We start from the raw sequence: 56858 nt of genomic DNA on the forward strand, positions 1-56858 counted from the left end.
CCCCCCACCCGCATGTCCGCTCAGCGCGGGTCGCCGCCGCCGGGCAGCGGCGGCAGCGCCGTGCGATGCAGCCAGCCGTGCAGGAGCGCGTCGAGCGGCCGCGCGGCGTACCGCTGGACGTGGGCGGTGACGTCCGCGGTGGTCACCACGCCGTGGCGGTGGACCACCGTCCACGCCTTCAGCATGCGGAAGAAGGCGTCGTCGCCCAGCGCGTCGCGCACGGCGTGCACCACCAGGCCGCCGCGCTCGTACAGCCGGTCGTCGAACATCAGCCGCCGTCCCGGATCGTCCAGCCGCAGGTCCTGCCGCTGCCGGGTCAGCGCCGCGTGGGCGGTGGCGGCGTGCGCGGCCGCGTCCGGGCCGCCGGAGTGCTCCGACCACAGCCACTCCGCGTACTTGGCGAAGCCCTCGTTGAGCCAGATGTGCCGCCAGTCCGCGATCGACAGGCTGTTGCCGAACCACTGGTGGGCCAGCTCGTGGGCGACCAGCCGCTCGGCGCCCCGCGCGCCGTCCACGTGGTTGGCCCCGAACGTCGCCAGGCCCTGCGCCTCGACCGGCACGTCCAGCTCCTCGTCGACGACGACCACCGCGTACTCGTCGAAGGGGTAGGCGCCGAAGACCTCCTCGAAGAAGTCCATCATCGCGGTCTGCCGGGTGAAGTCCGCGACGGCCCGCGACCGCAGCCGCGCGGGCACGTACACCGTCTGCGGGACCGGCCTGCGCGGCTGCGGCCCGGCCGGGTCGGCGGTCAGCCGCACGCTCTCGTACCGGCCGATGGAGACGGTCACCAGGTAGCTGGAGGTGGGCGCGGGCTGCTCCCACAGCCAGGTGGTGCTGCCCGCGCGGGCGGTCCTCGTGAGCAGCCGGCCGCCGACGACCACGGTGTACGGGGACGGCGCGGTGACCGCGATCTGGTACGACGCCTTGTCCGCGGGGCGGTCGTTGCACGGGTACCAGGACGGCGCGCCGACCGGCTGGCTGGCGACCAGCGAACCGTCGGTCAGCTCCTCCCAGCCCAGCCCGCCCCACTGGCTGCGCACCGGCTGCGGATTGCCGGTGTAGCGCACCTGCGCGGTGAACGCCGCGCCGGCCGCCGGCGCCTTCGCCGGGCGGACCCGCAGCTTCCCGGCCCGGTAGGTGTAGTGCGCGTCGCGGCCGTCCACGACGACGCTGCCGAGCCGGAAGCCCGGGGCGAGGTCGAGGGCGAACTCACGCAGCGGCTCGGGGCCCGCCACCGCGCTCAGCCGCGCGCTGCCCTTGAGCCGGTTGGACGCGGGACGGTAGTCCAGCGCCAGCTCGTAGCGGTGCACGTGGTAGCGGGAGTCGCCGTTGCCGGGGAAGTAGGGGTCGGCGTCCGGTGCCGGCTTCTGACTCAACGGTCCTGCACTCCCTCGCGGTGGGGGACGGACCGTGCCGGGTGCAGCCGTGCCTCATCCTCGTCCAAGCCAGACCTCCGCCGGGTTGCCCAGCCACCGGGTGTCCGGCGGGATGGACTCCGCGCGCATCACCAGTGAGGCCGGTCCCAGCGTGCTGCCGGCCCCGATCTCGCTGCCCGGCAGCACGATGCCGCCCGGTCCGAGCGTCGCGCCCGTGCGGAGGACCACCGTATCCATCCGCATGATCCGGTCGTGGAACAGGTGGGTCTGGAGCACGCAGCCGCGGTTGACGCTCACCGCGTCCTCCAGGGTGACCAGGTCCGCCTCGGGCAGCCAGTAGCTCTCGCACCACACCCCGCGGCCGACCTTCGCGCCCAGCGCCCGCAGCCACAGGGACATCACCGCGGTGCCGGGCACCGCGCCGACCAGCCACGGTACCGCCAGCACCTCGACGAAGGTGTCGGCCAGCTCGTTGCGCCACACGAAACCGCTCCACAGCGGGCGCTCCACCGCCCGGAACCGGCCCACCAGCAGCCACTTCGCGGCCACGGACACCACAGCGGCGGCCGCGCCCGCGGCCAGCAGCACGGCGCCGGACAGCAGCGCCGCCCAGGCCGGTGCCAGCACCGAGCAGAGCCACGCCAGCGCGGCCAGGGTCAGCACGGCCAGCGCCGCCGAGGCCAGCACCGGAACCACCCGGCAGACCTCGACCAGCGCCCGCGCCCACACCAGCCGCACCGGCGGCTCGTAGGTACGGCTCTGGTCGCCGTCGTCGGCCGCGCGCGGCAGCCGCACCGGCGGCATGCCGAGGTACGAACGGCCCTCCTTGGCCTTCTTCGGCGTGGCCGACAGCACCCCGACCAGGCCGCGGTCGGGCACCGCGCGGCCCGGCGCGGTCATCCCCGAGTTGCCGAGGAACGCGCGCTCGCCGATCTCCGCCGGCCCGATCCGCAGCCACCCGCCGCCGAGCTGGTACGGAGCGACGAGCGCGTCGTCGGCGAGGAAGGCCCCGTCGCCGACAGTGGTCAGGCTCGGCAGCGCCAGCACGGTGGAGACCTCGGCGCGGCTGCCGACCTTCATGCCGAGGGCCCGCAGCCACACCGGCGTGATCAGGCCCGCGTAGAGCGGGAAGAGCGTCTGCCGGGCGGCGTCCATCAGCTGGCTGACCGTCCAGGACTGCCAGCCGACCCGGCTGCTCAGCGGATGCCAGCCGGGGCGCAGCCCCAGGCTCAGCAGCCGGACCGCCACCAGCAGCAGCACCGCGTAGACGAGGCCGAAGGCCAGCGTGGCGGGCACGAGCGCGATCAGCGCCCCGCGCACCGCGTCGCCGAGACCGCCGCCGGTCGGCACCACGCAGCCGGCCACGGCCAGCGCGGCCAGCGCCCCGGCCACCGGCAGCAGCGTCAGCCCCAGCGCGCTCGCCCCGTAGGCGGCCGCCCACCGCGCGTGGCGGCGGGGGCGCTGCTTGGGCCAGCGGCGTTCCGCGCTGCCCAGCTTCACCGCGGGCGAGCCCGCCCAGCGCTGCCCGGTCGGCACCTGGCCGGTGACGCTGGAGCCGGCCGCGACCTGGGCGCGCTTGCCGACCCGTGCGCCCGGCAGCAGGGTGCTCCGGGTGCCGACCACGGCGCCTGATCCGACCTTCACCCCGCCGATCTCCAGCAGGTCGCCGTCCAGCCAGTAGCCGGACAGGTCCACCTCGGCCTCGATCGCGCAGCCGCGGCCCAGCTTGAGCATCCCGGTGACCGGCGGCAGCGAGTGCAGGTCGACGTCGGGGCCGACCTTGGCGCCGAGCGCGCGGGCGTAGCTCACCAGCCAGGACCCGGACAGGGTGGCGGCGCCGCAGACCTCCGTGAGCCGCTCGGCGGTCCACAGCCGCAGGTGCACGCCGCCGCCGCGCGGGTAGCTGCCCGGCTGCACCCCGCGCAGCAGCAGCCGGGCGCCGCCGGCCGCGAGGGCCAGCCGGCCCGGCGGGCTGAACAGCAGCAGGCCGCCGGCCGCGACCAGCCACCAGGGCGCGGTGGGCGCCCAGGCGTAGCCGCCGAACCGGGTCAGGACGTCGCCGAGGGCCAGCAGCCCGACCGTCCAGCGCAGTCCCGCCAGCGTGAACAGCGGCACCAGCAGGAGCGCTTGCACGATCCGGGCGCGCAGCGGCACCGGCGCCACGGTACGGGCCTGGCGGTCGCCCTCGACCAGGCCGTCCAGCAGCCGGGCGAGCTTGCGCAGCGTCGGGTACTGGTAGACGTCGAGGACGGCGACCCCGGGGTGGCGTTCGCGCAGCGCCGTGGTCAGCTGCGCGGCGGCCAGACTGCTGCCTCCGACGGCGAAGAAGTCGTCGCGTGCGTCGCCGACCGGTGTGCCGAGGATCTCCTCCCACTGCTCGGCCAGCCACGCCTCGGTCCCGCTGAACCGCTCGGCCGCGCTCGGGCCGGCGGGCACCGCGAGGTCCGGCAGCGGCCAGGGCAGGGCCGCCCGGTCCACCTTGCCCGAGGTGCGGGTCGGCAGGGCGTCGACGACGGCCAGCAGCGGCACCAGCGAGGCGGGCAGCCGCGCGCGCAGGAGCGCCACGGCCTCGTCCCGGTCCCAGCCGTCGCCGGTCACCACGTACCCGACCAGCAGCTGGTTGCCGCGGCGGGCCGTGCGGACGGCCGCAGCCGCGCCGGCCACGCCGGGGAGCGCCTGGAGCGCGGCGTCGACCTCGCCGAGTTCGATGCGCCGGCCGCCGAGCTTGATCTGCTCGTCGGCCCGGCCGAGGAAGACCAGGCCCTCGGGCTCGGCGAGCACCAGGTCGCCGCTGCGGTAGGCGCGCTCCCAGCCGAGCGACTCCAGCGGGGCGTACTTCTCGCGGTCCTTGGCGGCGTCCAGGTAGCGGGCGAGTCCCGCGCCGCCGATGATCAGCTGGCCGCTGCCGCCCATCGGGACCGGAAGCCCCGACTCGTCGACCACGGCCAGCTCCCAGCCGTCCAGCGGCAGACCGATGCGCACCGGGCCCTCGCCGGTCAGCAGCGCGGCGCAGGCCACCACGGTCGCCTCGGTGGGGCCGTAGGTGTTCCACACCTCGCGGCCCTCGGTGACCAGCCGCTCGACCAGCTCCTGCGGGCACGCCTCGCCGCCGAAGATCAGCAGCCGCACCTCGTTGAGCGCCGCGGCGGGCCACAGCGCGGCGAGCGTGGGCACCGTGGAGACCACGGTGATCTCCTGCTCCGCGAGCCAGTCCGCCAGGTCGCCGCCTTCGCGGACCTGCGAGCGGGGGACCGGCACCAGGCAGGCGCCGTGCCGCCAGGCGAGCCACATCTCCTCGCAGGAGGCGTCGAAGGCGACCGACAGCCCGGCCATGACGCGGTCGCCGGGGCCGATCGGCTCGTCCGGGAGGAAGAGCGCCGCCTCGGCGTCGACGAACGCGGCCGCGTTGCGGTGGGTGACCGCCACGCCCTTGGGCCGCCCGGTGGACCCCGAGGTGAAGATGATCCACGCGTCGTCGCCCGGCGCGGGACGCCGGGACGGGCGGCCGGCCCGGCCGGGACCGGTCGGCGTGAGGCTGCGGCCGGCGCCGAGGACGGCGGCGACCCCGGCCTCGCCGAAGACCAGCTCGGCGCGCTCGTCGGGGTCCTCCGCGTCCACCGGCACGTAGGCGGCTCCGGCGGCGAGCACCGCGAGGATGCTGACGTACAGGTCGTTGGTGCCCGAAGGCACCCGCACGCCGACGCGGTCGCCCGCGCCGACACCCGCCTCCGTGAGCCGCCGGGCGAGCGCGCCGACCTCGGCGGCCAGCGCCCGGTAGCTGAGCGCGGACCTGCCGTCGTCCAGCGCCGGCTCGTGCGGGTGGGCCAGCACGGTCGCGTCGAGGACGTCCAGCAGGGTCCGCGGCTCGGCCGCGGGCCGCCCGGGGAAGTGCGCCCGCCGCTCCAGCGGGTCGCCGTACGCGGCCGCGGCGCCGGCCGGGCGGACCTCGTCCGGCAGGGCGTCGATCGGCACGGTCACAGTCATGCGTTCCTCGCTCCTCGTCCCTCGGCCCGGGACACGATCGACGTCCGGTGGCCGCAATGGTGAGTCCGCCGCAGGTGCCGCACTCGCCGCCAAATCAAGACAACCGCCCTATTTTAACGGCTGCTGCTCTGGCGCCCGGCCCCCGGCGGCCGCCGCCCACCGCGTCCGGCGGTTCCCAACGTGCCCGCCCGAACCGGGGGAAGCGCCTCCACCTGCGTGAACTCACCTGCCGGCGTGGGGCGTCGACAGGCGCACTGTGAATCGGGCCACCCCGTCGCGTGGACTCCCGGGCGGCCTCTTTCCGATATCACGCCGCCCGCCCGGCGCGGGCAAGCCGCGCGCACCCGAAGGGGTGGCGGGCGCCGTGCCGGCGGGCTTGCTCATGCTGGTTGACTGGTGTTCTACTCAAGTAGCACAATTTTTCTCGAACGCCTCGGAGAGGAGACCCAGACGTGATCGACTTCCATGTCGACCGGGCGAGCAGCGTCCCCGCGTACGCGCAGCTGGTCAGACAGGTGCGCGAGGCCCTGCGGCTGGGGCTGCTGCATCCCGGGGACCGGCTCCCGACGGTGCGGGCCGTGGTGACCTCCTGCACCGTCAACCCCAGCACCGTGCTCAAGGCCTACCGGGAGCTGGAACTGTCCGGCCTGGTGGAGGCGCGCCAGGGGGCGGGCACCTTCGTCAGCGGGTCGCTGGGCACCGCGGACCCGCACGTCATGGCCCGGCTGCGCGGCGGGCTCGCCCGCTGGCTCGGCCAGGCGAGGGAGGCCGGTCTCGAGGACGAGGACGTCCAGGCCCTCGTCGCCGCGGTGATCGCCGAGGACGCGCACAGCCGGACGCGATCGGCCGGCGCACCGCCACAGCAGCGGCCGGCGCGAGCCGCCGGCGCGCCGGAAGAAGAGGGGGGCGCCGCGTGAGCGGTGAACCGATCGCTGTGGAGGCGGACGGCGTGAGCAAGCGCTACGGCGAGGTGTGGGCGCTGCGCGAGTGCGCCTTCACGGTGCCGGCCCACCGCGTCGTCGCCCTCGTGGGGGCCAACGGCGCGGGCAAGTCCACCCTGATGAGCATCATCAGCGGCATGCTGCCCGCCACCGGCGGCACCGTGCGCGTCAACGGCCGCACGGTCGCGCGAGGCCGCGGGGAGGCCGCCCACGCGGGCGGCAGGGTCGCGATCCTGGCCCAGGACAAGCCCCTGTACCGGGACTTCAGCGCCGCCGACATGCTGCGCTTCGGCCGGAGCACCAACCGCGTCTGGGACCAGCGGCGGGCGACGTCCTGGCTGGCCCGCTTCGACGTGCCGCAGGACCGCCGCTGCGGCAGGCTCTCCGGCGGCCAGCGCACCCAGGTCGCCTTGGCCGTCGCGCTGGGCTCGCGCCCCGAACTGCTGTTGCTCGACGAGCCGTTGTCCCACCTCGACCCGGTGGCGCGCACCGAGGTGATCGGCGAGCTGATGGGGGAGGCCGCCGACACCGGGATGACCGTCATGCTGTCGACCCACATCGTGGCGGAACTGGCCGGCGTCAGCGACCACTTGCTGCTGCTCGCCGCGGGGCGTCCGGTACTGGCGGGCGACGTCGAGGAGTTGCTGGCCGGCCACACCCGGCTCAGCGGGCCGCGCGCGGACCTGCCGCCCAGCCCTGGCGCGATCGTCTCCGCGCAGCACACCGCCCGGCAGTCGACGTTCGTCGTCCGCACGCCCGACGCGGCGGCCGCCACCCCGGTGGTCGCCCCCGGCTGGAACGCCCAGCCGCTCTCCCTCGAAGACCTGGTCGTCACCTACCTCAAGTCGTCCGCGGCGACCCGCACGAGCACGGAGGCCGCAGCATGACCCCACTGGCTCCCGCCCCGTTGACCGCCGACTCCGCCGGCGGCGACTCCACCACCACCGGACAGGGCGGCGGCCTGGCCGGCCTGCTGTGGCTGACCTGGCGCCAGCACCGCTGGGCGCTCGCCGGCTCGGTGCTCCTCGCGGCCGCGCTCACCGGCTGGATCGCCTACCTGGCCGCCGACATGACCGCTCTCCACCACCAGTGCCACGACCTGCCCTGCGCCAGCGGCAGCACCCAGGAAGCCGCGCTGACCGCGCCGTTCGGGCCGCTGCGGGTCGCCAACGACCTGCTGCAGGTGGTGGAGTTCCTGCCGCTGCTGGTCGGCATGTTCCTCGGCGTCCCGCTGCTGGCCAGGGAGCACGAGCAGCGCACCCTGCTGCTGGCCTGGAGCCAGGACGTGTCCCCCGCGCGGTGGCTGTGGACCAAGCTGGCCCTGATCGGCACGGTCGTGGCGGTACTGACCGCGGCGCTCGCCGCGGTCTGCGACCACCTGGCACACGTGATGGCCGACGTCAGCGAGGGCGGCCTGTTCGACGGCTCCATGTTCCTGGACTCCGGCATGCTGCCGCTGGCGCTCGGCGTCGCCTGGTTCGCGGTGGGCGTCGCGCTCGGCGCCGGCATCCGGCGCGTCCTGCCCGCCGTGGTCGGCGCCGTCGCGGGCTACGCCGCCCTGCTGGCGGTCGTCGAGTGGCGCTACCCCACCTTCGAGACGCCGGTGTCCCGCTTCCGGCCGATCGCCCCGCTGGGGGACGCCGGACCCATCGGGAGCGTCAACGACCTGAAGATCAAGGGAGGTTTCCGGATCGGCCCCGGCGAGGTGCAGAACCTGTACGACTCCTCGGGGCACGCCGTCGACTACACCCGCCTGAAGGGCCTCTGCTCGACCGACCTCGGCCCCGACACGCTGCTCCCATGCCTGTCCCGCCACCACATGCAGACCTTCGTGAAGTTCCAGCCCGCCGACCGGATACCGCAGTTCCACCTCATCCTCGCCTGCGGCTACCTCGGCATCGGCGCCCTGGCCCTGGCCGCCGTCTGGCTGATCGTGCGCGGCACCAGCCTGAGCGCGGGGTGAGCGGCCCGCCCGCCGCGGGGGCAGCCGCCCACCCGCGACCGGCCGTCCACTACAGGCTCTTGCGGGCGCCCACGTCGATCAGCACGTCCTCCAGGGAGAAGTTCTCCGCCAGCAGCGCGCGCAGCCGCTCCAGCGAGGAGCGGATCTCCGCCACCCGCCGCTGCGGCGCCCCGGAGCGGAGGTAGCGGCGCACCTGGGCGACGACCGCCTTCGTCGCGTCCTCCGGGTCGAAGACCACGTCGGTGCGCCCGCGCCCCAGCAGGCGGGCGCGACGGGTGGGCGCCGACGGGAAGTCACCCAGGCGCACCCGGTGCCGGGCCAGGTCGCCTGCCAACGCGTCGACGTCGCTGAGCTTGCCCCACACCATCCGGCTGAGCAGGTCGTACTCCGCCGCCTCGATGATGATCAGCTGCGCGCTCCTGGCGGCCATCGCCCTGCTGACCAGGCGCAGCGTCCGACCCTGCTGGGTCAGCCGCATGTGCAGCTTGCGCGTCGCCTCCTCGCGGTGCCTGCCGCCACGCCGCACATACGCCGCCAACAGCGCGAGGATGTCCTCGGCGTTCACCATGGCCTCGTTGAGGCGGACGTAGATGAGGAACAGGTCGACCGCCAGATCGCGCCGCCGCTTGTCCCTGCGGTGCGCCGCCACCCCGGACAGCGCCTGGGTGGTCGTCTCCGTCATGAGCTTCAGGAACTCGAACATGCCCTCCCCGCCCGGTGGTTGGGTGCCCCAGCGTGCCAGAGGGCGCGGTCGCCTTCCAGGGGACCGGCCGCGCCGGCGATCGCCGCCGCATCAACGGGCTTCGGGAAGGGCGACTTCGGCCCAGACGGTCTTGCCGACGTCGCGGGAGGACACGCCCCACGCGCGGGTCAGCGCCTGGACCAGTAAGAGGCCGCGGCCGGACTCCGCGTCTCCGTCGGGCGGTACGGGCGGTGTGGCCGGGCGGCGTTCGGCGCGGGCGTCGCTCACCTCGACACGGATCACCGCGGCGTCGCGGTCGAGGGTGAGCCGCAGTTCGAAGTCCCGTCCGGCGACGCGGCCGTGGGTCACCGCGTTGGCGGCGAGTTCGGCCACGACCGAGGCGGCGGCGTCGGCCGGCTCGCTGTCGTGCGGCACGTCCCAGGCGGCCAGCTGACCGAGGGTGAGGCGTCGCGCCATGCCGGCGGCCGCGCGGGTCGCGGGGAGCATGCGGACGAAGACGCAGGTCCGGGTGGAGATTTCGGAGTTCACGTGACAGAGCGTGGCCGTCCGTGCATAGGCTGACCAGTGATGAGGCCGGGACGGAGCGTGACCTGTCCGGCCGTCCCGGCTCTGCGTCCGGGCGTCCGGACACGCACGGCGGAGGTGGATCGATGACGACGGGTACGGAGGCCGCGGGCACGGCCGGGCAGGCCGGCAGCGGCACCGAGGAGCAGGACTGGGACGAGGGCGCCACGGACATCCTCAAGACCGTCGGGCGCCAGGTGAAGCTGTGGCGCGAGCGGGCGGGCCTGCGGCAGGCGGAGCTGGGCCGCCAGATCGGCTACAGCGAGGAGTTGGTCTCCTCCGTCGAGCGCGGACGGCGGGCGCCGAAGGCGGAGTTCCTCGACGCCGCGGACGACGTGCTGGCCGCGGGCGGGATGCTCGCGGCGTTCAAGGAGGACGTGGAGCGCGCGCGGTACCCGAAGAAGGTGCGGGACCTGGCAAAGTTGGAGTCCCTCGCCGTGTCCATGGGCTCGTACAGCAACCACAACATCCAGGGCCTGTTGCAGACCGAGGAGTACACGCGAGCGCTGTACCGCATGCGTCGGCCGCTCCTCGACGAGGAGACCATTGACCGGTACACCGCTGCACGCATGGATCGCCAAAGCATCTTCGACCGGTGGCCTGCCCCCATCCTGAGCTTCGTCCAGGAAGAGGTGACCCTGCGCCGACCAATCGGCGGGCGCGACGTACTGCGTCGCCAGCTCGAACGGCTCCTGGACGTCGGCCAGTTGAGGAACGTCGAAATCCAGGTGATGCCGACGGATCGCGAGGACCATGCCGGGATGGGCGGTCAACTTCGTTTGCTGGAACCCGGGAACGGACCCACCGTGGGACACGTCGAGGTGCAGAACTTCAGCCGTGTTGTCACCGGCCGCAGCGAGGTCAGGACGCTCGAAGCGCAATATGGGATCATCCGCGCACAGGCTCTCACCCCACGGGAGTCCTTGGCGTTCATCCAAAAGGTCCTGGGAGAGACATGACGATCAACTCCTCTGCCGGCAGAGTTGAGTTGCGCTGGCATAAGAGCAGCTACAGCAGCAACGAGGGGCCGGACTGCGTCGAGGTGGCGACCTCCTCCCGTACGGTCCACGTCCGCGACTCCAAGGACCCGGAGGGTCCCCAGCTCGCGTTCGGTGCGGCGGAGTGGACCGCGTTCGTGGCGTACGCGGCCGACCGCGTCTGAACGACTCGCGAAGGGCGGCCCGGGGCAACCGGGCCGCCCTTCGCCACGTTCACCCGTCCACCGTGCCGGATGCGAGGATTTCGCGAACCCCGGGAACGGCGGCATCGGCACCGTCGGGGGCCGAACTGGCACGCAGACCTGCCCCGGTCCGAGGCATGCCCCCGTTGGCAGTACCCTCTTGATCCTCACGGCTCCCCTCTCGGACGTGCGAGCGATTGCCGGGCCGACCGGCCGATCCCTCGGCCCCGGCCGTCCCGGAACGGAGCGGACCGGACCGCCTCGGACCTGACCGGACCGGACGCCGTGGGCCCCGGCGGATTCAGCCCGGCCGCCGGTGGAGTCGAGCAGGGAACCGGGCGTCGAGGAGCCGAAGACCAGCGGCTCCTGCACAAGGGCAGCGCGAGGGGCGGATCAGGTGGACGACCACGACGGCACGGGCATACCCGGCGAGGACAACGGCACGGACGGAACGGCCGCTCAGGCCGCGACGCCGGCCGCACGGAAGCAGCCGGCGCAGAGGAAGCCCGCGACGCCGGCGGCACGGCCGACCGCGTCCCGGGGGCGCAAGCCCCAGGCAGCGTCGGAGGTTCCGGACACTTCGGCGCGGAGCGGAACGGACGCCGCCGAGGAGAACGCCGCGGCCACGACTGCGGCGGCTGCCCCGGCAGCCGATGGGGCACCCGTCGCGCCCGCCGCGAAGAGGGCGACCGCGAAGACCGCGGGCGGCAAGGCCGCTGCCCCCGCGGCGAAGAAGACCTCGGGCGCCCCCGCGAAGAAGGCGGCACCTTCGGGCGCGGCCAGGGCGACTCCGGCGAAGGCGACTCCCGCCAAGTCCACCGCGGCGAAGAAGACGGCTGCGAAAGCCACCCCCGCGAAGACGACCCCCGCCAAGGCCACCCCCGCCAAGGCGACGCCCGCCAGGACCGCCGCTGCCTCGAAGCCGGCCGCGGCGAAGAAGGCCCCCGCCACGTCCCCTGCGGTCGCGAAGACCGCCGTGGTCGCGAAGACCGCCAAGGCGGCGAAGTCCGCGACGTCCGGCGCCGCCGCCAGGAGCACCGCCACGTCGAAGGCGGCGGGGCCGCGGAAGGCCGCCGCGCAGGGGAGCGCCGACGCCTGGCAGGCCCCGGGCTACGTGCACGACCGCGACCTCGGCACCGGTACGAACGGCCGCGTCGTCAGCGCCCTGCACGAAGGCAGCAGCGTCGCGGTCACGATCACCTACCTGCCGGCCGCGCTCGCCCAGGACGCCGCCTTCCGCGCGGAGTTCCGCGACGACGCGCAGGCGCTCGGCGGCGTCGCCGCGCCGTACCTCGCCCAGCTCCACGCCTACGTGGAGGACGGTCCGCACGCGGCGATCGTGCGCGAGCCGGTCGACGGCGTCGCCCTGAACGCCCTGCTGGGGGCGACCGGCGCGCTCCCTCCCGAGGCCGCCCTCGTGGTCCTCAAGGACTCGCTGCTCGCCCTCCACGCGGCACACGAGGCGGGCGTCCTGCACCGCGCCTACCGGCCGGAGCACGTCCTGGTGACCGCGGAAGGCGTCACGAAGGTCGTCGACTTCGGCGTCGCGTCACGCGGCGAGGCGGTCGCCGCGCCCGCTGGCCCCTACACCGCGCCCGAGCGGTCCGCGGGCGGCCCGGCGACGGTGGCCGCCGACCTCTACGCGGCGACCGCGGTCTTCGACGAGTGCCTCGCCGGCGCCACGCCGGCGACGGTACGCCCCCTGGTCGCCTGGGGGTTGGCCGCCGCCCCCGCCGAACGTCCGGAGAGCGCGGCCGACTTCGCGGCCGAGCTGGAGACCGCCGCCGTCGCGGCCTACGGTGCGGACTGGGAGGAGCGCGGGCGGCGTGAACTCGGCGCGCTGGCCGCCTCGTTGCCGGTCGCGGACGCCGTACCGCAGAAGCAGCCCGTGCCCGCGCTCGTGCCGGTCCCCGCCCCGGCGCCGCCCGCCGCTCCGCCTGCTGCGGCGCCCGGCGCCCGCGCGCAGCGGCCCCGTCTCGGCCGGCGGGCCAAGATCCTCGCCGTCGCCGTGGCGGCGGCCGTCGTCGTCGCGGGCGCCGTGGCCATCACCGCCGCGGCCTCCGGCAGCGACGGGGACCCGGCGAGCGCCGCGCCCGGCGCCACCACGCCGCGGACCTCCGGCCCGGCACCCACCTCGCCCACCGCGGCCGCGACGACGGCGTCCCCTCCGGCGAGCGCCAGCCCCTCGGCGACCGCGACGACCACCGCCCCGGCCACCGGAACCGCGAGTCCGACGCTCGCGGCCGCCGACCCGACGGGCACGGCCACCGGCAGCGCGACCCCGACCACCACCGCCCCCACCACCCCGGCCAGCCCCACCACGACCACCGGCTCGGCGGCGGCGCCGCACGTCGCCTCCGTGGCCGTCACCGGCCTCACCTGCTCCACCGGCGGCAAGCGGACGGCCAAGGCCACCGTGCTGGTGCAGTACGACGGGACCGCGGCGGGCACGCTGCACCTCACCTGGTGGCGCAGCGCCACGGGCGCGCCGCAGGGCGCCGTCACCCAGCCCGCGCAGACCGCCGTCTTCCCCAAGGGCTCGCAGACCTACACCTTCACCGACGCCTTCACCTTCACCGCGGACAGCGCCCGCCCGTATGTCGGCCTGACCGTCTCCACCGACCCGGGCGCGGCGTCCGGCAACGGTTCCTACCGGGTCGGCTGCCACTGACCCCGCGCACCGGGCCGGACCGGCCCCTGACCCGACCGCACACCCCGGCCTCACGTCCCGCGCCCGGTCCGGCAGCCGCTCCACGGCCGCAGGACCGGGCGCGCGGGGGTGACACGGGTACGTTTCCCCGGCTCCGGCACGGGTGTCGCAATGCCTTGACTGGCCGATCTGTGAACGCTAACAATGACAGCATCACGGATCGGAGAACCATGTCACAGACGGCGGAGAGCACCGGACCGCGCCGGGCGCCCACCATGGCGGACGTCGCGCAGGTCGCCGGGGTGTCCCACCAGACCGTTTCCCGGGTGCTGAGCCACCACCCGAACGTCAAGGAGACGACCCGGGCCGAGGTGCTGCGGGCGATCGAGGAGCTGGGCTACCGGCGGAACTCCTCGGCACGGGCCCTGGTGACCCGGCGCACCCTGACGCTCGGCGTGGTGGCGTGCAATCCGACGCTGTTCGGGCCGGCCAGCACCCTGTTCGGGCTGGAGGAGGCGGCGCGGGACGAGGGCTACATGGTCTCGGCGGTCACCCTTCGGCGCTACACCGCGAAGGCGCTGGAGGAGGCGATCGACCACCTCAGCGACTGGGGGGTGGAGGGCATCGTGGTGATAGTCCCGCACCGGGCGGCCGTCGCCGCGCTGGCCGAGCTGAAGCTGCCCTTCCCCGTGGTGACCGTCGAGGGCGGCCACACGCTGCCCATACCGGGCGTCTCGGTGGACCAGGACCTCGGCGCGCGGCTGGTGACCGGCCATCTGCTCGGCGCCGGGCACCGAACCGTGTGGCACGTGGCCGGGCCGCCGGACTGGCTGGAGGCCGGGGCCAGGGTGGCGGGCTGGCGCGCGACCCTGGAGGAGGCGGGCGCCGAGGTGCCCGCGCCGCTCGTCGGCGACTGGACGCCGCTGTCGGGCTACCGGGCCGGACAGGAGCTGGCGGGCAGGGTCGCGGCCGGCGCGGCGCGCCGCAGGGCGGCCGAGGTGACCGCGGTGTTCGTGGCCAACGACCAGATGGCGCTGGGCGTGATGCGCGCCTTCCGGGAGGCCGGCCTCTCGGTGCCGGGACAGGTGGCCATCGCCGGCTTCGACGACATCCCGGAGGCGGAGTTCTTCGCCCCGCCGCTCACCACCGTCCGCCAGGACTTCGCCGCGGTCGGCCAGGCCAGCATCCGGCTGCTGATCAGCCGGCTGGAATCCGGGAACGCGGGCGACGCCGAGCGGATCGTGATCGAGCCGCGGCTGATCGTCCGCGGCAGCAGCACCCCTTCCTGACACCCCTCCTGACGCCCCTTGCCGACACCGGTCCCTGACACCGGGCCGCCCCGCTCCGGTGCTCCGCCGGACCCCCCTTCTGGAGACCACAATGACGACCGTTCCGCCCGCCGTCACGGTCGGCATCGACTTCGGGACGCTGTCGGGCCGCGTCCTCGTCGTCGACGCCGCGGACGGCAGGGAACTGGGCAGCGCCGTCCACGCGTACCCGCACGGGGTGGTGGACCGGGCGCTGCCCGACGGCACAGAACTGCCGCAGGACTGGGCGCTGCAGATCCCCCAGGACTGGCGCGACGTGCTGCGCTTCGCGGTGCCGCGGGCGCTGCAGGCCGCCGGAGTGCGGGCCGATCAAGTGGTGGGCCTGGCCACCGACTTCACCGCGTGCACGGTGCTGCCGGCCACCGCCGAGGGCGTCCCGCTGTGCGAACTCCCGGGCTACGCGGACCGGCCGCACGCGTACCCCAAGCTGTGGCGGCACCACGCCGCGCAGCCGGAGGCGGACCTGATCGTGCGCCGGGCACAGGAGTCGGGGCAGCGCTGGCTCGGCCGGTACGGCGGCAGGATCTCCAGCGAGTGGCAGTTCGCCAAGGCCCTGCAGGTGCTGCGCGAGGACCCGGCGGTCTACCAGACGGCGGACCGCTGGATCGAGGCCGCCGACTGGATCGTGTGGCAGCTGACGGGGGAGGAGAACCGCAATCCGTGCACCGCCGGGTACAAGGGCATCCACCAGGACGGCGGTTACCCCGACGCGGAGTATCTCGCCTCGCTGCACCCGGACTTCGCGGACTTCACCGCCAAACTGGCGCACCCGCTCTCCCAGCTCGGCGCGCCCGCCGGCGGACTCACCGCCGCGGCCGCGGAGTGGACGGGCCTGCGGGCCGGGACCGTGGTGGCGGTCGGCAACGTCGACGCCCATGTCACCAGCGCCGCGGCCCGGGCGCTCGACCCCGGCCACATGCTGGCCATCATGGGCACCTCGACCTGCCACATCATGAACTCCGACGTGCTCGCCGAGGTCCCCGGCATGTGCGGGGTGGTGCGCGACGGCGTCGTCCCCGGGCTGTGGGGGTACGAGGCCGGCCAGAGCGGCGTGGGCGACATCTTCGCCTGGGCGGTGCGGACGGCGACGCCGCACGCGTACGCGGCCGAGGCCCGGCGGCGCGGTCTGTCGGCGCACGAACTGCTCACCGAGAAGGCCGCCGGGCAACCGGTCGGCGGGCACGGGCTGCTGGCGCTGGACTGGCACAGCGGCAACCGGTCGGTGCTCGTCGACCACCACCTGTCGGGGCTGATCGTCGGCCTGACGCTGGACACCCGCCCCGAGGACATCTACCGGGCGCTCGTCGAGGCCACCGCCTACGGCACCCGCACCATCATCGAGGCGTTCGAGGAGGCGGGCGTGCCGGTCACCGAGTTCACCGCGGCCGGCGGCCTGCTGAAGAACGACTTCCTGATGCAGACCTACAGCGACGTGCTCGGCCGGCCGGTCAACCTGCTGGTCTCCGAGCAGGGACCGGCTCTGGGCGCGGCCATCCACGCCGCGGTCGCGGCCGGCGTCCATCCCGACCTCCGCGCCGCCTCGGCCGCCATGGGCCGCCTCCAGCCGCGCGCCTACACCCCCGACCCGGCGCGGGCGGCCGCCTACGACCTCCTCTACGCCGAGTACCGCCTGCTGCACGACCACTTCGGCCGTGGCGGCAGCGACGTCATGCACCGCCTGCGGGCGCTGCGCGACCAGACCTAGCAGCCCTCGTACCTGAGCGCGCATGTGAGCGCTCACCTCGAATGTTAGCGCTCATCCCGACCCGCGACAGAGGTGTGCCCGTGCCCGACAACCCTCCACCGCCCTCCGGCGCAGCCACCCGCGCCCCCGCCCTCGCCCGGCTGCGGCAACAGGTCAGCGACCTGCACCGGGAGCTGGTCCGCTACCGACTGGTGGTCTGGACGGCCGGGAACGTCTCCGCGCGCGTCCCGGAGGCCGACCTGTTCGTCATCAAACCCAGCGGCGTCGACTACGACCGGCTGACCCCCGACAGCATGATCGTGTGCGATCTGGCGGGCGCGGTGGTCGAAGGCGACCTGTCGCCCTCCTCCGACACCGCCGCGCACGCCTACGTCTACCGGCACATGCCGCAGGTCGGCGGGGTGGTGCACACCCACTCCACCTACGCGTGCGCGTGGGCGGCCCGCGCCGAGCCGGTGCCGTGCGTGCTGACCGCGATGGCCGACGAGTTCGGCGCCGAGATCCCCATCGGGCCGTTCGCCCTGATCGGCGACGACTCGATAGGCCGCGGCATCGTCGACACCCTGAAGGGCCACCGCTCGCCCGCCGTCCTCATGCGCAGCCACGGCGTGTTCACCATCGGCAAGGACGCCCGCGCCGCCGTCAAGGCCGCGGTGATGTGCGAGGACGTCGCCCGCACGGTGCACATATCCCGCCAGCTCGGCGAGCCGCAGCCGATCGCCCGGGAGGACGTGGACCGCCTCTACGACCGCTACCAGAACGTGTACGGACAGCAGCCCGCGCCGTCCGCCGACCGAGGAGCCTGAACCATGACGTCGAACTCCGAGCGTGAGGTGTGGTTCCTCACCGGCAGCCAGGGCCTGTACGGCGAGGACACCCTGCGCCAGGTCGCCGAGCAGTCCCGGCGGATAGCCGACCGGCTCGCGGCGGTCCCCGGCGCCCCGGCGGCCGTCGTCTGGAAGCCGGTGCTCACCGACGCGGCCGCGATCACCGGAGTGGTCATGGCGGCCAACGCCGACCCCGCCTGCGTGGGCCTGATCGCCTGGATGCACACCTTCTCGCCCGCCAAGATGTGGATCTCCGGCCTCGACCTGCTGCGCAAACCGCTGCTGCACCTGCACACCCAGGCCGACGTCCAACTCCCCTGGGCCACCCTCGACATGGACTTCATGAACCTCAACCAGGCCGCGCACGGCGACCGCGAGTTCGGGTACATCCAGTCCCGGGTCGGCGTCACCCGCAAGACGGTGGCAGGCCACGTGTCCGACCCGGCCGTGGCGCCGCGCATCCACGCCTGGATGCGCGCCGCGATCGGCCACCACGCCCTGCGCACCCTGCGGCTGGCCCGCTTCGGCGACAACATGCGCGACGTCGCGGTCACCGAGGGCGACAAGGTGGAGGCCCAACTGCGGTTCGGCGTCTCGGTCAACACCTACGGCGTCAACGACCTGGTCGCCGCCGTCGACGCGGTCGACGACGCCGCTGTCACCGAACTCGTCAAGGAGTACGCGAGCCTCTACCGGCTCGCGCCCGAACTGGCCGCCGGCGCGGACCGGCACGCGTCCCTGCGGTACGCCGCCCGTATCGAACTGGGCCTGCGCACCTTCCTCACCGACGGCGGCTTCGGCGCCTTCACCACCAACTTCGAGGACCTGGGCGGCCTTCGGCAACTGCCGGGCCTCGCCGTGCAGCGCCTGATGGCCGACGGCCACGGCTTCGGCGGCGAGGGCGACTGGAAGACCGCCGCCCTGCTGTACACGCTCAAGGCCATGGGCGCGGGGCTGCCGGGCGGCACCTCCTTCATGGAGGACTACACCTACCACCTGGCCCCCGGCAGCGAACTCATCCTGGGCGCGCACATGCTGGAGGTCTGCCCGACCATCGCCGCGCACCGGCCGTCCTGCGAGATCCACCCGCTGGGCATCGGCGGCCGGGAGGACCCGGTCCGGCTGGTCTTCGACGCGCGTCCCGGTCCCGCCGTCGTCGTCGGCCTGGCCGACGTCGGCGACCGATTCCGCCTGGTGGCCAACGAGATCGAGGTGGTGCCACCGCTGGAGCCGCTGCCCCGGCTCCCGGTGGCCAGGGCGGTGTGGAGGCCGTCGCCCGACCTGCGCACCTCCACCGAGGCGTGGCTGACCGCCGGCGGTCCCCACCACACCGTGCTGTCCAGCGCCGTGGGCACCGAGGAACTCACCGACCTGGCCGACATGCTGGGCACCGAACTGCTGCTCATCGACGCGGGCACCACCATGCGGCAGCTGAGCAAGGAGATCCGCTGGAACCAGGTCTACTACCGGCTGGCGGGCGGCCTCTGACCCCGTCCGGCCAGGCACGTTCCGGCGGACGGGCGTCGCGCGCCCGTCCGGGCGCCGGCATGCCCTCGGCCGTGTCCCGGCGGCCTCCCGGGCTGCTCTGCCACGGCTCGCCCCGGCCGCTCCACCCGCCCTGTTTTTCTTCGGCGTAACACCTTGACGCCATGGCGGTGAACGCTAACAATCTCTGCCAAGCGACGGAGCACAAGGCGAACGTGGGAGCGACCCTTCGGACTTGGGGCCCCCGGTGGACCGGGGGAGGAGTACCTCGCCCTGGTCCACCTGCGAAAGGAAGCGGCGGCGCGGCAACGGGCCACCCCGACTCGCTCGTGACACCGGGGAACCGCTGCCGGCCGTCCGGTACGGCGTGATCGTGTACGACGTTACGGGTTCGGGCATCGGTCGTCGGTGGGAACAACACTCTGCTCTCCATCATGTGAGCGCTAACAAGGCCGTGAGGCCCTTCTGGACAGGAAGTTGATCATGCGTGATGAGCGGTCCGGTAGCCGGAGATGCGGACGCTGGGGTGCTGCCGTGATGGCGGTGGCGGTCGTCGTCACCGCCGGCGCGTGCAGCAAGAGCGGGGCGGGCGGCTCGTCGAGCGGCGCCGACCCGTCGGGCAGCGGCTCCTCCACGGCGGTGACCATCCAGGGTGACATCACCTTCAACGACGCCGACCTGGCGAAGATCGACGCGGCGCTGAAGGCCGCGCTCGCCGGGAAGGACCTGTCGAAGCTCGACCAGGCGATGGTGGTCAACGTCGCGGTGGACTACTGGAACGCCGGCAAGATCGGCTTCAAGAAGGGCCTGGCGGACCTCGGCGTCAAGGGCACCTACCAGGCGCCCGCCAACGGCCGCCTCGACCAGCAGCTCTCCATCATCCAGACGCTGCGCGGCCAGGGCGTCACCGGCCTGAGCGTCTCCGCCATCGACCCGACCGCCATCAAGGCCCCGATCGCCTCCGCGAACTCGGCGGGCATCCCGGTGCTGGCCATCGACTCGCCGCTGCCCGAGGAGGACGGCGCCGCGCTCTACCTCGGCACGCCCAACTACCAGGCGGGCCAGAAGGCCGGCGAGGCGATGAAGCAGGCGCTGGGCGGCAAGGGCCAGGTGGTGGTCCTGGTCGGATCGCTGACCACCTCCAACGCGGTCGAGCGCATCCAGGGCTTCGAGGACGCCATCAAGGGCACCGGCATCAAGGTCGTGCAGAAGCTCAGCGACGGCATGGACGCCTCCAAGGCGCTGACCAACGCGCAGACCGCGATCCAGACCAACCCGAACATCAACGGCCTGTACGGCGTGTACTCCTACGACGGCCCGTCGGCCGGCCAGGCGGTGCAGGCGGCCGGCAAGTCGGGCCGGGTGAAGATCGTCTCGGACGACAGCGACCCGCAGACCCTGAAGTTCATCCAGTCCGGCGTCATCCAGGCCACCGTCGTCCAGCAGCCGTACCAGCAGGGCTACACCGGCGCGTACCTGCTGACCGCCTTCAAGGTGCTCGGCAAGGCGGCCACGCTGAAGATCGTGCAGCCGTACCTGGAGTCCGACGGCACCACACTGTCCTCCGGCGTCGGCCTGGTGACCGGCGGCAACCTCACCGACTACCAGGCCAAGCTCAAGGCCCTGGGCATCGGCTGATGCGTCCCGCCACCGACCCCCGACCCGAGGCGCCCGAGCCGGCGTCGAGCCCGGCGCCCGGTCCTGCGTCCGGTCCTGCTCACGCCCCGGCCCCCGGCGACCTGGCCGTCTCGCTGCGCGACGTCAGCAAGGCGTACGGCCCGGTGAAGGTGCTGGACATCCCGCGCCTGGACCTGGCGCGCGGTCAGATCGTCGCGGTGGTGGGGGAGAACGGCGCCGGCAAGTCCACCCTGATGGGTGTGCTGTCCGGCACCGTGACCCCCACCACCGGGAGCATCGACATCGCAGGCGTGCCGCTGCACAGCGGCCGCCCCGACCACTCCCAGGAGCTGGGAGTGGCGCTGGTCGCGCAGGAGTTCCCGCTGGTCGGCCAGTTGAGCGTGGCGGAGAACCTGCTGCTCGGCCGGCGCCCTGCCCGGTCGGGATCACGGCCGCTGGGCCGTGTGGTCTTCGACCGGGCCGGCACCCGCGCCGAGGCCAGGGCGCTGCTCGCCGAGGTCGGCGTGACCGGCGTCGACGTCGACCGCCCGGTCGAGCGGTTCCCGGTGCCGGTGCGGCAGATGATCGAGATCGCCAAGGCGTGGGGGAAGCGGCCGGTCGTGCTGATCCTCGACGAACCCACCTCGTCGCTGGGACCGGTGGAGGCCGAGCGGGTCCTCGACCTGGCCCGCGGCCACGCCGCGGCCGGCGGGGCGGTGCTGTTCATCGGGCACCGCCTGGACGAGGTCCAGGCCGTCGCCGACCGGGTCGTGGTGCTCCGCAGCGGCCGGCTGGTGGCCGACCTGGCACCGGGCGAGGCCACCGAGGAGCGGATGATCCGCGAGATGGTCGGCAGCGAACTGGCCCGCGCCGACCTCGCGCCGCCCTCCTCCGTCGAGCGGACCACCATCCTCGGCGTCCGCGGCCTCACCGCGGACGGGCTCGGCCCGGTCGACCTGGACGTGAGGGCCGGCGAGATCGTCGGCGTCGCCGGGCTGATGGGTTCGGGACGCAGCCGGCTGCTGCACACCGTGATGGGCGCCCAGCCGCGCACCGGCGGCTCGGTGTCCTTCGACGGCGGCGACTTCCGGCCCCGCCACCCGGCCGACGCCGTCGAGGCCGGGATCGGGCTGGTGCCCGAGGACCGCAAGGTCCAGTCGCTGCTCCCCGCGCACTCCGTGCGGTGGAACGTCACCCTCGCCACCCTGCGCCGGATCAGCACCCGCGGCGTGCTGCGCCCGCGCGCCGACAAGGAGCACGCCGCAGGAATCGTCAAGGACCTCGGGGTGCGGCTGCACAGCCAGGAGCAGCCGATCGGCGACCTGTCGGGCGGCAACCAGCAGAAGGCGGTCTTCGGCCGCTGGCTCGCCGCGAACCCCCAGCTGCTGCTGCTCGACGAGCCGACCCGCGGCGTCGACGTCGGGGCGAAGGCGGAGATCTACCGGCTGATCGACACCGCCGCGCAGGACGGCCTCGCCGTCCTGGTGGCCTCCTCCGAACTGGAGGAACTGCTGTGGATCTGCCACCGCATCGTGGTGATGTCCCACGGGCGGGTGGTCGCCGACATCCCGCGCGACCGGTTCAGCAAGGAAGCGATCATGACCGCGGCGGCGGGCACGCAGTCCGGCCCCGGCGCCGGCAACCAGGGGAAGGCACGCGCATGAAGACCACCACCGCGCCGGCGACGACCGAGGCGGACGCCGCTCCGCCGCCGCGCACCTCGCTCCCGCGCCGCCTGGCCGCGACACCCGAGGTGGGCGTGGTCGCCGCCTGCGTCGTGGTGTTCGTCTCGCTCGCCCTGGACAAGTCGACGTTCGCCAGCGCGGTCAACCTCCAGGGCATGGGCTTCGACCTGGCCCAGTACGGGCTGATCGCCATCGGCGAGTCGCTGGTGATCCTCACCGGCGGCATCGACCTGTCGGTCGGCGCGCTGCTGGGCACCAGCGTCATCCTGATGTCCTGGTTCAACGTGCGCGCCGGGCTGCCGGCGGCGGTGGCGATCCTGATCACCCTCGCGATCGCCGGCACCGTCGGCCTGATCCACGGACTGGCCGTCACCCGGCTGAAGATGGCGCCGTTCGTCGTCACGCTGGTGACGTACACCGTGGCGCAGGGCGTCACCCTGGCCATCACCTCGGGCACCTCGATCACCGGCATCTCCGGGCTGTTCGGCGACGTCGGGCAGAGTTACGTGGCGCAGATCCCGCTGCCGCTGATCATCTTCGCGGTGGTCGCCGTCGCCGCGTGGTTCTTCCTGGAACGCACCTACGCGGGCCGGCAGGTCTACGCGGTCGGCGGCAACGCCGAGGCCGCGCGGCTGGCCGGCATCCGCGGCGACCGCCGCATCGTGTCGATGTACGTGACCAGTTCGCTGCTGTCCGCCGTCGCCGGGATCATGGTGCTCGGACGGATGGGTGTGGGCTCGGCCAGCGGCGTCGGCGTCGGCTGGGAGCTGTCCGCGATCGCCGCGGCCGTCATCGGCGGGGTGAGCCTGGTCGGCGGGCAGGGCCGGATCATCGGCATCGCCGCCGGCACGATCCTCCTCGAACTGATCAACAACGGCCTGACCACCCTGCAGATCAACTCCAACTACACCAACATCGTGCTCGGTTGCGTCCTCGGCCTGGCCATCACCGCCGACCGGCTCCGCGCCAGGAGCGTGGCGCGGCGCAGCTGAACCGCGCCGGGTGGGCTTCCCGGAGCCCGCGCGCCGTGACGCCGGCGCTCCGGCGCCGGCGCGGTGAGCCTCGCCCGGTGGGCGTCGCGCCGTGACCTCGCGCTGCGCTGCCCGCGGCGACGCGCGGCGCGCCCACGGGCGGTCCCTCCCCCGCTCAGGGACCGCCCGCACCCCCGCACGCGCCGGAGCCGGCACCCACGGCTTCCGGCCGTCCATCCCCAGGCCGGGCCCCACGCCCGGCACCCCCCACGCAAGGAGGACACGGTGTCCGCACCCGCAACGTCCCGACTGCTCCACCACCTCAGAAAGTGGGGCCTGTCCGCAGGCGCCACGGCGACACTGCTGGCCGGCGTCCTCGTCGGCGGCACCCAGTCCTCGCAGGCGGCGGGCTCGCTGCCCTGCGACCTCTACGCCAACGGCGGCACGCCCTGCGTGGCCGCGCACAGCACCACCCGCGCGCTGTACTCCTCGTACAACGGCCCGCTCTACCAGGTCAGGCGCGCCTCCGACAGCGCCACCCGCGACGTCGGCGTGCTGAGCGCCGGGGGCTACGCCAACGCGGCGACGCAGGACTCCTTCTGCTCGGGCACGACCTGCGTGATCACGGTCGTCTACGACCAGTCGGGCCGCGGCAACAACCTCACCCAGGCGCCCGGCGGCGGGGCGGCCGGCGGCCCCGACAACCTCGCCAACGCCACCGCGGCGCCCACCACCGTGGCCGGCCACAAGGCGTACGGCGTGTATGTCGCCGCGGGCACCGGCTACCGCAACGACCACACCAGCGGGATCGCCACCGGCGACAACCCCGAGGGCATGTACGCCATCTTCGACGGCACCCACTACAACGGCGGCTGCTGCTTCGACTACGGCAACGCCGAGACCAGCAACAACGACACCGGCAACGGCCACATGGAGGCCATCTACTTCGGCAACATCAAGGTCTGGGGCTACGGCGCGGGCAACGGCCCCTGGGTGATGGCCGATCTGGAGAACGGCCTGTTCTCCGGCGTGAACCAGCACTACAACGCCAACGACCCGACGGTGAACTACCGCTACCTGACCGCGATGGTCAAGGGCGGCGCCAACCAGTGGGCGATCCGCGGCGGCAACGCCCAGTCCGGCGGCCTGTCCACCTTCTACAGCGGCGTGCGCCCCAACGTCTCGGGCTACAACCCGATGCACAAGGAGGGCGCGATCATCCTCGGCATCGGCGGCGACAACAGCAAGGGCTCCGCGGGCACCTTCTACGAGGGCGTCATGACCTCCGGCTACCCCTCGGACGCCACCGAGAACGCCGTGCAGGCCGACATCGCCTCCGTCGGCTACGCCAACTCCTCGTCCGGCACGGGGGCTCCCGCGCCCGGTTCGCGGATCTCGCTGAAGGCCACGACGTCCTGCTGCACCACCGACTACGTCCGCCACGACGACGCGGACGCCAACGTGGTCATCTCCCCGATCTCCTCGTCCAGTTCGGCCACCGACAAGGCCGACGCGACCTGGACGGTCCGGGCCGGCCTGGCCAACGGCTCCTGCCTGTCCTTCGAGTCCGCGAACAACACCGGCCAGTACCTCAGGCACTCCAACTTCCAGCTGCGCCTCAACGCCAACGACGGCACCTCGCTCTTCGCCCAGGACGCCACCTTCTGCCCGCAGCCGGGCAACAATGGCCAGGGCCTGTCCTTCCAGTCCGCCAACTACACCGACAAGTACCTGCGCCACTACAACTACACCGTCTACGTCGCCGGCGACGGCGGCTCCAACGCGTGGGACTCCGCGACCTCCTGGGCCGACGACACCAGCTGGCTCGTCGCCGGCCCCTGGTCCTGACCCCGGGCCGGCCACCGACCGGCATCCGATCGCCCCACGAAGGGCGCCGGGCCGCCGCTCCTCCGGCGGCGCGGCGCCCGCCGCCGGCCGGCCCGGCGTCCGCACGTCGCCCGGCTCCGGGCACTCCCGCGCTCCCGCCCCTGCGCACTCCCGCCCTCGCGCCGGGGCGACGTACCCTTCCCGCATGGACACCACCGCCAGCGCCCCTCCGGCCGAGGCAGCGGCCGAGGCGCCCGTACCCGCACCGGCGGTCGAGGCGATCGCCGGGGTGCTGGCCGGGCGCGGCGTGCTGGTGCTCAGCGGGGCGGGGCTGTCCACGGAGTCGGGGATTCCGGACTACCGGGGCGAGACGGGCAGCCGTCGGCGCGGCACACCGATGACGTACCAGCAGTTCATCGGCGGTGAGAGCGACCGGCAGCGGTACTGGGCCCGCAGCCATCTCGGCTGGCGGACCATCGCGGGCGCGCGGCCGAACGCCGGGCATCTGGCCGTGGCGCGGCTGGCCGGGGCGGGCCTGGTCTCGGGGGTCGTCACGCAGAACGTGGACGGCCTGCACGCCGCCGCGGGCACGCCCGAGGCCGTCGAGCTGCACGGCAGCCTGCACCGGGTGCGGTGCCTGGAGTGCGGCGACCGCAGCTCCCGGGTGCACCTGGAGGAGCGGCTCGACCAGGCCAACCCGGGGTTCCGCGGGCCGGCCGCGGTGGCGAACCCGGACGGCGACGCGGACCTGCCGCAGGAGCGCGTCGCGGCCTTCCGCACGGTGTCCTGCCAGGTCTGCCGCGCCGGGACGCTCAAGCCCGACGTGGTCTTCTTCGGGGAGAGCGTGCCCAAGCCCCGGGTGGAGCGCTGCTACGCGCTGGTCGACGCCGCCTCGGCGCTGCTCGTGCTCGGCTCGTCGCTGACGGTGATGTCCGGGCTGCGCTTCGTGCGCCACGCGGCCAAGCAGGGCAAGCCGGTGGTGATCGTCAACCAGGGGCCGACCCGCGGCGACGAACTGGCCGCGCTGCGTGTCGCCCTCCCGCTCGGCGCCACGCTCACCGCGCTGGCCGACCGCCTCGGCGCCTGACCCCCCGCGCCGCGCGCACGCCGTCAGCGGGCGGGCAGCCTGCGGACGAACCGGTAGGCGGCGAGCAGCCGGCGGCACTGCCACAGGGAGCGTGCTCCGGGAGCCGGCGGTTCGCCGGGCGGCCGGGCCGGTGCCGGGCCGGGGTTTGCGCCGGACGGCGCATCGCGCGGCCGCCGCCGGGCCGGGGCGGGCGCGGCCTACCGGGGCGGCGGGGGCGGGTCGGACCGGGTGGGGCGGCCGGCGATCGCGTTGTAGACCGTGATCCTCACCGTGCGCTGCCATCCCTCGCGTTCGTCGCGGGTCCTCGCGCGCTGCTCCTTGTGGCTGCCCTCCTTGTACAGCCGCCGCGCCCAGGGTGACCCCGGGCGGGCCAGCCGGACGGCGCCGATCAGCGCGACGAAGGGCACGAGGATGCCGATCAGCCCGGTGAACGCCTTGCCCTTGCCGAGGCAGACCACGGCGAAGAGCGCGTTGAACACGAGGGTCAGGGCGTACCCCCAGCCCGAGGCAGGCTCCCCGTTGGTGGAGGTGTCGTCCGCGCCGAAGGGCAGGGCGCCCACCAGCAGCAGTCCGCAGGCGGCGGTGCCGAGCACCACGGTGTCCACCGAGAGCCGGCCCTGCTCCGACCAGTAGACGTCCTCCAGGTGCAGCACGAGCGCGAACTCGTCCAGGACGAGCGCGGTCCCGACGCCGAAGAGCGCGCCGAGGATCTCGCCCCACGGCCGGTCGTGCCCCGCCGGCGAGGCCAGCCCGAAGCCCGCGACGATCATGAAGACGATGCCGAACACCACATGGTGGATGTGCAGCCCCCCGGATGCCTCGACGTTCTTCGGCCACCACGACACCTCGGAGCGGATCATCCGGACGCTGAACCGGATGAACAGGAAGGCGGCGAGCAGCCCCACGAAGACGAAGAGCAGCGGCTGCTTCCCGGGCTCGATGATCTCGCGGTGGTACCAGTCCGAATTCGCCATACGGAATGGTGGCATCCGGAACCCCGGAGTCTCCGGCGGCGCACGGGGGGACGGCGCCGGCGCACTCGCCGGGCGGTCAGTCGCGGGGGACGCGGGCGCGCGGCGGCCAGGCGGAGGGGTCGAGCACGCCGGTGACGTACGCGCGCGCGACGAGGGCCGCGCGGCTGCGAGCGGCGAGCTTGCGGCGCAGCCGGTCGATCCGGTAGTCGAGCCCCTGCCGGGACAGGTGCAGGTCGCGGCCCAGTTCGACGTTGGTCAGCCCCAGCGCCAGACCTTCGACGATGCGGGTCTCGGAGCCGGTGAGGGACGGGAGGCCGGGTCCTTCGGCCGGGTGGGCCGAGGGCGGCGTGAACGGGAACAGGCAGCAGATCACGTCCTCGCCCGGCGGCCCGGCCGGCCAGGTCACCGCGCGCACCGGCACGCGCAGGCCGTCGGAGCGGCGCACCGCCGCGATGGCGTCCGCATAGCCGTCAGGGCGGGCGGCGCGGCGGGCGGCGAGCAGCGCGCACGCCTCGGGCGGGAGCAGCCGGGCCAGCGGCGCGCCCGTCAAACTCTCGGCCGAACGGCCGGTGAGGCGGGCCGCGGCGGGATTGGCGTCCCGGACGACACCGGCCGGGTCGGTGACCACGGTCGGCGTCCAGGCACGGTCGAACAGCGCGAGGGTGGTGTCGATCATGTTTTCGTGGTGCTTCCGGGTGGCGGGGGCCAATCCTGTTCGGGGCCGGGGTTCACCCACGGGTGGATCTCTTGCACGCGTACGGGGGACATCGGGTTTGCGGTGTGCGGGAGCGCTCCCGCACGCCCCGGGCGGCGGCGGGGTCAGTCGCCGATGCGCCGGTGGAGGGCATCGGCGTAGGGGGCGAGGCGGCGCAGCAGGGCGTGGCCGATGTGGTCGGCCTCGTCGCGCGCGAGCAGGGCCGAGACCTCCCGGCGCAGCTCGGCCGGGAGGTCGTGCGCGACCCAGACGCGGACGGCGCGGCGCAGCCACGCCCGCTGGAGGAGGACCGCCGGGTCCTCGTCCGCGGTGCCGGCGGTGGCGGCCTGCAGGACGGTGGCCGGATCGCCGGGACCGGCCGACGACAGCAGCCGGCGGCCGAGCACGATGGGCGCGGTGCCGCCGGCCGGGCGCAGCCGCCGCGCGATCGCGTGCCGCTCCGCCGAGGTGAGGGTGCGGCCCAGCCGCTGCGTCTCGGCCTCGACCCTGGCCAGGTATGCCGTACGGGCCTGGCGTTCGCCGCGGGTGAGGGGGTCCTCCGCGCGGGCGGCCGCGCTCCAGGCGGCGCGCAGCCGGGCCTTGAGCAGCGCGGGCCAGACGTCGTACCGCTGCCAGTCGATGCGGCGGACCGCCTGGTAGACCTCCCAGAGGATCTCGCCGTGGACGGCGTCGCGGTCCGCGCCCGGCGGCAGCCGGGCCGCCTGGGCGCGGGCGGTGCGTACCGCCCACGGCCACAGCGCCTCCAGCAGCAGGTCGTTGGCCGGGCACGCGGCGCGGTCGGGCGGGCCGGCGGGCTCGTCGCGGCCGCTGTGCTCACGCGTGCCCCGGACGCCGCCGCCGGGGCCGGGCGGGGCGCAGCGCAGAGCGCGCTCCGCGAGCGAACGCAGCGCCGTGCCGACCCACAGCGGATCGAAGGGGTCGGCGGCCGGCTCGGCTCCCCGGCCGGAACCGCGGGCGTATCCGCCGTCGTCGCCGCGTGCGGACCCCGGGCGGGTCGCCGCCCTCGGCTTCCACGGCGCGCTGCCCGCCTCGGCGGGATGGGCGCGGCCGCCCGCGGTGTGCTCGCGAGCGGCCTCGCGGGTTTCGTACGGTGTGCGGGGCGCGCCGCCGTACGGCGGGTGGCCGCCGTACGGCGGGTGGCCGCCGCGCGCGTCCTGGTTGTCCGGGCCGCCGGGCGAACCCGGTTCCGGCGGACGGCCGTTGGTGCCCTGTGGAGTCCGCGCCGTCATGAAGGCCTCCCTTGCTGCGGTCGTGCTCGTGGTGCGGGTGCGGGTGCGTGCGGCGCACGGGGTGCGCGCGGTGCGGGGTTCACGGCGGGAGGCGTCCGGCTCATCCGGTCGGGACGACGAGCGCCCGGCGCAGCCCGTCCAGCGGAACGGCGGTGACCCGGGGGTCCTGCCAGGACCACCCGGTGTCGATGTCGTAGGCCAACTCGACGCGACCGCCGGCCTCCAGGTCGGCGAGGACCGTGGGGCCCGGCAGGTGGCGTACCGCCGTGCCGGCGGTGAGCGGGAGCGCGGTGAAGGCCAAAGCCACCCTGGGCAGCGGCGCGAGGAAGACGAAGGCGCCGCGGTGCAGCGGGAACGAGCAGTAGGGCGCCGGGACGTCGGAGCCGACCGGGGGCCGCTGGGCGGTCCCGCACGCCATGGGCGTGGCGGCGCTGCTCCGCACGGTGACGTAGCGCGGATCGCCCGGCGCCGGATCGAGGGAGGTCAGGGCGTTGGCGGCGACGTCCAGCAGCTGTCCGAGGGCGACCGGCCGCATGTCCAGGGCCTCGATGGGGCCGCCCTGCGCGCTGCCGGTCGCGGCGTATCCGTACGGCGACGCGGTCCAGGCCAGGACCGTGGTGGGCGCGTATCCGGAGGTGGTCGCCCAGACCAGCGGCACGCCGTCCGCGGTGTCGCAGCGGACGGCGTGCATCAGGCACAACCGGAAGCCGCCGGCGGCCAGTTCCCTGACCGTCTGCGGCGGCAGGGTCAGGGAGATCCGGTACGAAGGGCCGTCGGCGGGGAGCGCAGCGGCGGACGAGGCCGGAACGGCGCCCGCCGGCCGCGCCGGGACGAGGGCGGACGCCGCCGCCCCGCCGCGCCCGCCCCGCGCCGTTCCCTCCGCGTCCATGCCGCCTCCCCGTCGAGCCCTCGAACCGTCAACCCGTCGGCCCCCGTCCGTCCCCGCCCGTCCGGCGCCCCGGCCGCGCCGCCACGCGCGGCCGGGGACGCCGGACGCCGGCGGTCAGAGGTCGTCGGCCCGCTGGATCTTGGCGAAGTCGTACGGGTTGTCCGGCGAGCCGGGCACGTAGGTGCACCTGACCTGCCAGGTCTCGGTGGAGTTGTCCTCGTTGCGGTAGGTGGCCAGGTAGATGCCGTCCTTGACCACGGGCGCGGCGTTCGGCGCCGAGGCCGTCAGGCGGCAGGCGAGCGAACGGGCGTCGGTGTAGCCCGAGGTGGACGTCGCGATCAGGTTGAGCGGCTGGTACCAGCGCGCGGGCGACGGCGTCCAGATGCCGATGGACCGCACGGGCTCGGTGGCGAAGGCCGACGCCGGGCTGTCCGCGCTGTCGGAGGTCGGCACGATCAGGGTCTGGACGAACTGGTCCGCCGGGATGTCGGAGGCCACGTTGCCCTTCCAGGACCAGCCCCTGTTGACGTCGTACCCCAGTGAGGCCGCGTTCTGGTTGGTGAGGTCGACCAGGACGGCCGGGCCGATGGAGCTCTCGATGACCATGCCCTGCTCCAGCGGCGCCGCCGCGAAGACCAGCGCGACCTTCTGCAGCGGAACCATCAGGTCCATGTTCTTGCCGTACAGCGGGAACGCGCAGATGGGCGCCGGCTCGGCGCTGCCGGGGCCGGGCTGCGCCAGGCCGGTGCTGAAGGGCGTGGTGGTCAGGTTGCGCGAGGTGATGCCCTGCGGCGTGGCGCCGTTGCTCACCGAGACCAGGGCGTTCGCCGCGACGTCCAGGTACTGGCCGAGGTTGATCTGGGCGGTGTCGCTGCCCATGAAGTTGACGCCGTTGCGGATCTCCTGGGTCGAGGCGTACGCGTAGTACTGCTCGGTCCAGTTGACCTTCGTCAGGGCGGAGTACCTGCTGGTGGCGGACCAGACGGTCGGCACGCCGCCGCCGACCGCGCTCTGCACCGCCTTGAACATGAACAGCTGGTAGCGGCCGTCGGCCAGCGCGTTCACGGTGGCCGGGGACATGGTGATGTCGATGCTGTACGGACTGCCGGTGACGTTGACGTACGGCAGAGGGGCGTCGGAGCCCACGAAGGTCTCGGTCATGGCGCCCACCTCCTTCGGTGCGGGCCGGACCGTCGTCGGTCCGGCATCACCCGTTCCAGTAGGCACACCCCACCGCACCCGGCGCCGACGCGCGCGCGTGTCCCGGCGGATGCCGGTGCCGAAACCAGGCAAACGCCAGAACTCCGCCGCTGAGCGGTCCCGGACGCGTCGCCGCTAGGCGCTCAGCGCCTCGCCCTCGGTCTCCAGGACGCACGCCGCGGCCAGGTCGTCCAGGGACAGGTCCAGCGCGGCCGTCAGCGCAGCCACCGTGAAGAAGGCGGGCGTCGGCGCCCGGCCGGTCTCGATCTTGCGCAGCGTCTCCGCGGAGATCCCCGCCCGTGCGGCGACCTCCACCATGCTGCGCTCGCCGCGCGCCTGGCGCAGCAGCGCGCCGAACCGCTCGCCGCGGTGTCGTTCCCAAGGGGTCAACGGAGTCCTCACCATGCCTGTGATACTAATACCGGTATAAGAATTGGGTGCGGGCGGTGCCGGTGCGGGCGCCGCCGCTTCTCGCCGAGGAGTCGCAGGACATGGTGGAGATCAAGACCGACGCCGCGCTGGACGCGATGCGCGAGGCCGGGCGGGTCGTGGCCCGGGCGCTGGCCGCCGCCCGGGAGGCGGCGGCCGTCGGGGTGTCGCTGCTGGACCTGGACGAGGCGGCCCGCGCCGTGCTGGCGCAGGCGGGCGCCCGCTCACCCTTCCTCGGCTACCAGCCGTCGTTCGCGCCGACCCCCTTCCCCGCGGTGATCTGCACCTCGGTCAACGACGCCCTCGTGCACGGCATCCCGACCGGCTACCGGCTGCGCGACGGCGACCTGGTGAGCGTCGACTGCGGCGCGGAGCTGGACGGCTGGACCGGCGACGCCGCGATCAGCTTCATCGTCGGAGCCGCGCGCCCGGGCGACCGCGAGCTGATCGACGCCACCCGGCGCGCGCTCGACGCGGGCATCGCCGCCGCCGTCACGGGCAACCGCGTCGGCGACATCTCCCACGCCATCGGGGCGGTCGCCCGCGCGGCCCGCTGCGGGATGCCCGCGGACTTCGGCGGCCACGGCATCGGCCGGCGCATGCACGAGGACCCCCATGTCCCCAACCGGGGCCGCCCCGGCCGCGGATACCCGCTCCGGCGCGGCGTGGCGCTCGCCATCGAGCCGATGCTCATGGCCGGCGGCCACGACGCCTACCGCACCGGGCCCGACGGCTGGACCCTCAGCACCGTGGACGGCAGCCGGGCGGCCCACATCGAGCACACCGTCGCCGTCACCGAGGACGGCCCGCGCATCCTGACGCTGCCGTGACCCGGCGTCGGGGGTACGGCGGACCCGGCGGACCCGGTGGGCTTCGTGCGTGCCGATCCCGCTCGTGGCCGCGGCGGCCTACAGGTCGAGGAACATGTCGGTGGCGGGCCGGGAGCAGCAGATGAGGACGCTGCCCGGCTCGGGCGGTTCGAGCGGCGCCGGGTCGTACGCGACGTCGCCCGCGATCAGGGGCGTCACGCAGGTGTGGCATACGCCGGTGCGGCAGGACCAGCGGGTCGGGACGTCGCACGCCTCGGCCAGTTCGAGCACCGAACCGTAGCCGGGGGACCAGGGGGTGGCCAGGCCGCTGCGGGTGAAGGTGATCAGCGGGCCGGTGCCCGGCGCGCCGGGCGGCTGGTGCGGGCGCGCGTCGGAGGCCCCGGCGATGCCGGGGGTGATCCGCTCGCGCGCGCCGAACAGCTCGCTGTGGACGCGCTCGGGGCTGACGCCCGCGCCCTCCAGCGCCGCGCGGATGTCGGTCATGAAGGCGTCAGGACCGCAGACGTAGGCGTCCGCGCCGGTCGGGACGGTCAGCGCGGACAGCGCCTGCGCGGTCAGGCGGCCGAGGACGACCGCCGGATCGTGCGGTGCGCCGGCGAGCGCGGGCCCGGTGTAGAAGGTGTGCTCGCGTGCGTCGGGCAGCGCCGCCAGCAGCGCGTGCGCCTCCTCGGCGAAGGCGTGCTGGGCGCGGTCGCGGGCCGTGTGGATCCACCAGACCTGCCGTGTGCTGTGCGCGGCGGCCAGCTGGTGCAGCATGGCCAGCACCGGGGTGACGCCGATGCCGGCCGAGATCAGCAGCACGGGTTCCGTGCCGTCGGCGAGCACGAAGTCGCCGCGCGGGCCGGCGATGTCGATGACCGCCCCGGGCTTGAGTGCGGTGTGCACGTAGCCGCTGACCCGACCGTGCGGTTCGCGCTTGACGCTGATCCGGTAGCCGTCGGCGCCGGGCGCCGAGGACAGCGAGTAGCTGCGCACCGGCGGGGGAGCGGGGCCGTCGGTGATCCGCACCGAGAGGTACTGGCCGGCCCGCGCGACCGGCAGCGCCGTCCCGTCGGCGGGCGCCAGGTGGACCGAGCAGACGCCGGGCGTCTCCGGCACCATCCGGGTGACGCGCAGCGCCTTGAAGCCGGGCCAACCGGTGTCCGCGGCCCCGGCCTCCGCTGCCGCCTCCGGCGGCTTCCTCTCGGTCATCTCGCGGAAGGACTGCCGCCAGCCGGGGCTGAGCGCGGGGACCGCCAGCGCGGTGCGCAGCCGGTCGGGGTCGGGGTCGGGCAGGTACAGCAGGGCGTCGGTGTCGGCGACGCTCAGCGCGCCGGGGCCGGTCCGGGTGCGGACGATCTCGTCGCCCTCCTTGACATGGCCCTCGGCGATGACGCGCAGGTAGAAGCCGGGGCGGTGGTGCGCGACGAGCAGGGCCGCCATCTTCGGCTCGCCGAGCCGCAGGCCCACCCGGTAGCAGGTGACACGCGGCTGGGTGACCTCGAACTCGGCCTCGCCGATCCGGTAGCGGTCGCCGATGCACACCTCGTCGTCGGGGAGGCCGTCGACGGTGAAGTTCTCCCCGAAGTCGCCGAACTCCAGATCGCGCTTGAGGTGTTCCTCCCAGTAGCGGTAGGAGGCGGTCTGGTAGACGAGCACCGCGCGCTGCTCCCCGCCGTGCCCTGCCAGATCGCCCTGCCCGTCGCCGTCGACGTTGAGCCGCCGCACCATCCGCCGACCCGCGACCGGCTCCTTCCACGCCCCGGTGTGGACGGTCCGCCCCTGCCAGTCGACGTCCCTGGGCTTGCCGACGTTCACCGACACCAGCGTCGCCATGTCGCTCTCCCGGTCGCGTTTTCCGGAGTCGGCCGCCCGGACGCGGACGCGCGTCCGGCGGTCCGCCTTCCACCGTAGCCCGGGGCCGGCTACTCCGCCGGGGGGACGCCGTGCACGCGCTCGTAGTGGCGGCGCGCCTTCATCCGGTTGCCGCAGACCGCCATCGAGCACCAGCGGGCCTTGTTCGTCTTGCTGCGGTCGAGCAGGAACAGCCGGCACTCGGGGTTGGCGCAGGGCCGCAGCCGATCCGGCCGGCTGCGGCGCAGAGCGCCCCAGGTCAGCACCGCGCGCACGGCGGGCCCGCGCTCCTCGGGGGCGTCCAGCCGCCAGCCGAGCCCCTCGTCGCCGACGGCCGGGCGGCAGACGACGCCTTCGAGCAGCGCGGTGAGCGAGGAGGGCGCGCGGTCCGCGCGGATCACGGCCCAGAGCGCGTCGCGCGCCTCGACCAGATGCCGGCGCTCGGTCTCGGTGCCGGTGCCGCCGTGGGCCCGCTGCCAGGCCCTGGCGGTGTCCGGACGGGAGAGCCGGTCCTCCACGGCGCCCTTCACCACCGGCGCGGTGTTGAGCAGCTCCAGCAGCGCGTCCTCCTGCGCTGTGTCGATCAAGGCGGTGCCCGTCGCATCCGTGTCGACCACCATGGATCCCCTAACCGTAGACGCTGCCTTGACAGGTTACACCGCCGTCGCGCGCGGTCGGTGGAGCCGCCTGCGGTAGCGGCGGGCGCAGGGGAGGGCGGGAAGGGGGCGGGGCTCGTCGCGCCGTCGAAACTAACCATCAAAATCACGTTGACAGGTTATGCGTGGCGTGGTCGACTGGCTTTGTAACCCCAGAAATCAGCCATGGAGGTTAGGCGCATGACCGGCACCGTGCACCACCGCACCGTCACCGTGAACGGCCTGGACGTCTTCTACCGGGAGGCAGGCGATCCGCAGGCGCCCGTCCTGGTCCTGCTGCACGGCTTCCCGACCAGCTCGCACATGTTCCGCGACCTCATCCCGGCGCTCGCCGACCGCTACCGGGTGATCGCCCCCGACCACATCGGCTTCGGGCAGTCGGCGATGCCCGGACTGGACGCCTTCCCGTACACCTTCGACGCGCTCACCGACGTCACCGCCGGGCTGCTCGACCAGCTCGGCGTCGACCGGTTCGCGATGTACGTCCAGGACTACGGCGCCCCGATCGGGTGGCGGCTGGCCCTGCGGTCCCCGCAGCGCGTCACCGCGATCATCACGCAGAACGGCAACGCCTACACCGACGGATTCGTGAAGCCCTTCTGGGACGGCGTGTTCGCGTACACCGACGCCCCCGGCCCGCAGACCGAGCCGGCCGTGCGGTTCGCGCTGACCGAGGAGGCCACGCGCTGGCAGTACCTGAACGGCGTCGCGGACCCCACGCTGGTCAGCCCCGACACCTGGGTGCACGACCAGGCGCTGCTCGACCGGCCGGGCAACGACGTGATCCAGCTCAAGCTGTTCCGCGACTACCCGACCAACGTCGAGCTCTACCCCGAGGTGCACGCGTACTTCCGGGACTCCCAGGTGCCGCTGCTCGCCGTGTGGGGTGCGAACGACGAGATCTTCGGCCCGGACGGGGCCCGCGCCTTCCAGCGCGACCTGCCCGACGCGGAGATCCACCTGGTCGACTCCGGGCACTTCGCACTGGAGAGCCACCTGGACGCCGTCGCCCAGTACATCCGCGCCTTCCTCGGACGCGTCCTCGCCTGAGGCGCGGCCGGCATCGAAAGGACGAGGCCATGGGACTGTCATGGCAGCAAGGACCGCTCTCCACCACCGCGATCGGCCGATTCCTGACCCCGGAGCCGCTCCCCGAGCGGATGCTGTTCGCCGAGCGGCTGCGCCGCCGGATGCGGGTGCGGCTGGGCGGCGAGTGGATCGCCGACAGCGAGGACGTCGTCCTCCTGCACGAACCTGGCCGCTACCCGGTGGCCTACTTCCCCCGCGCCGACGTGCGGGCGGACGCGCTGGTCGCCGGCGACCGCGTCACCCGGCACAAGGACCTCGGCGACACCGCCTGGTACGCCGTCCGGGCAGGCGGCGGCACCGCGGAGCGGGCGGCCTGGGAACACGTCGGCCTGCCCGGCCACGCCGCCGAACTCGCCGGCCGGATCGCCTTCGCCTGGCGCGCGATGGACGGCTTCTACGAGGAGGACGAGCGGATCCTCGGCCACGCGGCCGACGCCTACCACCGCATCGACGTCCGCGACACCTCACGGGTCCTGGAGGTCCGCTCCGAGGGCCGCGTGGTCGCCCGCTCCGAGCACCCGGTCGTGCTCTACGAGTCCGGCTTCGCACCCCGCTGGTACGTGCCGCGCGCCGACGTCGACGAGAGCCGGCTGCGGGCCGTCGAAGGGCAGACCTTCTGCCCCTACAAGGGACTCGCCGACTACTACGACATCGGCGGCGCCGAGCGTGCCGCCTGGTCGTACCGCCGCGCCTACCGCGAGGTCGCCCGGGTCGAGGGCCTGGTCTCCTTCGAGGCCGACAAGGTCGAGGTCCGGCTCGACGGCAAGCGCCTCGTACCGGAGCCCGGCCAGCAGGTGAGCCCGCACGGCGTCGACCGCGGCCTGGACGCCGACGAGGTGCGCAGCCGGTGACGGCGGCGCCGCCGCCCGGACAGGCGAACGCGGCGCTCGCCGACTCGGCGATTCGGCGCTCAGCATCGCTCCGCAACTCCGCACTCTGGAAAGGACACCGTCATGTCGGCACCGTTGCAGGACAAGACCGTGCTGGTGGTCGGCCGCGGCAGCGGCATCGCCCGCGCCGTCGTCGAGGCCGCGCGGGCGGCCGGTGCGCGCGTCGTCGCCGCCGGCCGGGACCTGGCGGCGCTCCAGGAGGGCTACCGGGGCACGGACGTGACCGCGAAGGCGGTCGACCTCACCGACGAGGACTCGATCGCCGCGCTGGCCGCCGACCTCGGCGGCGTCGACCACGTGGTCTCCACCGCCTCGGCCAGGGCCCGTGGGACGGTCGGCGAACTGACCCCCGAGGCGATCACCCTGTCCTTCCGGACCAAGGTGGTCGGGCCGATCATGCTCGCCAAGCACTTCGCGCCGAGGATGCCCGCCGACGGATCGTTCGTGCTGTTCTCCGGCGTCGCCGCCCTCGAACCCGACCCGGGCTTCCTCGCGGTCGCCGCGACCAACGGGTCGGTCAACACCGTGACCCGCTCACTCGCCGTGGAGCTCGCGCCGATCCGCGTCAACGCGATCTCCCCCGGCACCATCGACACCGGCGCGTGGGACGCGCTGGGCGCGGAGAAGAAGGCCGAGCTGTTCGGCCGCCTCTCCGCGGCCAACCCGTCGCGCCGCATCGGCACCCCGCAGGACGTCGCGCAGGCGGTCGTCTTCGCGCTGACCAACACCTTCATGACCGGCGTCTCCCTCGCCGTCGACGGCGGCCAGCCGCTGGTCTGAACACCTCCGCGCCGCCACCGGCTGCGCGGACCGCCTCAGCTGAGCAACGAGAGGTCGACCGCGTTCTCCAGCGCCTGCATGCCGGCCTCGTCGGGGTGGAGGTGGTCGCCGGAGTCGTAGGCGGGGGCGAGGGCGGTGGGATCGGCCGGGTCGGCGACGGCCCTGTCGAAGTCGACCACGCCGTCGAAGGCCCCGCTGGTGCGGAGGTGGCCGGCGTCCTGGTCGAGGTAGAACCGCCCCGGTGCGCCGAGCAGTTGGCAGCCGGGGTCGACGCTGAGGTCGGAACCGCTGGGGGCGGGCGAGAAGCTCCGACCTTTTCTCGGGGGCCGCCGCGAAGTCGTGCCGCGCCAGGCGCTGTTGTGCGGTGCTGTGCGCCGCTGTGCACTGCCGTGCGGGTTGACATGTACTCGGGCGTGACCCACCATATGTCACCATCCGAGTGAGTGAATCTGATCACTCAACCCCACAAATGAGCACATCTGAGCACAGCTTGGCAGGCGTCGAGCATCCACCGGTCGTGTCGACGCGCGTCTCCCATCCGTACGAAAAAGGCGGAGAACCCATGTCACGTCCCCGCGCAGGACTCCTGTGCGCCGCCGCGGCGGCCGCACTGGCCGTGATCGCCGGAGCACTGACCGCCGTGCCACCCGACGCGGCGGCCGCAGCGGCCACCTACACCGTCAGCGTCGGCGCGAAGGGGTCGTGGACCCATCCCGACGACACCCCGCCCAACCCGTACCTCGACAAGGACGGCACCTTCTGGTTCCAGGAGGCGCACTCCCTCTACGGCGCGGCCGACGGCCGCGCCTGGACCTTCTACTCCGGCGCCGACATGGACACCGCCACCCGCTCCGGCGTCAGCGACGCCGTCAACCCGGCCAACTCCAGCGACCGCAACGCCGACACCACCTGGCGCTGCAACAACAGTCCCACCGGGCTGGAGTCCAGCTACGCGCCCGCCGGCTCCGGCTACGCCCAGCGCAACTACTGCGACCTGTCGGGAGTGTGGGTCGACCCGGACACCGGCGACTGGTACGGGCTGGTCCACAACGAGTTCACCCCGCAGCCCTTCGGCGACGGCCTGCACTACGACGCGATCGACACCGCCCTCTCGACCGACCAGGGCCGCACCTGGACGATCAGAAGCCACGCCATCACCTCCCCGTACAGCACCAAGCGCGGCGACACCACCGCCTTCCCGCAGCAGACCTACTCCTACGGCGACGGCGACCAGCGGCTCTTCGCCGACCCCGCCTCGGGCTACTTCTACGTCTTCTACGGCGCGCGGCTGGTGGACAAGGGCGGCAGCTGGCGGGCGTTCTACGAGCACGCAGCCCGCGCCCCCATGTCGGGCAAGATGGCGGCCGGCAGCTGGCAGAAGTGGTACGACGGCTCCTGGTCGCAGCCCGGCGTGGGCGGCAAGGAGAGCACCATGATGCCGGTGACCGCCGCCGCGCCCACCGGCTACACCCCCGCGGCGTCGGAGTACAACCCGGCGAACACAGGCACCGTCGACCAGCAGATCGCCGCGGGGAAGACCCCGCCCACCTCACCGCTGTTCGTCATGGACATCACCTACGACGCCTACCTCGGCCTGTACATCGGTGAGCCCCAGGCGGTCGACCAGAGCGGCTCGGCGCCGCAGCAGTTCTACGCCACCGACAACCTCGCCACCCAGAAGTGGACGCTCATCGGCGACACCGGCAGCTACACCGACGCGTCGTGGTACCGCGCGTTCCTCGACAGCGCCACCAGGACCGGCTCCACCATCGTCGGCAGGAGCTTCCGCTCCTACTGCTCCTACGGCTGCTCGAACGGCGCCGGCTCGGAGTACCTCAACGTGACGATCGGCTCCTCCACGCCGGCCGCCGCGCCCTTCGACCCGGCGAAGACGTACCGCATCGGCTCCGGCGGCGGACGCGTGCTCGCCCAGGTCTCCGGCAGCGCCGCCACCACCTCGCTGGCGGCGGCCACCGGGTCCACCCTCGAAGCCTGGTCCTTCGCCGCGAACGGCGACGGCTCCTACCGCGTCGCCAACGCCGCCACCGGGCAGCTGCTGGGCGTCGCCGCCACCTCCAGCGCCACCCGCGCCTGGGGGACCGCGCCGACCGCCACCACGGCCCCGGCGGGCGGCCCCACCGTGGGACAGCAGTGGTTCGTCGTGCCCGGCAGGACCGCCGCCGGGGTGGCCGACGGCAGCTACCGGCTGGTCAACCGCTACAGCGGACTGGTGATCGGCCTGTCCGCCACGGCCGGCAGGCTCGCCGAGACCACCCCGGCCCGCTCCTGGACCAACACCACAGGCAACGCCGTCGGCGGCACACGCACCGCCGCCGACCAGACCCTCACCATGACCGCGGTCGGCTCCACCGCCGGCGGTCTCGACGGCGCCCACACCCTCAGCACCGGCGGCAAGGCGCTCGACGACCCCGACCACAGCCGCACCGCGGGCGACCAGCTCATCACCTGGACCGCCAACGGCGGCGCCAACCAGACCTGGCAGTTCACCCGCCAGGCCGACGGCTCCTACCAGCTCGTCAACGCCGAGTCGGGCCTGTGCGCCGACGTCAGCGGCGGCTCGACCGCGGCGGGCGCCCAGGTCATCCAGTACACCTGCACCGGCGGGAGCAACCAGCACTGGAACGTCACCCGCCTGGCGAGCGGCGCCGCCACCGTCGCGTCGGTGAAGAGCGGGCTGCTGCTCACCACCGCCTCCACCGCGGACGGCGCCCTGACGACCCAGCAGAAGGACACCGGCTCGCCGCTCCAGCAGTGGACGATCGGCTGACCCGGAGGCGCGCCGCCCTCGCCGCCCGGGGTCACCCGGACCTGAGCCGGTCCCGTTCGCGGGCGCGGTAGCCGATCAGGAAGGCGAGGGCGGCGGCGTAGACCTCCAGGACCACCGAGACGATGCCCCAGGGCTCGGCCCAGTCGCCGACGTCGTCGGAGAGCTGGGGGAAGGCGAAGAGCCGGGTCGCCGCGTACGCCAGCAGGGCCAGCACGCACAGCGCGCCGGCCCAGGCGACCGGCTCACGGCGGCCGGACAGGGCGACCGCCGCGGCCAGCGCGGCGGTCGCCACGGCGAACGCGGCGAACAGCGAGCCCATCCACGCGGCCTCGCGCAGATGCTCCTCCATCACCGGCAGATGCGCGGCGCCCGAGCCGAGCAGCAGCACGGCGAGAAGGAGCCGGAGCTGGAGGCCGCGGACGTCGTCGGGATCGGCGACTGCGGCCTCGCCGGGGGAGAGCGGTGATGTGGTCACGGTGTGGCTCCGCGCTGGTGCAGCATCTGGGTCATCTGGGCGATCTCGGCCTGCTGGCTGGTGACCATGGTCTGCGCCAGCCGGTCGACCTGTGCGTTGTCCGTCAGGTCGAGCGCCATCTGCGCCATCGCCACGCCTGCCCGGTGGTGCCTGACCATCAGCTGCAGGAACAGCACGTCCGCCTTCGCGGGCGCCAGCGTGCGCAGCCGGTTGACCTGGGCGGTGGTGGCCATGCCGGGCATCAGCCCGTCCGGGCCCAGCCGCATCATCGCCGGGTCCATCCCCGCGGGGACGCTCCCGCCGCCCCCGGCTCCCATGGACATGCCGTCGCCGCCCGCACGCATCCAGGCCATCGGCTGACCGGTACGGCCCAGCGGCAGCCGCCACGCGTCCAGCCAGCCCTGCATCTCGCCCATCTGGCTGGTCTGGGTGAGCGCGATGTCGGTCGCCAGGTAGCGCACGTCCGAGGAGCGCGTCCGGTCGTGCACGATCGTGGCCATCTCCACCGCCTGGGCGTGATGGTCGATCATGTCGCGGGCGAACCCGGCCGACACGGAGCTGCCCGAAGGGGCCTCCGGCCCGCCCGCCGCACGGCCGACGATCCCCGCGGTGACCAGGACGACGACGGCCGCCACGGCCACCACGAGGACCTGCACACCGCGGTGCAGGCCGGACGGTCGCCGTCCGGCCGCCGCCGGCGCATCCGCCGCGGACCGCCCGGCCTGCGCGGTCCGCTCGGTGGGCGGGACGCTCACCCGGGTCATCCCGTGGGGGTGCCCGTGCCGCCCGTGCACGGCGCGCCGGGCTCGGGGGTCTGCGGTCCCTGCTTGTACTTGGCGATGAACTCGGCCAGCCGCGGGTCGGTCGCCGACTGCAGCTTCAGCTGCTTGCCCCACGCGGAGGCGACCACGGGCGCGGGCAGGCCCGGGTAGGGGCTGAGGTCGAGGTAGGTCTGGCTGCCGACGGTCTTCTTCAGCGAGGCGACCTGGGCGGCGGGCAGATCCGGCTTGTACGTGATCCACACCGCGCCGTGCTCCATGTCGTGCACGGCGTTCTCGTTCGCGACGGGCTTGTCGTAGACGCCGCAGTTCAGCCAGACCGGGTTGTGGTTGCCGCCGACCGGCGGGGTCTGGGGGTACTTCACCTTCGTCGTCACGTGGTTGCGGGCGAGGTTGCCGTAGCTGACCACGCCGGCTATCGACCCGGACGACTTCTGCGACACCAGCAGCGCCGTCACGCCGCCGCCGAGAGCGATCACCGCCGCTCCCACACCGCCCCATATGTATATCGAGCGACGCCGCTGCCGCCGCTGCTCGACGGCGCGCTGCTCGGCTATCTTCCGCCGCCGGTCCTCCGCCGCCTGTGTCCTCGCGGCCTTGGCGGCCTTTCCGCTGGTCACCCGTTGCTCCTTCCAGGCGGAGGTACGCCGCCAAGACTGTCACTGCACGCAGGAGGAGCGTAGTCCACAGCAGGGTGACTGCACGATGCCCCGGTACCGGGACGACCGCCTGTCCCAGCCCCAACAAGGGCCCCGCCGTGCGGGGTTGGTCGGGCCGCGGCAGCGGCGGCGCCCGGTCGGGGCCGCCGGGGGCGGCCGGGCGGTCGCGGCGGGTGTCTCAGTCCTCGCGCGGACGGCTGCCGAACCGTGCCCACAGCGGCACCGCCACCCAGCACAGCACGAACCACAGCACCATCGCGCCGACCAGCCAGGCGGCGACCGCGTCCCGTGTCGCCAGCCGCAGCACCAGCAGCAGCGAGCTGGCCATCGTGCACAGCAGCAGCGCCAGACCGAGCAGGGTCAGGCGCGACGCCCACGCCACGGTCTCCGGCTTGAGCCTGCGGCCGGTGAGCAGCCGGTGTATCGCCACCGGGCTGACGAGCGCGCCGGTGGCCGCAGCGCCGAGCACCACCGTGACGACGTAGATGTGCCGGTCGGTGTCGGTCAGCCGGGTGAACCGCTGCTGGAAGACCACCGTGAGGAGGAAGCCGAAGAGGATCTGCACCCCGGTCTGGGTCACCCGAAGCTCCTGGAGGAGGTCGCCCCAGCGGCGGTCGGCCCGTTCCTCGGCGGTCTCGTGCCGCCCGAAGCCGGTCTCCCGCCGCTCACCACCGGCCGGCGGCTGCTCCCCTGGCATGCGCACTCCTTCGCTGCGGCTACGGGTCCTTCGGGTCGTTCAGCCGAACAGGGCGACCAGCTGGGCGATCATCCCCGCGACGACCAGGGCGACGACGCACATGATCAGGGTGATCGGCACCGGCCCCCAGCCGCGGCGCAGCGCCTGGCGCTCCGGGCCGTCGAGGTCCGACACGCCCGACTCGGCCGGCGGGGTCTGCCCCGGCCCCTGGACCGCGTCCTCGGGAACGCTCAGTCCTTCCTCCGCCACATGCCGAACGCCCGGCTCGGCGTGGGTCTGCACCATGGTCGTCCTCCTGTCTCGCGGCTCCCACCAGGTCTTCCACCAGTGTCGCGCAGGACGCCTACCCAGCGCGGGGGCCGCGAAGCGCGCGGCGCGCTCCGGTCCGCGGGCGGTCAGGCGGGCCGGTCCGCGGGCACGTCACCGTGCCAGGAGTGCCACAGCGCGGCATAGGCGCCGCCGGCCGCCACCAGCTCGTCGTGGCTGCCGACCTCGGTGAGCCGGCCGCCCTCCATGACCGCCACCCGGTCGGCGTCGTTCGCGGTGTGCAGCCGGTGGGCGATGGCGATGACCGTCCTTCCCTCCAGGACGCCGGCCAGCGCGCGTTCGGTGTGGCGGGCGGTCCGCGGGTCGAGCAGGGCGGTCGCCTCGTCGAGGATCAGCGTGTGCGGGTCGGCGAGGACCACCCGGGCCAGCGCCAGCTGCTGGGCCTGCGAGCCGTCCGGCCGGTGCCCCGCCGCGCCCAGCGGGGTGTCCAGCCCCTCGGGCAGCTCGCCCGCCCAGTCCGCCCCGACCGCGGCGAGCGCCGCCCACAGCTCCCGGTCGCCCGCCGCAGGCGCCGCGATCAGCAGGTTGTCCCGCACGGTGCCGAGGAACACGTGGTGCTCCTGGGTGACGAGCACGACCTGCCGGCGCAGCTGGTCCGGGCTGAGGTCGGCGATCGGGACGCGGCCCACCGTCACCGACCCCGCGTGCGGCGTGTCGATGCCGGCCAGCAGCCTGCCCAGGGTGGTCTTCCCGGCCCCCGACGGGCCGACGAGCGCCAGCCGCTCGCCCGGCCGCACGGTCAGGTCCACACCGCCCAGCACGTCGTGCACCCCGTCGTAGGAGAAGCGCACGCCGGCGACGTCGATCCGGTCGTCGACCGGCGTCGGGGCGGCGGCCGCGACCCCCTGCGCGGTGCCGGCCAGGCCCTCCACGCGGGCGAAGGACGCACCGCTGCTCTGCAACTGCTCGACCCGCATCAGGACGACGTCCAGCGGCCCCGACAACTGCCGCAGGTACAGCGCCGCAGCGACCACCGCGCCGAGGCTCATCGCGCCGTGCGCGTGCAGCGCCCCGCCGATCATCAGCACCCCGGCCACAGGCACCACGTAGGAGATCTCCACGGCCGGGAAGAACACGCTGCGCAGGCCGAGCGTCCGGGTCCTAGCGCGGCGGGAGACCTCGACGGCCTCCCGGCACGCCGCGATCCGCCGCTGCTCCAGCCCGAACGCCTCGACGGTACGGGCGCCGGTCGCGGTGGCGGCGAGGATCTCGGTGACCGCCGAGTTCGCCGCTCCCTCGTCGAGATACGCGGTACGCGCCCTGCGCAGGTACCAGCGCAGCGCGCTCCTGATGCCGGCCAGCCCGGCCAGGCCGCATCCGCCCAGCAGCGGGTTGAGCGTGAAGACCGCGCCGAGGATGAACAGCGCCTGGACCGAGGCGGTCAGCGCCTCGGGCGCCGCGTCCCGCAGCGTCGTGCCGACCATGGCGACGTCGGAGGTGCCGCGGGCCAGCAGGTCGCCCGTGCCGGCCCGTTCCACCACCGAGGCCGGCAGCGCCAGCGTCCGGTCGACGAACTGCTCGCGCACCCGGGCGAGCGTGCGCTCGCCGAAGCGGTGGCCGACGTAGCGGGCGTAACGGGACAGCATGATCTGCGCCACGGTGCACACCAGGATGCCGAGCGCCAGCCGGTCCACCGTGCCGGTGCCGCCGCCCGACTGCACCCGGTCGACGATCCGCCCCACCAGCCACGGGCCGACGAGTCCGGCGCCCGCGGCCAGCGCGTTGAGCGCGAGCATGGCGGCGAAGGCGCGGCGGTCCGCCCCGACCAGCCGCAGCGCGGCCCGGCGCACGGCGTCCGGCGCGGCGACGGGGAGCCTGCCGCTCATGTCACGGCCTCCTCGCAGGCCCGCGGACCGGCCGGCGGCGGGGCGTCCGTGCCCGCCCGTGCCTCCGGGCCCGACCGGGTGCCGGGTCCGCCGTCGTCCGGCGCGTCGTCGCCGTCGCCGCGGGCGACCAGCGCGCGGTAGCCGGGTTCCGCGGCGAGCAGGTCGCGGTGGCGTCCGGCGGCGGCGACCTTGCCGTCCACCAGGTGGAACACGGTGTCCGCGCGATCGAGCACCAGCGGGGAGGTACTGGTGACGACCGTGGTGCGGCCGGAGCGCGAGGCGCGCAGCCGGTCCGCGACGGCGGCCTCCGTGTGCGCGTCGAGCGCCGAGGTCGGCTCGACGGCGAGCAGCACCTCGGGGTCGGCGAGCAGCGCCCTGACCAGCCGGACGCGCTGCCGCTGGCCGCCGGAGAGGTTGCGGCCCTGGCCGTCGAGGACCGAGTCGAGCCCCTCCGGCAGCGCCGCCAAGACGTCCTCCGCGACGGCGGCGTGCACGGCCCGCACGATCGCCGGGTCGTCGCGGTCCCGGCGTCCCGAGACGACGTCGCGCAGCGGACCGGCGAACAGGTCGGCCGCGTTGTCCGCGACCACGATCCGGTCCCGTACCTGCGCCGCCGCGACGTCGCCGAGACGCACCGGCCCCCAGGTCACCGCCGACTCCTCGAACCCCCCGAGGCGGTCCACCACGGCGGCGGACTCCGCGGGCCGCGCGCTGACCAGCGCGGTGAGCCGCCCCGGCGCCACCTCGACACCCGAGACGGGATCCCGCAGGGCGGACGGCGACGCGGGCGCGTCGGCCGCCGACCGCCCGCCACGGGGGGCCGGTTCGAGGGACAGGAAGTCGGTGACCCTCCTGGCGGCGACCAGGCCGCGGATGATGTCGTAACCGCACTCGATGAACAGCGCGACGGGCGTCACCAGGACCGCCGCATAGCCGTAGACCGCCGCCAACTGGCCCACGGTGATGGTTCCCTGCGCCGCCATCCGCCCGGCGAGCCACGTCACCACGGCCAGGAACAGCGAGGGCAGGCCGACGCCGAGCGCCTGGACCCAGCTGGTCACCGCCCCGACCCGGTACCCCTGCGCGACCAGCGCCCCGGACTCGCGCCGGAACCCCTCGGCGTACAGCCCCTTGCCGCCCAGGCCGTTGAGCACCCGCAGGCCCCCCGCCAGGTCGCCGATACGGGCCGTCAGGCCGCCCTGCTGCGCCCGGTACGCGGTCTCGGTGCCCCGCAGCCGGCCGAGCAGCGGCCCGAGCGTCAGCGCGATGACCGGCACGCCCAGCAGCACCACCGCGGCGAGCGCGGGCGAGACCGCCAGCAGCAGCACCGCCACCAGGAGGTAGGCCACCGCCCCGCCGAACCCCGGTCCCGTCATGGTCAGGGACTGGCTGATCGCCTGGACGTCGGTGACCCCGATCGTGACGACCTCTCCGGCGTCCGCCTGGCGCGGCAGCGCGGCGCCCAGCCGCGTCGCGTGGTCGACCACGGCCTTGACGGTGCGGAAGGTGGCGTCCATCCGCAGCCTGGTCATCGTGCGGTGCCGCATGATGCTCACCCACGCGTTGAACCCGCCGAGCCCCAGCAGCACCGCGGTCCAGCCGCTCAGCGCGGCCATGTCGCCCGGCCTCAGCCCGTCGTCGATCGCGCGGGACAGCACGTACGGGGCGAGCGTCAGCAGCACCATCCACACGGTGCCGAGCAGCGCGCCCGTCGCGGCTCTGAGCCGCTGGCTGGACAGCAGCCACCACAGGTACCTGGCGGGGCTGCGGCGATCGGGCGTGCCCGGGTCCCCGTACGAGTCGATCATTCAACACACCTTCGGCTCCGCGACACCGGCCTGGCCACCATCCTGGCACCCTGGCAGAGCCGCACCACGGCGTGCCAGCCGATATTCGACGAGCCCGCGGGGGCGGGCGCGGAGGGTGGGCCTGCGGGGGCGGGTGGGCGTGCGGGGGCGGGCGCGGCACGCGGTTATCGTGGCTCCGGGGGAGGAGACACATGCTCGAGACGACGTTCAGCAGCGCGGGCCTGCCACCGCGGGAGCGGCTCGCGGCGACCGAGGCGCTCTTCGCCGCCAGTCCGCTGCCGATGCGGGTGGTCGCGGAGAGCGCCGCGGGCTTCGACGCCACGCTCCGGCAGCTGGACATCGCCGCGACGAAGCTGATGGAGCTGGCCGCCTCACCGTCGGCGTTCCTGCGCACCCCGCGGCTGATCGGCCGGAGCGATCCGGAGATGCTGTCGGTGCTGCTGGTCCTGGACGGTACGGCCCTGCTCAGCCAGGCCGGCCGGGACACCGTTTTCGCGCCGCACCAGGTCGGCCTCTACGACAGCTCGCGGCCCTTCCGCATCCAGCTGGGCGCGGGCAGGGCCGGGGAGGGTCTGGGCACCGCGATGGCGGTGCACGTGCCGCGGGCGCTGGTCGGCCTGCCGCTGCGCAGGCTGGACGTGCTGCTGGCCCGGCCTCTGGGCGCCGCCACCGGCTCGGGCTTCGGCGGGATGCTCGCCCAGTTGCTCACCGCCGTGGCCACCGGCTCCGGCGGCTACCGGCAGGCCGACGCCGGCCGGGTCGGCATCCTCACCCACGACCTGCTGACCGCACTGATCGCCCACCACCTGGACGCCGAGACCGCGGTGCCCGACGACTCGTACCACCGCACCCTGCTGCTGCGGATCGAGGCCTTCGCCCAGCGGCACCTGGCCGACCCCGACCTGACGCCGCGAACCATCGCCGCCGCCCACGGCATCTCCGTCGGCTCGCTGCACCGGCTGTTCACGGCGCGCGAGACCACCGTCGCGGCCTGGGTCCGCGGGCAGCGCCTGGAGCGTGCGCGGCAGGACCTCGCCGACCCCGCGCTGCGCCGCCTGCCGGTGCACCGGATCGCGGCCCGCTGGGGGTTCAGGGACCACGCCACCTTCACCCGCGCCTTCCGCTCCGCCTACGCGATGACCCCGAAGGACCACCGGGCGGCGGCCGCGGCCGAGCCGCACGCGGAACCGGAGGGGCCGCGGCGCAGCCCGGAGCGGTGACCGCGGCGGTGACGTGCCCGTCACGCACCGGCCGTGTGCCCGTTCCGCGTGTGTCCTGCGTGCGTCCGGCACCCGTCCCGCGTGCGTCCGGAACCCGTCCCGCGTGCGTCCGGCGCTCGTCCCCCGCGGACGCTGGTGCGGCGTCAGCGGAGCTGCTACAAACGGGTCCGCCGGCTGAATCGTTCCATCCCCGCTCGCGCACGCCGTGCCGGGCCGGGACCGCCACCTCCGGGGTGGGCCACGACGGGGTCCGGCCCCCGCATGGGGGCGGGGGCCGGACCCGCAGCGGGATCACGCCATAGGCTGGCGCCGTGCATCTGTGCTTCGTCTGCTCGGGAAACATCTGCCGGTCGCCTTCCGCCGCGCTGGTCGCCGCCGAGCGGCTGCGGGAAGCGGGCCTGGGCGATCGGGTCCGCGTCACCAGCGCCGGCATCGGCCCCTGGCACGTCGGCGAGTCCATCGACCGGCGCTCCGGCGAGGTGCTCGCCGCGCACGGCTACCCCGTCGAGCACGTCGCCGCCCAGGTCGGCGCCGAGCACCTGGACGCCGACCTGTTCCTGGCGATGGACCGCGGCCACGAGAAGGCGCTGCGCGCCCTGGTCGACGGCACCTCCCGGATCAGGCTGCTGCGCTCCTTCGACCCCGACGCCACCGGCGACCTGGACGTGCCGGACCCTTATTACGGCGGCCGGGCCGGGTTCGAGGAGGTGCTCGCGATGATCGAGGCGGCGACTCCCGGGCTGATCGCCTGGGTGCGCGAGCGCCTGCAGGCATGACGCGGCGCGCGGCGGGCCGCCAGGACCCGGCGGGCGGCGAGTCCGCGCAGGCCGCGGCGGCCCGAGTGACCGGACGGGCGGTGAGCGGCGGCCGCACGCTCTCCGGAGCGCTCACCGCGGCCGTGCTGGACGACGGGACGCCGTTGATGGTCAAGCGCGGCGACCGCCGCGGCGCCGTGCGGGCGGAAGCCGCCGGACTGCGGTGGCTCGCCGCCGCCGGGACGGTGCCGGTGCCCGCGGTGCGCGGGCAGGACGAACGGTGGCTGGTCACCGACCGGATCGCGACCGGGCAGCCTAGCCCCGGGGCCGCCGAGCGGTTCGGCCGCGGCCTCGCCGCCCTGCACGCCGCGGGCGCCCCCGCGTTCGGGGCGCCACCGCCCGGAGGTCCGGTCGAGGCGTACATCGGCTCCGCCCCGATGCGCAACGCCACCGGCCCCGACTGGCCCCGCTGGTACGCCGAGCACCGGGTGCTGCCGTACCTGCGGCGCGCGGTCGGCGACGGGACGATCCGGCCGGCCGAGGCGGCGGTGGTCGAGCGGGTCTGCGACCGGCTGCCCGCCCTGGCAGGTCCCGCGGAGCCGCCGGCCCGGCTGCACGGCGACCTGTGGAGCGGCAACGTGGTGTGGGGCGCCGACGGCGTGGCCTGGCTGATCGACCCGGCCGCGCACGGCGGCCACCGCGAGACCGACCTGGCCATGCTCCGGCTGTTCGGCTGCCCCCACCTGGACCGGGTGCTCGCCGCCTACCGCGAGACGGCGCCGCCGGCCGACGGCTGGACCGCCCGCGTCCCGCTGCACCAGCTCTTCCCGCTGCTGGTGCACACCGTGCTCTTCGGCCGGGGCTACGCCGAGCAGGCCCTCGCGGCGGCCCGCGCGGCCCTGTCGGCGTAGGAAGGGCAGGAGACCGGCGTCGGCCGACCGGTGGCGCGGCCGACCCGGTGGCAGCCCGTCAGCCGGCTGCCGTCGCGGCCCTCAGCTCGACGAGCGACTCGCGTACGAAATAGGTCAGTTCGCGCTCGTCGGGGTCGTCGAGCCAGCGCTCGAAGGCGATCTTGAAGACCGCGATGCCGGCCTCGGCGACCAGGCTCGCCGCCGGTTCCCGTACGCCGCGGTCGTGCAGGGCGGCGGCGAGCGCGGCGGAGAGCGAGGCCAGTTTGATCAGCTCGCGTTCGCGCAGGTTCGGGTTGGAGGTGACGACGGCCTGGCGCCGCAGCGCGTACGGGCGGCGGTCGCGGAAGAACTCCCCGACGGTGTCGAGCGCCGCGGCCATGGCGTCGATCGGCGCCGCGGTGTCGGGAGCCCCGGCGAGCGCGCCGGTGAACAGGTCCTGCAGGGCGACGGAGCCGGAGAAGAGCACCTCGCGCTTGTCGGCGTAGTGCCGGAAGAACGTCCGCTCGGTGAGCCCGGCCCGCTCGGCGATCGCCGCGACGGTCGTCTGCTCGAACCCGCGCTCGCCGTAGAGCTCCATCGCCGCCTGTTCGAGCCGCTCGCGCGCGTTGGGCTGCCATCGACTCATGCCCGCGATCCTACGTGATGGCAGGCGCTGACATCGAGTGCTACGTTTGATGACAGCAACTGACATCGCTCGGCTCGTACCGCGCCGCACCGGCGGGGCGAACCGGGTCGACCGCTAGGAGTCCTCCTCATGCGTGTATTCGTCACCGGCGCGTCCGGCTGGATCGGTTCCGCCGTGGTGCCCGAACTCATCGGGGCCGGTCACGAGGTGGTCGGGCTGGCCCGCTCGGACGCCTCCGCCGACGCCCTCGTCGCGGCCGGCGCGGACGTCCGCCGCGGCACCGTCGACGACCTGGACGTGCTGCGGAGCGCGGCCGCCGCCTCGGACGGCGTGATCCACCTCGCGTTCAAGCACGACCTCGCCTTCTCCGGCGACTTCCAGGGCGCTGCGGACGCCGACCGCCGCGCCGTCGAGACCTTCGGCGAGGTGCTGGCCGGGTCCGATCGGCCGTTCGTCATCGCCTCCGGCCTGCTCGGCGTGCTGCCCGGCGCCGTCGCCACCGAACGCGACGGCCACGGCGACGGCGCGGCCCTGCCCATCGCCGGCCCCGAGACCCGCCGCGGCACCGCGGAGGTGACGCTCGCGCTCGCCGACCGGGGTGTGCGCTCCGCGGCGCTGCGCCTCCCGCCGACCGTGCACGGCGACGGCGACGGCGGCTTCGTCCCGGCGCTGATCGCGGTCGCCCGCGCCAAGGGCGTGGCCGGCTACGTCGCGGACGGGTCCAACCGGTGGCCCGCCGTGCACCGCGACGACGCCGCGCGCCTCTTCCGGCTGGCGCTGGAGAAGGCCCCGGCGGGCTCCACGCTGCACGCGACCGGCGACGACGGCGTGCCGATCCGGTCCGTCGCCGAGGTGATCGGCCGTCACCTCGGCCTCCCGGTCGCGTCGGTGGCGCCGCAGGACGCGGCCGGGCACTTCGGCTGGCTCGGCGGGTTCATCGGCGCCGACAGCCCCGCGTCCAGCGAGCTGACCCGCGAGCTGCTGGGATGGCAGCCGACCGGCCCCGGCCTGCTGGACGACCTGGAGAAGGGCCACTACTTCCACTGACCGGCCGGCCATGGCCCGCGGCCTGTCCGGGCCGGCCGGTCCGCCGGCCCGGAGGCGACCGCGGTGTGGGTCGTTCCCCCGGGCGCCCGGGGGAGGGTCATGCCACCTTGAGGGTGCCCATCATGAACTGGTGGATGCTGCAGATGTAGTCGTACGTGCCGGGCTTGCCCGGCGCGGTGAAGGTCGCCGTCCTGCCGGGCGGGACGTCGCCGGTGTCGAACAGTTTGCCGGTGGTGGCCGTCACGGTGTGGGTGGTCGTGTCCTGGTTGGTCACGGTGACCTTCGCGCCGGGGCTCACCGCGAGGGTGGCCGGCACGAACGTGAAGTTCTTGATGCTGATCCGTGCGGCGCTGCCGACGGTGGCGGACCCGGACGCCGAGGCGGACCCCGAGGTGGCCGCCGGAGTCGAGGTGGCGGAGGCCCCGCCCGAGCCGGACGAGGAGGAGCAGGCGCTCAGGGCGAGGAGCGCGGCGGTGGCCGTGAGGCCTGCGGCCGTACGGCGCCGGCGGGTGGTGGTGCGGTCGGTCATGAGGGATCCCGGTTCGGGAGGGCGGCGGCCGCCGCGGGGTGGCGTTCGGCCGGTGCGGGACGGTTCGGGAGCGCCGGGCGCGGGCTCGCGCGGTGCGTCGGCGCCGCCTGCGGGCGGCAGCCAGGTGGCCGCCCTGCGCGTGCGGGCGGCGCACCGGGCTGCCGCGCCCGGGTCCCGGCGGTTTCGTGCGGCGGGGTCAGACGGTCAGGAGCGCGGGGCTGGCCGCCTTGTCGGTCGGCAGGAAGTCGTCCGGCACCGGGTACTGGCCGAGGATGAAGTGGAGGATCGCCGCGTGCATCGCCTCGACCGGCGCGATGCTGGCGGCGGTGGCGATGCCGGCCGCGGCCTTCACGTTGGAGGTCGCGAAGAGGTAGGTCTGCGCGGCCTGGTCCTCCAGTTGCAGCGCCAGCTTCGCGACGTCGGTGTAGTTCTTGGCCTTGCCCAGGGCCGCGAGGGTGGCGGGCTGGTTGGACAGCGGCACGTTGTGGATCGCCGGCTTTCCGGCCGCGGTCAGGACCGAGTTCCACGCCTTGGCGTGGTCGGCGTGCTGCGCCATCGCGGTGGTCACGAAGGTGGCCACCGCCGGCGGGACCGTACCGAGCTTTCCGGCCTTGGCCGCGTTCAGCGTGGCCTGATAGGCGCCGACCGCCTGGTTCTCCAGCGCCACCGCGAGTGCGACGACCTGGAGGTCGCCGGTGTACTGCCCGGTGGACGAGGCCGATGCGGACGCCGAACTCGACGGCGCCGCGCCGACGCCCTTCGTCGACGACGCCGAGTTGCTCTTGCCGTCGTTGGAGCACGCGGCCAGTACCAGGCCGGCGGCCAGTCCGCCGGCGCCCAGCAGGAGGCGGCGGCGGTCCGGGTGCTGTGCGCGGTCGCGGGCGTCGCCCTGCCCGGAGCGGATGTCCTCGGCCAGGTCCGCCGCGTTGGCGCGCATGGCCGGCAGGGTGTCGCGGTGCGCGGTCTCCAGGTCGCGGGTGAGCCGGGAGAGCTGGTCTTCGCTGATCGGCAGGTGCCGGCCCTCGCGTGCGGTGGTCACTTCACGGCCCCCTCGGAGATCGGCGATGCGTTCGTGGTCGGGTAGAAGGCGTTGGGGAACCCGACGCTCCCTGCGGCCGCCGGGAGCTTGGCGACGTCGGTGGGGATGGCGATCAGGTTCGCCATGTTCCCGGCGAGCAGGGCCTGCACGGCCAGCAGCGTGGCGCGGTGCTGGGCCTCCACCGGCGCCACCGAGGCGAACAGCTTGCGCAGTTGGGCGCTGCTGACCTGGCTGACGTTCTTGGTGTACGTCTGCGCCGCCACGTCCTCCAGGGTGAGGGCCAGCTTGACGACGTCCGCCGTGTTCTTGATCGACGGCAGGGTCTTCTTGACGACCGCGGCGTACTTGGGGTCGGGCGCGTTCTGCGCCTTGCCGCCGGCCTGGGTGACCGCGGCGTTGAACGCCTTCGCGTGCGCCTGGTGCTGCGTGGTCGTCTTCGCGATGAACTCCGCGATCGTCTTGTTGCCGTTCTTGATGAACGACAGCCCCGACGCCGTCTGGTACACGCTGATCGCGAGGTTCTCGATCGACGCCGCGGTCTGCAGCGCCATGATGTCGGTGCTCGACGCGGCGGCGGCAGCGGTACGTGTGGAGGCCAGGCCGACGGCGCCTGCCGCCGCGGCCATCGTGCTCCCGCGTCGCCACCAGTGCCGCGGCTGCGGCCCCGTGGCCGCGGTGAAGTCGCTCAGCGCGTCGCGGGTGATCCGCACGGCGTCGCTGTTGAGGTCCTGTGACTGCTCGCTCAGCTCTTCGAGCAGTCGGGTGTCGATGTCCACTACGCCGATCACGCCCCATCTCTCCGGCCGCCCACTCGGTCCGCGGGCGCGCCACTCCACCTTCGTGACGGCCGGCGGCACCGATTGGCCGCAACACGAATGCCGCAGCAAATGTCACTCTCCAGGACGAAGGGCGCAGTGGAATCCGGACGGGCGTTCGGGCGCAACGAGCGGGTGGACGACGGACCGGCCGGGCCCCTGCCCGGCCGCCGCGCCGCCGCCCTGCCCGCCGCACCGAGGTCCCCTCGCGACGTCCGGGCGGGGCGGCGGCGCGGACCTTAGTGCAGTGACCGGTTGTGCCGGTGGAAAATGCCAGAAATACCCCTTGCCCGGTTGCACGGTGCGTAACTTCTCCGTCACCCGCTGAGCTGCGACGGCTCAACCGGGCCTGCGCCGAGGGGAGTCGTGTGTCCGGGATCGACGAGTGCCTGCTCGAAGCCATGACGCTGCCGGGGGCCAGAGGCGCCGCCCTGGTGGAGTGGATCAGCGGACTGGCTCTCGGCAGGATCGGCGAGGTGCCGGACGGCGACCACGAGACGACGGCCGCGCAGACCGCCGAGTTCGCCCGCTGCGCCGCCGAGCACCCGGTGTTCACCCGGGGCGGGCACGACCCGGCGCAGGACGGTCCGGCCGACGCGGCGAAGGGCCCGCAGATCGAGGACGTCATCGTCGTCTCCCACGGCGGCTACCACCTGCTGCGGTTCCTCGAAGCGCCGTACGAGGGAGGGGTGTTCCTGCACCTGTGGCTCGACCGCACGCACGCGAACCTGGCGCTGGCCCTGATCCGGCTGCGCGACCTCGCGGAGCGGCTGGTGCTGGAGTGAGCACCCCGACCTCCCCGATGCTCGCCCGCCTCGCCGAACGCGGGGCCACCGGCGCCCTGTTACGGGACACCGGCGTGCTGTACCTCGCGGACGGCGCCGTCGTGCACGCCGAGAGCCCGGCCGCGCCGGGCATCGAGATCCTGCTCACGGTGGGCGGGCAGGTGTCGGGGGAGGTGTGGCGCGAGGCGGTGGACCGGGCGGGACCGCACTGCCGTATCGCCCGCTACCTGGTCGACCACGGCCGCGTGTCCGGCGGGCAGTTGGAGATCAGCCACCTCGCGGCGCTCTACGACGCGGCCTACTTCGTCCTCGCGCCCGGTGGCGGCCCTACCCGCTTCCGGCACGGCGCCGTCCACTGGTTCGGCGCGGTCCGCACGGTCGGCGTGCACGACGTGGACCGCGAGACCAGGCGCCGGCGCCGGTACCTCGCCGACCTGTGGCCGCACCCGCACCTGGACACCGCGCCGCCCGTCCGGCGCGACGACGCCGGGCTGCCGCCCGCCACCCGCAGGCAGCGGGACGTCCTGGACCTCGCCGACGGGCGGCGCACCCCGAGCGAGATCGCCGCCCGCCTGGGCCGCCCGGGGTTCCACACCCTGGTCGACATCCGCCGGCTGGCGGCCGCCGGGCACCTCGAGACCCCCGCTGCCGTACCGGCCGTGACCGTCACCGCGCCGGCCTGGGTGCGGGACGTCGCCGACGATCCCGACACGGCCCTGCTGCACCGGCTCCGTGACGCCTTGGAGGCCCACCTGTGAAACCCCCAGCCGCTCCAGCCGCCGCCGGGGCATGGTCCGCGCCGTCATGAGGCGGGGGCTCAGACACCGCGCCGAGAGGAGGAAGCCGATGCCGCCCGAGGCCGAGGCCGAGGTACGCGAGGAGCTGGCCCGGTTGCGCGCCAGGACCACCGAGGTGACGGCGGTGGTCGCGGCCAGCGTGGACGGCCTGGTGCTCGCCGCCGACCCGCCGCTGCAGGACGCCGAGAGCATCGCCGCGCTCACCGCGGCGGCGCTGGGGGTCGGGCTGCGGCTCGCCGACACCACCGGGCGCGGCGGGTTCCGCGAGCTGCTCGTCCGCGGCGACGAGGGCTACGTCGCGACGTACGCCGCCGGCTCCGCCTGCGTGCTGACCGTGCTGGCCGGACCGCGGGTCAACGTCGGCCGGCTGCACATGGAGGCACGCCGCTCAGGGGCCCGCGTCGCCGACCTGATCCACTCCGCCGCCGTAGGACCGGAGGATCCCTGACCGCCATGACCACCCCCCGCCGCCCGAGGCCGCGCGGCACCGCCGCGCACGCCCGGTCCCCCCGCACCGCACACCAGTCCGCCCGGCAGAACCCGCCGGACACACCGGAAACCCAGCAAGGGAGCCAGCTCACCGTGGCCAACACAGAAACCACCCTCAAGGACGCGATGACCTCGATCGAGGGGGTCATCGGCGTGGCGCTCGTCGACTACACCAGCGGCATGGCACTGGGCACGATCGGCGGCGGCAAGGAACTCGATCTCACGGTCGCCGCCGCCGGCAACACCGACGTGGTCCGCGCCAAGGCCCGGACCATGGAACTGCTCGGCCTCAAGGACGAGATCGAGGACATCCTGATCACGCTCGGGACGCAGTACCACCTGATCCGGCTGCTCAGGGGGCGCGGCAAGAACGGCCTCTTCCTCTACCTCGCCCTGGACAAGGGCCGGGCGAACCTGGCGATGGCCCGCCACCAGCTGCGGTCGATCGAGAGCGACCTCGACGTGTGAGGCGGTCCCGACGCCGCCGGCCGCACCGGACCCCGTCCGGTGCGGCCGCGCGCGCTCAGAACCCCTGGGCCCCGTGCCGACGATCCGGCTGGCGTCCATGCCGTACAGGGCCCTGGCGAGGCCGACTTCGACCGGCCCGGCGCCGGGCGCGGCGCGGGCGCGGCCGCGGAGCTAGGCTGAACGCAGCGTTCAGTCATCAGCGAGGTCGTGCAGGCAGGAGGCGGACGGAGGTGAGTGCCACGACCGGGCACAGCGGGCAGGCCGCCGCCGCGCCGGCCGCCGCCGCGGGCGCGCACGGCGAGGGGGCGGCGCGCGCCGGGCGGCCGCGCAGCGAGGAGCGGCGGGCCGCGATCCTCGCCGCCGCGGGCGCCCTGATGATGGAGGGCGGCCTGCGCGCCGCCACCATGGAGGCGATCGCGGCCCGCGCCGGGGTGGGCAAGGCCACCATCTACAAGTGGTGGCCGTCGCGCGGCGCGGTGGCGCTCGAAGGGTTCATGCTGCGGGCGGCCGGCTCCTGGACGCTGCCGGAGGGCGTCGACGCCCCCGAGGCCCTGCGCATCCTCGCGGTCGCCGCCGTCCGCCTGTTCACCGGAACGCCGGCCGGGCCGCTGA

Annotated in this window: 53 protein-coding genes (1 of these 53 running past the window's edge); 29 read left to right on the plus strand and 24 right to left on the minus strand. The window is 74.4% G+C overall.

The genetic code is table 11. The annotated features are described in order from the left end of the window. Window positions 1-20: 20 nt before the first annotated feature. Window positions 21-1376, minus strand: coding sequence for a M1 family metallopeptidase (locus V2S66_RS24405; RefSeq protein ID WP_330798441.1), 1356 nt, complete (start codon window positions 1374-1376; stop codon window positions 21-23). Between the two features lie 54 nt (window positions 1377-1430). After that, window positions 1431-5360: a Pls/PosA family non-ribosomal peptide synthetase gene (locus V2S66_RS24410; RefSeq protein ID WP_330798442.1), complete on the minus strand. Its 3930-nt coding sequence runs from the start codon at window positions 5358-5360 to the stop codon at window positions 1431-1433. 452 nt (window positions 5361-5812) lie between these two features. Between V2S66_RS24410 and V2S66_RS24415 the strand changes: the two genes are divergently transcribed. The 3 genes from V2S66_RS24415 to V2S66_RS24425 are packed head-to-tail and all read left to right on the plus strand — an operon-like array spanning window position 5813 to window position 8264. Then, entirely contained in the window at window positions 5813-6277 is a 465-nt protein-coding gene (locus V2S66_RS24415; RefSeq protein WP_330798444.1) for a GntR family transcriptional regulator, read from the plus strand. Then, on the plus strand, window positions 6274-7188 hold the full coding sequence (locus tag V2S66_RS24420) for an ABC transporter ATP-binding protein (protein WP_330798445.1): 915 nt from the start codon (window positions 6274-6276) through the stop codon (window positions 7186-7188). The genes V2S66_RS24415 and V2S66_RS24420 overlap by 4 nt, the downstream gene beginning before the upstream one ends. Next, entirely contained in the window at window positions 7185-8264 is a 1080-nt protein-coding gene (locus V2S66_RS24425) for a hypothetical protein (protein ID WP_330798446.1), read from the plus strand. The genes V2S66_RS24420 and V2S66_RS24425 overlap by 4 nt, the downstream gene beginning before the upstream one ends. 49 nt (window positions 8265-8313) lie before the next feature. Here the strand turns inward: V2S66_RS24425 and V2S66_RS24430 are convergent, their stop codons facing one another. Then, window positions 8314-8967 carry a hypothetical protein gene (locus V2S66_RS24430; RefSeq protein ID WP_330798447.1) on the minus strand — a complete coding sequence of 218 codons (654 nt, stop codon included), beginning with the start codon at window positions 8965-8967 and terminating at the stop codon, window positions 8314-8316. Window positions 8968-9057: 90 nt separating this feature from the next. Continuing rightward, window positions 9058-9495 carry an ATP-binding protein gene (locus V2S66_RS24435; protein ID WP_330798448.1) on the minus strand — a complete coding sequence of 146 codons (438 nt, stop codon included), beginning with the start codon at window positions 9493-9495 and terminating at the stop codon, window positions 9058-9060. A 122-nt stretch (window positions 9496-9617) separates the two neighbouring features. Here V2S66_RS24435 and V2S66_RS24440 point away from each other — a divergent pair, with 122 nt between their 5' ends. The 12 genes from V2S66_RS24440 (at window position 9618) to V2S66_RS24495 (ending at window position 25893) form a co-directional block, all read left to right on the plus strand. Then, the gene (locus V2S66_RS24440; protein WP_330798449.1) at window positions 9618-10490 is read left to right on the plus strand and encodes a helix-turn-helix domain-containing protein; all 873 of its coding nucleotides are present in this window, start codon (window positions 9618-9620) and stop codon (window positions 10488-10490) included. Further along, on the plus strand, window positions 10487-10693 hold the full coding sequence (locus tag V2S66_RS24445) for a DUF397 domain-containing protein (protein WP_330798450.1): 207 nt from the start codon (window positions 10487-10489) through the stop codon (window positions 10691-10693). Before V2S66_RS24440 ends, V2S66_RS24445 begins: the two co-directional genes overlap by 4 nt. Window positions 10694-11108: 415 nt before the next feature. Beyond that, complete coding sequence (locus V2S66_RS24450; RefSeq protein ID WP_330798451.1) at window positions 11109-13382, plus strand: serine/threonine-protein kinase; 2274 nt, start codon at window positions 11109-11111, stop codon at window positions 13380-13382. Window positions 13383-13591: 209 nt separating this feature from the next. After that, the gene (locus V2S66_RS24455) at window positions 13592-14650 is read left to right on the plus strand and encodes a LacI family DNA-binding transcriptional regulator (protein ID WP_330798453.1); all 1059 of its coding nucleotides are present in this window, start codon (window positions 13592-13594) and stop codon (window positions 14648-14650) included. Window positions 14651-14741: 91 nt separating this feature from the next. Beyond that, the gene (gene araB / locus V2S66_RS24460; protein WP_330798455.1) at window positions 14742-16394 is read left to right on the plus strand and encodes a ribulokinase; all 1653 of its coding nucleotides are present in this window, start codon (window positions 14742-14744) and stop codon (window positions 16392-16394) included. An 80-nt stretch (window positions 16395-16474) separates the two neighbouring features. Next, entirely contained in the window at window positions 16475-17200 is a 726-nt protein-coding gene (locus V2S66_RS24465; protein ID WP_330798457.1) for an L-ribulose-5-phosphate 4-epimerase, read from the plus strand. Between the two features lie 3 nt (window positions 17201-17203). Then, on the plus strand, window positions 17204-18709 hold the full coding sequence (gene araA, locus V2S66_RS24470; RefSeq protein WP_330798458.1) for an L-arabinose isomerase: 1506 nt from the start codon (window positions 17204-17206) through the stop codon (window positions 18707-18709). 534 nt (window positions 18710-19243) lie between these two features. Then, window positions 19244-20344, plus strand: coding sequence for a substrate-binding domain-containing protein (locus tag V2S66_RS24475; protein ID WP_330798459.1), 1101 nt, complete (start codon window positions 19244-19246; stop codon window positions 20342-20344). Next, window positions 20344-21987 carry a sugar ABC transporter ATP-binding protein gene (locus V2S66_RS24480; RefSeq protein WP_330798461.1) on the plus strand — a complete coding sequence of 548 codons (1644 nt, stop codon included), beginning with the start codon at window positions 20344-20346 and terminating at the stop codon, window positions 21985-21987. Before V2S66_RS24475 ends, V2S66_RS24480 begins: the two co-directional genes overlap by 1 nt. Continuing rightward, the gene (locus V2S66_RS24485; protein ID WP_330798463.1) at window positions 21984-23000 is read left to right on the plus strand and encodes an ABC transporter permease; all 1017 of its coding nucleotides are present in this window, start codon (window positions 21984-21986) and stop codon (window positions 22998-23000) included. The genes V2S66_RS24480 and V2S66_RS24485 overlap by 4 nt, the downstream gene beginning before the upstream one ends. A gap of 264 nt (window positions 23001-23264) precedes the next feature. After that, a complete protein-coding gene (locus tag V2S66_RS24490; protein WP_330798464.1) occupies window positions 23265-24827 on the plus strand; it encodes an alpha-L-arabinofuranosidase B in 1563 nt (520 codons plus the stop codon). 184 nt (window positions 24828-25011) lie between these two features. Further along, entirely contained in the window at window positions 25012-25893 is an 882-nt protein-coding gene (locus tag V2S66_RS24495) for an NAD-dependent protein deacetylase (protein ID WP_330798466.1), read from the plus strand. A 197-nt stretch (window positions 25894-26090) separates the two neighbouring features. On the opposite strand, the gene V2S66_RS24500 is transcribed toward V2S66_RS24495, so the two are convergent. From V2S66_RS24500 to V2S66_RS24525, 6 genes are all read right to left on the minus strand, one after another. After that, window positions 26091-26867 (minus strand): hypothetical protein, encoded by a 777-nt coding sequence (locus V2S66_RS24500; RefSeq protein WP_330798468.1) that lies wholly within the window; start codon window positions 26865-26867, stop codon window positions 26091-26093. 76 nt (window positions 26868-26943) lie between these two features. Beyond that, complete coding sequence (locus V2S66_RS24505; RefSeq protein WP_330798470.1) at window positions 26944-27543, minus strand: PAS domain-containing protein; 600 nt, start codon at window positions 27541-27543, stop codon at window positions 26944-26946. A gap of 143 nt (window positions 27544-27686) precedes the next feature. Next, entirely contained in the window at window positions 27687-28811 is a 1125-nt protein-coding gene (locus tag V2S66_RS24510) for a hypothetical protein (RefSeq protein ID WP_330798471.1), read from the minus strand. A gap of 100 nt (window positions 28812-28911) precedes the next feature. Continuing rightward, window positions 28912-29700 carry a hypothetical protein gene (locus V2S66_RS24515; RefSeq protein WP_330798473.1) on the minus strand — a complete coding sequence of 263 codons (789 nt, stop codon included), beginning with the start codon at window positions 29698-29700 and terminating at the stop codon, window positions 28912-28914. Between the two features lie 114 nt (window positions 29701-29814). Further along, complete coding sequence (locus tag V2S66_RS24520) at window positions 29815-30861, minus strand: hypothetical protein (protein ID WP_330798475.1); 1047 nt, start codon at window positions 30859-30861, stop codon at window positions 29815-29817. 174 nt (window positions 30862-31035) lie between these two features. Further along, a complete protein-coding gene (locus tag V2S66_RS24525; protein ID WP_330798477.1) occupies window positions 31036-31305 on the minus strand; it encodes a helix-turn-helix domain-containing protein in 270 nt (89 codons plus the stop codon). A gap of 86 nt (window positions 31306-31391) precedes the next feature. Here V2S66_RS24525 and map point away from each other — a divergent pair, with 86 nt between their 5' ends. Continuing rightward, window positions 31392-32159, plus strand: coding sequence for a type I methionyl aminopeptidase (gene map, locus V2S66_RS24530; protein WP_330798575.1), 768 nt, complete (start codon window positions 31392-31394; stop codon window positions 32157-32159). A gap of 78 nt (window positions 32160-32237) precedes the next feature. Here map and V2S66_RS24535 read toward each other — a convergent pair whose 3' ends face one another. Together V2S66_RS24535 and V2S66_RS24540 are read right to left on the minus strand one after the other, a co-directional pair. Beyond that, a complete protein-coding gene (locus tag V2S66_RS24535; protein WP_330798478.1) occupies window positions 32238-33974 on the minus strand; it encodes an MOSC and FAD-binding oxidoreductase domain-containing protein in 1737 nt (578 codons plus the stop codon). An 89-nt stretch (window positions 33975-34063) separates the two neighbouring features. After that, entirely contained in the window at window positions 34064-34612 is a 549-nt protein-coding gene (locus tag V2S66_RS24540; protein WP_330798479.1) for a CGNR zinc finger domain-containing protein, read from the minus strand. 216 nt (window positions 34613-34828) lie between these two features. Between V2S66_RS24540 and V2S66_RS24545 the strand changes: the two genes are divergently transcribed. From V2S66_RS24545 to V2S66_RS24555, 3 genes are all read left to right on the plus strand, one after another. Further along, window positions 34829-35698, plus strand: coding sequence for an alpha/beta fold hydrolase (locus V2S66_RS24545; RefSeq protein ID WP_330798481.1), 870 nt, complete (start codon window positions 34829-34831; stop codon window positions 35696-35698). A gap of 29 nt (window positions 35699-35727) precedes the next feature. After that, window positions 35728-36588, plus strand: a complete 861-nt coding sequence (locus tag V2S66_RS24550) for a DUF427 domain-containing protein (protein WP_330798482.1) — start codon at window positions 35728-35730, stop codon at window positions 36586-36588. Window positions 36589-36690: 102 nt separating this feature from the next. Further along, window positions 36691-37407 (plus strand): SDR family oxidoreductase, encoded by a 717-nt coding sequence (locus V2S66_RS24555; RefSeq protein ID WP_330798484.1) that lies wholly within the window; start codon window positions 36691-36693, stop codon window positions 37405-37407. Window positions 37408-37442: 35 nt separating this feature from the next. Here the strand turns inward: V2S66_RS24555 and V2S66_RS24560 are convergent, their stop codons facing one another. After that, window positions 37443-37832 carry an SGNH/GDSL hydrolase family protein gene (locus V2S66_RS24560; RefSeq protein WP_330798583.1) on the minus strand — a complete coding sequence of 130 codons (390 nt, stop codon included), beginning with the start codon at window positions 37830-37832 and terminating at the stop codon, window positions 37443-37445. Between the two features lie 137 nt (window positions 37833-37969). On the opposite strand from V2S66_RS24560, the gene V2S66_RS24565 reads away from it, so the two are divergent. After that, complete coding sequence (locus tag V2S66_RS24565; protein ID WP_330798485.1) at window positions 37970-40195, plus strand: RICIN domain-containing protein; 2226 nt, start codon at window positions 37970-37972, stop codon at window positions 40193-40195. A 31-nt stretch (window positions 40196-40226) separates the two neighbouring features. Here V2S66_RS24565 and V2S66_RS24570 read toward each other — a convergent pair whose 3' ends face one another. The 7 genes from V2S66_RS24570 to V2S66_RS24600 form a co-directional block, all read right to left on the minus strand. Further along, window positions 40227-40670 carry a hypothetical protein gene (locus tag V2S66_RS24570; protein WP_330798487.1) on the minus strand — a complete coding sequence of 148 codons (444 nt, stop codon included), beginning with the start codon at window positions 40668-40670 and terminating at the stop codon, window positions 40227-40229. Then, window positions 40667-41425 (minus strand): DUF305 domain-containing protein, encoded by a 759-nt coding sequence (locus V2S66_RS24575; RefSeq protein WP_330798489.1) that lies wholly within the window; start codon window positions 41423-41425, stop codon window positions 40667-40669. The genes V2S66_RS24570 and V2S66_RS24575 overlap by 4 nt, the downstream gene beginning before the upstream one ends. Window positions 41426-41430: 5 nt before the next feature. Beyond that, entirely contained in the window at window positions 41431-42069 is a 639-nt protein-coding gene (locus V2S66_RS24580) for a DUF3105 domain-containing protein (protein ID WP_330798490.1), read from the minus strand. Window positions 42070-42286: 217 nt separating this feature from the next. Beyond that, window positions 42287-42805: a DUF6328 family protein gene (locus V2S66_RS24585; RefSeq protein WP_330798492.1), complete on the minus strand. Its 519-nt coding sequence runs from the start codon at window positions 42803-42805 to the stop codon at window positions 42287-42289. A 39-nt stretch (window positions 42806-42844) separates the two neighbouring features. Beyond that, window positions 42845-43090, minus strand: a complete 246-nt coding sequence (locus V2S66_RS24590; protein WP_330798493.1) for a DUF6480 family protein — start codon at window positions 43088-43090, stop codon at window positions 42845-42847. A gap of 110 nt (window positions 43091-43200) precedes the next feature. After that, window positions 43201-44958, minus strand: a complete 1758-nt coding sequence (locus V2S66_RS24595) for an ABC transporter ATP-binding protein (protein ID WP_330798494.1) — start codon at window positions 44956-44958, stop codon at window positions 43201-43203. Beyond that, window positions 44955-46766 (minus strand): ABC transporter ATP-binding protein, encoded by a 1812-nt coding sequence (locus V2S66_RS24600; RefSeq protein ID WP_330798496.1) that lies wholly within the window; start codon window positions 46764-46766, stop codon window positions 44955-44957. Before V2S66_RS24600 ends, V2S66_RS24595 begins: the two co-directional genes overlap by 4 nt. Window positions 46767-46957: 191 nt before the next feature. Here V2S66_RS24600 and V2S66_RS24605 point away from each other — a divergent pair, with 191 nt between their 5' ends. The 3 genes from V2S66_RS24605 (at window position 46958) to V2S66_RS24615 (ending at window position 49652) form a co-directional block, all read left to right on the plus strand. Continuing rightward, on the plus strand, window positions 46958-47986 hold the full coding sequence (locus V2S66_RS24605) for a helix-turn-helix domain-containing protein (RefSeq protein ID WP_330798497.1): 1029 nt from the start codon (window positions 46958-46960) through the stop codon (window positions 47984-47986). Between the two features lie 311 nt (window positions 47987-48297). Further along, on the plus strand, window positions 48298-48762 hold the full coding sequence (locus V2S66_RS24610) for a low molecular weight protein-tyrosine-phosphatase (protein WP_330798499.1): 465 nt from the start codon (window positions 48298-48300) through the stop codon (window positions 48760-48762). Continuing rightward, window positions 48759-49652, plus strand: a complete 894-nt coding sequence (locus V2S66_RS24615; RefSeq protein WP_330798500.1) for a fructosamine kinase family protein — start codon at window positions 48759-48761, stop codon at window positions 49650-49652. Before V2S66_RS24610 ends, V2S66_RS24615 begins: the two co-directional genes overlap by 4 nt. A gap of 58 nt (window positions 49653-49710) precedes the next feature. Here V2S66_RS24615 and V2S66_RS24620 read toward each other — a convergent pair whose 3' ends face one another. Next, a complete protein-coding gene (locus V2S66_RS24620) occupies window positions 49711-50277 on the minus strand; it encodes a TetR family transcriptional regulator (RefSeq protein WP_330798502.1) in 567 nt (188 codons plus the stop codon). Window positions 50278-50406: 129 nt separating this feature from the next. Between V2S66_RS24620 and V2S66_RS24625 the strand changes: the two genes are divergently transcribed. After that, the gene (locus tag V2S66_RS24625; RefSeq protein WP_330798504.1) at window positions 50407-51324 is read left to right on the plus strand and encodes an SDR family oxidoreductase; all 918 of its coding nucleotides are present in this window, start codon (window positions 50407-50409) and stop codon (window positions 51322-51324) included. Window positions 51325-51421: 97 nt separating this feature from the next. Here the strand turns inward: V2S66_RS24625 and V2S66_RS24630 are convergent, their stop codons facing one another. The 3 genes from V2S66_RS24630 to V2S66_RS24640 all read right to left on the minus strand — a co-directional run bounded on the left by V2S66_RS24630 (window position 51422) and on the right by V2S66_RS24640 (window position 53680). Beyond that, a complete protein-coding gene (locus V2S66_RS24630) occupies window positions 51422-51853 on the minus strand; it encodes a cupredoxin domain-containing protein (protein ID WP_330798505.1) in 432 nt (143 codons plus the stop codon). 196 nt (window positions 51854-52049) lie between these two features. Then, window positions 52050-52892 carry a ferritin-like domain-containing protein gene (locus V2S66_RS24635; RefSeq protein ID WP_330798507.1) on the minus strand — a complete coding sequence of 281 codons (843 nt, stop codon included), beginning with the start codon at window positions 52890-52892 and terminating at the stop codon, window positions 52050-52052. Beyond that, a complete protein-coding gene (locus tag V2S66_RS24640) occupies window positions 52889-53680 on the minus strand; it encodes a ferritin-like domain-containing protein (RefSeq protein ID WP_330798509.1) in 792 nt (263 codons plus the stop codon). The genes V2S66_RS24635 and V2S66_RS24640 overlap by 4 nt, the downstream gene beginning before the upstream one ends. A gap of 395 nt (window positions 53681-54075) precedes the next feature. On the opposite strand from V2S66_RS24640, the gene V2S66_RS24645 reads away from it, so the two are divergent. The 5 genes from V2S66_RS24645 to V2S66_RS24665 all read left to right on the plus strand — a co-directional run. Beyond that, window positions 54076-54492, plus strand: a complete 417-nt coding sequence (locus tag V2S66_RS24645) for a hypothetical protein (RefSeq protein WP_330798511.1) — start codon at window positions 54076-54078, stop codon at window positions 54490-54492. 17 nt (window positions 54493-54509) lie between these two features. After that, the gene (locus tag V2S66_RS24650) at window positions 54510-55250 is read left to right on the plus strand and encodes a transcriptional regulator (protein WP_330798577.1); all 741 of its coding nucleotides are present in this window, start codon (window positions 54510-54512) and stop codon (window positions 55248-55250) included. A gap of 46 nt (window positions 55251-55296) precedes the next feature. Further along, complete coding sequence (locus V2S66_RS24655) at window positions 55297-55737, plus strand: roadblock/LC7 domain-containing protein (protein WP_330798513.1); 441 nt, start codon at window positions 55297-55299, stop codon at window positions 55735-55737. Between the two features lie 134 nt (window positions 55738-55871). Next, on the plus strand, window positions 55872-56246 hold the full coding sequence (locus V2S66_RS24660) for a hypothetical protein (protein ID WP_330798515.1): 375 nt from the start codon (window positions 55872-55874) through the stop codon (window positions 56244-56246). Window positions 56247-56476: 230 nt separating this feature from the next. Then, window positions 56477-56858, plus strand: partial view of a TetR/AcrR family transcriptional regulator gene (locus V2S66_RS24665; protein WP_330798517.1) — the 5' portion only. 347 nt of this gene lie beyond the right edge of the window; 382 of the gene's 729 nt are visible here — the first part of the coding sequence; it begins with the start codon at window positions 56477-56479; the stop codon falls past the right edge of the window.

Source organism: Actinacidiphila polyblastidii, assembly GCF_036353415.1.
Lineage (GTDB): Bacteria > Actinomycetota > Actinomycetes > Streptomycetales > Streptomycetaceae > Actinacidiphila > Actinacidiphila polyblastidii.

Coding starts and splice junctions, on each gene's coding strand:
- V2S66_RS24495 (WP_330798466.1), top strand. CDS start 25,012: ATGGACACCACCGCCAGCGCCCCTCCGGCCGAGGCAGCGGCCGAGGCG.
- V2S66_RS24550 (WP_330798482.1), top strand. CDS start 35,728: ATGGGACTGTCATGGCAGCAAGGACCGCTCTCCACCACCGCGATCGGC.
- V2S66_RS24445 (WP_330798450.1), top strand. CDS start 10,487: ATGACGATCAACTCCTCTGCCGGCAGAGTTGAGTTGCGCTGGCATAAG.
- V2S66_RS24510 (WP_330798471.1), bottom strand. CDS start 28,811: ATGACGGCGCGGACTCCACAGGGCACCAACGGCCGTCCGCCGGAACCG.
- V2S66_RS24525 (WP_330798477.1), bottom strand. CDS start 31,305: ATGGTGAGGACTCCGTTGACCCCTTGGGAACGACACCGCGGCGAGCGG.
- V2S66_RS24545 (WP_330798481.1), top strand. CDS start 34,829: ATGACCGGCACCGTGCACCACCGCACCGTCACCGTGAACGGCCTGGAC.
- V2S66_RS24560 (WP_330798583.1), bottom strand. CDS start 37,832: ATGGTGGGTCACGCCCGAGTACATGTCAACCCGCACGGCAGTGCACAG.
- V2S66_RS24425 (WP_330798446.1), top strand. CDS start 7,185: ATGACCCCACTGGCTCCCGCCCCGTTGACCGCCGACTCCGCCGGCGGC.
- V2S66_RS24535 (WP_330798478.1), bottom strand. CDS start 33,974: ATGGCGACGCTGGTGTCGGTGAACGTCGGCAAGCCCAGGGACGTCGAC.
- V2S66_RS24500 (WP_330798468.1), bottom strand. CDS start 26,867: ATGGCGAATTCGGACTGGTACCACCGCGAGATCATCGAGCCCGGGAAG.
- V2S66_RS24630 (WP_330798505.1), bottom strand. CDS start 51,853: ATGACCGACCGCACCACCACCCGCCGGCGCCGTACGGCCGCAGGCCTC.
- V2S66_RS24520 (WP_330798475.1), bottom strand. CDS start 30,861: ATGACCGAGACCTTCGTGGGCTCCGACGCCCCTCTGCCGTACGTCAAC.
- V2S66_RS24595 (WP_330798494.1), bottom strand. CDS start 44,958: ATGAGCGGCAGGCTCCCCGTCGCCGCGCCGGACGCCGTGCGCCGGGCC.
- V2S66_RS24585 (WP_330798492.1), bottom strand. CDS start 42,805: ATGCCAGGGGAGCAGCCGCCGGCCGGTGGTGAGCGGCGGGAGACCGGC.
- V2S66_RS24485 (WP_330798463.1), top strand. CDS start 21,984: ATGAAGACCACCACCGCGCCGGCGACGACCGAGGCGGACGCCGCTCCG.
- V2S66_RS24410 (WP_330798442.1), bottom strand. CDS start 5,360: ATGACTGTGACCGTGCCGATCGACGCCCTGCCGGACGAGGTCCGCCCG.
- V2S66_RS24615 (WP_330798500.1), top strand. CDS start 48,759: ATGACGCGGCGCGCGGCGGGCCGCCAGGACCCGGCGGGCGGCGAGTCC.
- V2S66_RS24480 (WP_330798461.1), top strand. CDS start 20,344: ATGCGTCCCGCCACCGACCCCCGACCCGAGGCGCCCGAGCCGGCGTCG.
- araA (WP_330798458.1), top strand. CDS start 17,204: ATGACGTCGAACTCCGAGCGTGAGGTGTGGTTCCTCACCGGCAGCCAG.
- V2S66_RS24565 (WP_330798485.1), top strand. CDS start 37,970: ATGTCACGTCCCCGCGCAGGACTCCTGTGCGCCGCCGCGGCGGCCGCA.
- V2S66_RS24600 (WP_330798496.1), bottom strand. CDS start 46,766: ATGATCGACTCGTACGGGGACCCGGGCACGCCCGATCGCCGCAGCCCC.
- V2S66_RS24655 (WP_330798513.1), top strand. CDS start 55,297: ATGAGGCGGGGGCTCAGACACCGCGCCGAGAGGAGGAAGCCGATGCCG.
- V2S66_RS24625 (WP_330798504.1), top strand. CDS start 50,407: ATGCGTGTATTCGTCACCGGCGCGTCCGGCTGGATCGGTTCCGCCGTG.
- V2S66_RS24590 (WP_330798493.1), bottom strand. CDS start 43,090: ATGGTGCAGACCCACGCCGAGCCGGGCGTTCGGCATGTGGCGGAGGAA.
- V2S66_RS24505 (WP_330798470.1), bottom strand. CDS start 27,543: ATGATCGACACCACCCTCGCGCTGTTCGACCGTGCCTGGACGCCGACC.
- V2S66_RS24540 (WP_330798479.1), bottom strand. CDS start 34,612: ATGGTGGTCGACACGGATGCGACGGGCACCGCCTTGATCGACACAGCG.
- map (WP_330798575.1), top strand. CDS start 31,392: ATGGTGGAGATCAAGACCGACGCCGCGCTGGACGCGATGCGCGAGGCC.
- V2S66_RS24515 (WP_330798473.1), bottom strand. CDS start 29,700: ATGGACGCGGAGGGAACGGCGCGGGGCGGGCGCGGCGGGGCGGCGGCG.
- araB (WP_330798455.1), top strand. CDS start 14,742: ATGACGACCGTTCCGCCCGCCGTCACGGTCGGCATCGACTTCGGGACG.
- V2S66_RS24620 (WP_330798502.1), bottom strand. CDS start 50,277: ATGAGTCGATGGCAGCCCAACGCGCGCGAGCGGCTCGAACAGGCGGCG.
- V2S66_RS24430 (WP_330798447.1), bottom strand. CDS start 8,967: ATGTTCGAGTTCCTGAAGCTCATGACGGAGACGACCACCCAGGCGCTG.
- V2S66_RS24605 (WP_330798497.1), top strand. CDS start 46,958: ATGCTCGAGACGACGTTCAGCAGCGCGGGCCTGCCACCGCGGGAGCGG.
- V2S66_RS24440 (WP_330798449.1), top strand. CDS start 9,618: ATGACGACGGGTACGGAGGCCGCGGGCACGGCCGGGCAGGCCGGCAGC.
- V2S66_RS24650 (WP_330798577.1), top strand. CDS start 54,510: ATGCTCGCCCGCCTCGCCGAACGCGGGGCCACCGGCGCCCTGTTACGG.
- V2S66_RS24475 (WP_330798459.1), top strand. CDS start 19,244: ATGGCGGTGGCGGTCGTCGTCACCGCCGGCGCGTGCAGCAAGAGCGGG.
- V2S66_RS24555 (WP_330798484.1), top strand. CDS start 36,691: ATGTCGGCACCGTTGCAGGACAAGACCGTGCTGGTGGTCGGCCGCGGC.
- V2S66_RS24455 (WP_330798453.1), top strand. CDS start 13,592: ATGTCACAGACGGCGGAGAGCACCGGACCGCGCCGGGCGCCCACCATG.